Genomic DNA, 54,605 nt, shown 5'->3' on the forward strand with positions numbered 1-54,605 from the left:
CCGCGGCCTCGATGCGATCCGTCTTCGCCTGCGGAGCCGACTCCGGCACGTACACCGTCGCAGGCAGATGCAGCAGCGAAGCCGCCGTCGCCACGCCCAGCCCGTGGTTGCCGCCGGACGCCGTCAGCACCCGCTCCGGCAACGGGCCGCTCACCAGCGCGTTCACCGCGCCCCGCAGTTTGAACGACCCGCTCCGCTGGAGATGCTCCAGCTTGAGGACCAGCGGCCGCCCGTCGACCTCGGCGCGCAGCACCGGCGTGCGTCGCACGAACGGGTGGACGGCTTCGGCGGCTTTGAGGACATCTGCCCAGGTCGGAGTACTCATACCCCCCACTGTCCTCCATGCTTGGACGGGAGTGTCTACACTGGTACCCGGATCCCGCGCGGCGTCCATCTTGTGAACCTCCCCAGGGCCGGAAGGCAGCAAGGATAAGCAAGCTCTGACGGGTGCGCGGGATCCGCCTTCATTTTCGGGGTGCGACCCCGAACCCGCCCGGAGGGCTTCGCCCCCGGACCCCCACGGTTGGTCGCTTGGGTGGTCGCGTGCGGTTCTGAAGCGGTCTCGGGTGCGAGTGGTGTTGCGAAAGCCACTTTCGCAACGCTGAAGGTTGCGAAAGTGGCTTTCGCAACGCTCGCAGGTGGGCCGGGTGCCAGCCGCAGCGTCACCTTTGCACAGGTCAGGGTGGTCGTGAGTGGTAAGTGTCGTTCTAACGCGACTTACCACTCACGACCCGCTGCACCGACCGCTCACCGGACCTAGAAGATTCCGAAGACGTCCTTCGGTGGCACAGGCGACGGCAGGGCTTCGGCGTCGGTGATGGCCTTCGCCTTACCTTGCAGGTCACGCAGGTCTTGGCCCGCGACGCAGCGCGCGGGGTAGGCCGAGGAAGCGGCCCGGCGGGTCAGGTCCGTGACCGGCAGTTCGACGCGGGAAGCGGCGACCACGATGTTCCCGAACCGGCGGCCCCGGAGGACGCCCGGCTCCGCCAGCAGCGCCACATGCGGGAACGACGTCGCCACCGTCGCCAGAAACCGGCGAAGGAACGGCAGGTTCGGGCCGTCCGAGACATTGGCGACGTAGGTACCGGCCGGGCGGAGGACGCGCGCGATCTCGTTCGTGAACTCGACGGTCGCGAGCCCGCCGGCCAGGACACCCCGCTCGAAGGCGTCCACGATGACCAGGTCGGCCGAAGCGTCGTACCGGGCGGAGACGCCTTCGCGGCCGTCGCCGACACGCACCTTCAGCCCCTTCAGGCCCAGCTGCTCGCGGACGAGCGCGACGAGTTCGCCGTCGGCGTCGAACACCAGCTGCCGCGAGCGCGGCCGCGCGGCGGCGATGTAGCGGGGGAGCGTGCAGGCCGCCCCGCCGACGTGCAGCACGTCGAGCGGGCCTTCGCCGAGGCAGTCGACGACGTCGGCGATGCGGCGGATGTAGTCGAACTCGAGATCGGTGGGATCGTCCAGGTTGACGTGCGACTGGGCGACACCGTCGACCGAGATCGTCCAGGCGTTGAGGCGGTCCGCGTCGCGGAGCAGTTCGGCGGTGCCGAAGCGGACGGGATACGTGCCGGGGGTCGGTGCCGGTCTCACCTGTCGGGCCCTCCCGGTAGTCTCGCCGCGTGGCTCTAGCTCTATACCGAAAGTACCGTCCGGCTACCTTCGCCGAGGTCGTCGGGCAGGAGCATGTGACCGATCCGCTGCGCACGGCGCTGGCCGCCGGTCGCATCAACCACGCCTACCTCTTCTCCGGCCCGCGCGGCTGCGGCAAGACGTCGAGCGCGCGCATCATGGCGCGTTCGCTGAACTGCGCGAAGGGCCCGACGCCGGATCCGTGCGGCGAGTGCAACTCGTGCCGGAACCTCGCGCCCGAAGGCCCCGGCAGCGTCGACGTCACCGAGCTCGACGCCGCCAGCCACGGTGGTGTCGACGACGCCCGAGAACTGCGGGACAGGGCCTTCTACGCCCCGGCGGACTCGCGCTACCGCGTCTTCATCATCGACGAGGCGCACATGGTCACCACGCAGGGCTTCAACGCCCTGCTGAAGATCGTGGAGGAGCCGCCGGAGCACCTGATCTTCATCTTCGCGACCACCGAACCGGACAAGGTGCTGCCCACCATCCGGTCGCGGACGCACCACTACCCCTTCCGGCTGATCCCGCCGAGTTCCATGCGCGAGCTGCTCGAACGCAACGTCGCCGCCGAAGGCGCGAAGGTCGAGCCCGCCGTGTACCCGCTGGTCATCCGCGCGGGCGGTGGTTCGGCGCGGGACACGCAATCGGTGCTGGACCAGCTGCTGGCCGGAGCCGGGCCGGACGGCGTCGACTACTCGCGCGCGGTGTCCCTGCTGGGCGTCACCGACGTCGCGCTCATCGACGGCATGGTCGACGCCCTGGCCGCGGACGACGCGGCCGCGGTGTTCGGCACCGTCGAGAGCCTCGCCGAGGCCGGGCACGACCCGCGCCGCTTCGCCACCGACCTGCTCGACCGCCTGCGCGACCTGGTGATGCTGCGTTCGGTGCCGGACGCGGGTGAGCGCGGGCTGGTCGCCGCGCCGGACGATGAGCTCAAGAAGATGAAGGAGCAGGCGGGAAAGCTGGAGCCCGCCACGCTCTCGCGGTACGCCGACATCGTCCACAATGGACTTCTGGAGATGCGGGGCGCGACCTCGCCCCGGCTGGTACTGGAGCTGCTGACGGCGCGGATGCTGCTGCCGTCGGTCGCCGAGGGCACCGAAGCGCTGCTCGCCCGTCTCGAACGGCTCGAACGCCGGGCCGCTTCGGCTCCGGCGCCCGCTCCCAGTGCCGCTCCTCAGGCCGCCCCGGTCGCGCAGGCCGCGCCGTCGGCGCCTCCCGTCGCTCCCTCGGGCGAGCCCGTCCGCGAGTTCCAGCGGCCGTCGCAGCGAGCCGCGGCCCCCGCTCAGCCCGCGCCCGCTCCCCAGGCCGCTCCTCAACCTGCCGCCCAGCCGGTCGCGCGGCCCGAGCCGGTCGCCGAACGGCCCGCGCCCCAGCGTCCTTCCGCGCCCACCCCGCCTCCGGCCGCGCCCGCTCCGGCGCCCGCGGCGGCTTCGGCGGGCGGGACGGACGTGGAAGGTGTCCGTGGTCGCTGGCCGCACGTGCTGGCCGCGATCCGCAAGGTCCCCGGCGGCCGCAGCACCGAAGCGATGCTCACGCAGGCGAGCGTGGTGAGCGTCGAGGGCAGCGCCGTCACGCTCACACACAACGCGGAACCGCTGGCGCGCAGGCTTTCCGAGCCGCACAACGCGGAGCGCGTCGCGGCCGCCTTCAAGGAGGTCTTCGGCGGCGACTGGCAGGTGCGGTGCGTCCACGGTGCCGCGCAGGCCCGGCAGGCCGCCGCGCCCAAGGCCGCGCCACCACCGCCCGCGCCCGAGCGGTCCTTCACCCGGCGGTCCGCCGAAGCGCCCAGCGCGGCCCCTCCGGCGCCTCCCGCGCCGAAGCCGGAGCCTCAGCGGCCGAAGGTGGCGACCGGCGAACCGGACATCCCGCTCCCGCCCGAGCCGGTCGAGGACGACGAGGATCTCTACAACGAGGACGCGAGCCCCGCGCCGCCGCCTCCGCCGCTCCCGCCCGAGAAGGATCCGGAAGAGATCGCGCGGAAGCTGCTCGCCGACCACCTCAACGCCCGCCCCCTGGACGAACGCAAGTAGTCCTCTGGATGCGGTACTTGCACACGCAAGGACCGCATTCAGAGGACGAAACGCGGGAAGAAGTCAGCGGGCGAGGTAGTCCTCGATGGCCTTCGCGATGACGGCGGCGTACTGCTGGCGCCCTTCTTCGCTCGACATCGCCGCAGCCTCGTCGGCGTTGCGCATGTTGCCGCATTCGACGAGCGCGGAAGGGCGGGTCGAGAGGTTGAGCCCGCCGAGATCGGCGCGCGGCGCGAGCCCGTTCGAGCCGAGGTAGGTCGACGTCGGGAAGCCGCCCGCGCGGATGCCGTCCCGCAACACCGTCGCGAGTTTCACCGAGGGCTCGCCCTGCTGCGCGTTCAGCGGCGGCGCCGGGTAGGCGACGTGGAATCCGTGCGCACCGGCGGAATTCGAGCCGTCGGCGTGGATCGACACGACCGCGTCCGCCTGGGCGTCGTTCCCGATCGCGGCGCGTTCGTTGACGCACGGCCCGACGCCGGTGTCGTTCTGCCGGGTGAGGACGACCCGGATTCCCTTGGCGGTCAAGGCTTGCGCGATCCGCTGCGACACGTCCCAGGTGAACGCGTGCTCGGAATAGCCGGAATTCGTCGAGGTTCCGGTGGTGTTGCACGGTTTCGTCTTCCCGCGCCCCGCCGGGACCTGCTTGTTGATCTCGCCGGGCTTGCTCGCGTTGCCGCCGTTGTGGCCGGGATCCAGCACGACGACCTTGCCCGTCTTCGGCTGCTGGGTGGCCGGAGGCGGCACCGGCGCGCTCGACGACGGCGGCGCCGCGCTCGACGAGGGGCTCGGCTGCGGAAGAGTGGTGAAGACCGTGGTGGTCCCCGGTGCCGACGGGTTTCCCGCCGGTGGCGCGGCGGTGTCCACGCCGCACGCCGCGAACAGCGTCAATCCGATCGCCAGCACAAGGCCCATCCGTCGTCGCACGGCGCCAACGGTGCCATACGCGTGACGGCTAGTCTGGTAGGCGGCACAGGATTTTCCAGGAGAGGACCGATCGGATCATGGTGCAACCCGGTGGCGGCTTCGACCTGTCGCAGATCATGCAGCAGGCCCAGCAGATGCAGCAGAAGCTGGTCGAAGCCCAGGAGGAGCTGGCCAACACGGAGGTGACCGGCACTTCCGGCGGCGGTCTCGTCACCGCGACCGTGTCCGGCGACAGCCAGCTGAAGTCGCTGGCCATCGACCCCAAGGTGGTCGACCCCGACGACGTCGAGACCCTTTCCGACCTGGTCGTCGCGGCCGTGCGGGACGCCTCGGCCAACGCGCAGAAGCTCACCGAACAGAAGCTCGGCCCGCTCGCCGGCGGCCTCGGCGGCGGGATGCCGGACCTCGGCGGCTTCCCCGGGCTCGGCGGCTAGCTTGTACGAGGGTGTCGTCCAGGATCTGATCGACGAACTCGGGCGGCTGCCCGGCGTCGGTCCCAAGAGCGCGCAGCGGATCGCCTTCCACCTGCTGGCGGCCGATCCCGCGGACATCGCGCGGTTGCAGGAAGTGCTCGGCAAGGTCAAGGAAGGCGTGCAGTTCTGCGAGGTCTGCGGCAACGTCTCGGAGCAGGAGACCTGCCGGATCTGCCGCGACACCCGCCGCGACCTCACGGTCATCTGCGTGGTCGAGGAGCCCAAGGACGTGCTCGCCGTCGAGCGGACGCGCGAGTTCAAGGGCCGCTACCACGTGCTCGGCGGCGCGCTGGACCCGTTGTCCGGCATCGGGCCGGAGCAGCTGCGCATGCGTGAGCTGCTCGCGCGGATCGGCGGCGCGGAGATCAGCGAGATCATCATCGCGACCGACCCGAACACCGAAGGCGAGGCGACCGCGACGTACCTCGTGCGGATGCTTCGCGACTTCCCCGGCTTGACGGTGACGCGGCTGGCGTCCGGTCTGCCGATGGGCGGTGACCTGGAGTTCGCGGACGAGCTGACGCTGGGCCGCGCTCTGTCGGGCCGCCGGGCTCTCTAGCCTCGAAGTACATGAAGGCCCCCTTCCTTGCGCCAGGCGCAAGGAAGGGGGCCTTCATGTACTTCGGAAAGCCGCGGGATCAGACGTCGCCCACCCATCGGTGGGGTTTCAGGCTCCGTCAGCAGTAGCCGAGGCGCGCGAGGGTGTCGACGATGATCTCCGACGGGTGGAACTTGTCGACCCAGGACTCGCCGCGGCGGTTCTGGTAGGTGTCGAGGAAGTTCTGCAGCTTGTCCCCGCGCATCTCGGTCAGCACGACGGTCTCGCCGAGGTGCTGCGGCGTCTCGGTGCGCTCGCGGTGCACGGCGCACGGCAGGCCGAGGTAGTAGCACTCGGCCGAAAGGCCGCCCGAGTCGGTGACGACGTACTCGGCGCGCGCGACCAGCGGCAGGAACTTCAGGTACCGCATCTTCGGCTGGATGATGAAGTTCTTCTCGTCGAAGAGGTTCGCCAGGCCCAGCGCGCGGATCTTCTCGCGCTCCGGCGCGCCCGCCATGTAGAGGATCGGCATCTGCTTGCTCTGCTCGCGCAGGATCTCCAGCGCCTCGCGGTACTTGTCCGCGCGCGAGACCAGCTCGAAGCGGTGCAGGGTGGCGAGGCCGAACTTCTCCGGCAGGCCTTCGACGTCGAGCGGGCCGTTGATGGCCATCCGCATCGCGTCGATCGCGGTGTTCGCCTCGGTGTCGACGACGACGCCGCGCGCGTTGCGGAGGTTGTTCACCTCACGCGCGCTCGGCGCGAAGTGCATGTCGACGATCTTCGCGGCGATCTTCCGGTTCAGCTCCTCCGGCAGCGGCGACATGATGCTGCCCGACCGCGCGCCCGCCTCGACGTGCCCGACCCGCGACTTGAGGATCCGCTTTCCGATGAGCGAGCCGTACGGCGTGGTGAAGGTGTCGCCGTGCACCAGCACCAGCGGCGGACGGCCGTCCTCGACCAGCGCGGCCTTCAGCTCGGCGCGGCGGCTCCACGCGGTCCGCAGCACCTGCGCGGCCCAGCCCGGCACCTGCGCGGGCGACTCCAGGTTGTGCGCCTTCTCCTTCGGCACGAGCCAGACGTCGGGCTCCGGGAGGTTCAGGTCGGCGAGCACGTCCGAGACCTCGTCGACGTGCTGGGCGGTGAACCAGATCTTCGGCCGGACCCCGCGTTCGAGGATGCCGTGGTAGACCGGCGCGATTTTGATCAGTTCCGCCGTGGTGCCGAGAATGAAGGAAATCACCGGAAGAGCCATTCTGTCGGGGTCTGCGGTGCCCGAAGGATACTGGTGGGCCGCGCAAGGTAGCCTCGCCGGGGTGAGTGCGAATTCGCTCCTCCCGGCCCTGTCCGTCGTGATCCCGGTCTACAACGAGCAGAACTGGATCGACCGCAGTGTGGGCGCGCTGATCGCGTCGGCACAGGCGGCGAACTGGCCGGTCGAGGTGGTCGTGGTCGACGACGGCAGCACCGACGGCACCGGCGACAAGCTCACCAGGCTGCAGGAGTTGTACGGCATCACCGTCCTCTCCCAGCCGAACAGCGGCCGGTTCGAGGCTCGCCGGGCGGGGATCGCGAAGGCGTCCGGGCGGCAGATCCTGCTGCTCGACAGCCGCGTGATCGTGGACTCCGGCTCGCTCACCTTCCTGCGCGACCAGCTCGTGGACCACCCCGAGCGCACGGTGTGGAACGGTCACATCAACGTCGCGTCCGAACACAATCCGTACGCGGGATTCATGGCGGGTCTGGTGAAGATCCCATGGCGCCGTTATTGCGCGAACCCGCGGTTGATGTCGTTCGGTATCGAGGAGTTCGACGTCTTCCCCAAAGGCACCGGATTCTTTTCCGCGCCGAAGGACGTTCTCGAGGATTCGTCCAACGCGTTCGAGTCGCTCTTCGAAGACGTTCGTTTCGCCAGTGACGACACGGGTGTTCTCCGCTGGATCGCGGAACGGCACCGAATCTTCCTCGCCCCGGAGTTCTCCGCGACCTATCACGGGCGGGATTCCTTCAAGAAGTTCATCGGGCAGTCGTATTTCCGCGGCACCACGTTCGTCGATTCGTATCTCGCGTCGCCCGGTCCCGCGCGCAACGGCCTGTTCGCCGCGATGGCCGTCGGAGTGCTCGGGCTCGGTGTCGCCGCGAAGCGCCCGAAGACCGCTGTCGCGCTGGCCGCCGCCGGTTCGACGGCCGCCGGGTTCGCGGTGACGAAGTTCGGCGCGACCAAGGCCGAGGCCAAGGCCGTCGCCCAGCTCACGCCTGTGTTCGCCGCAGGGTTCGGGGCCGGGGCGGTCCGGGGTCTCCTCATGGCGCTGCGGGCGCGGCTGCGTAAATGAGCACCGTGGCTGACGAAACCGGCGAGAAACTGGCCAAGAGCACCGGGAAATCCGCCGGCCGCATCGGCGTCTACCTGCTGATCGCGATCGCGCTCGGCTATGTCCTCACCGTGGTCTGGGGCCGGACGCTGTCGACGGCTGACAACGCTGTCCTGCTCTCGTTCTGGGGCATGCTGATGGGGCTGGGCGCCGCCCTGTCCCCGCTCGAACAGGAGATCTCGCGCCAGTCCGCGCACGCCGCGCTCGAAGGCCGCAAGGCCGGGCGACCGGCCGTGATCGCCTTCGTCACCAGCCTGGTCGCGGTCGCCGTCGTGGCCCTGTTCACGCTGATCCCGCCGGTGACCGACAAGGTCTACGGCGGCCAGTTCGCGCTCGCGGTGATCGTGCTGGCGGGCGGGGTTTCGTTCGCCTTCCAGTTCGCCGCGCGCGGCCTGCTCATCGGCCAGGACCACGTCCGGTCCTACTCGTGGCTGATCCTGGTCGAGGCCGCGGTGCGGATCCTCGTGGTCGCCGCCCTCGTGGTCGCCGGGCTCACCCAGCTGTACTGGTTCGCCGTCGCCGCCGCGACCGGATCGTTCGCCTGGCTGCTCTTCGCTCGCGGTGCCGCTCGCCTGGTCGACCCCAAGCTGGACATCGACGAGCCCGCGAAGCCGGTCGTCACGAACATGCTGATGCTGCTGGCGGGCGCCGGACTCACCGCGAGCGTCATCACCGGCTATCCCGCGCTGGTCAGCCTGCTCGCGCCCGGCGGCGACAAGGACAAGCTCGGCGTGCTCTTCGTCGCCCTGTTCGTGGCCAGGACACCGCTCACGCTGATGGCGCCGGTCCAGGCCCTCGCGGTCCCGACCGTGGTGCGCCTGTCCAGCACCGAGGAGGGCAAGCACCGGCTGCGGAAGCTGCTCGCGCTCGGCTCGGCGGGCGCGCTGGCGCTCGCGGCGCTGGGCGCGCTGATCGGCTGGCTGATCGGCCCGTGGGTGGTCCGCCTGGTCTACGGCGGCAAGAACGACCCCGAGGCCTGGTGGATGGCCGGACTGGTCTGGTCTTCGGTGCTGCTGGCCGCGATGCAGCTGCTCGCCGCCGTCCTCGTCGCGCAGGCCAAGGCCAAGAAGGTGCTGATCACCTGGGCCGCGGTCGTCGTCGCGACCGCGCTGGTCCTGCTGTTCTTCCCCGGTGACACCGTCGTGCGCGCCGTCGTCGGGCTCGCCGCCGGTCCGACGGTCGGACTGCTGGTCGTCATGGCTTTCGTGGTGAGAGGCACGCCGGAGACGGGCAACGCGAAGCCGTCCGAAACGTCTCGATAGTGTGGCCGCGCCATCACGCGCCGCGAACGGGATGGCGTTATCAGCGCCGAATAGGGTTGGACAGCGAATTCGATGAACGTTCTTTTGGTCTTACTGGCGTTCTGGCTGCCGGGGCTCGTCTTCGGCGCCGCGATCAGGTTGCGCGGCTGGACCCTCGCCGCCGCGGCCCCGCTGCTGACCTTCGGTCTCGTCGCCATCGGCATCCCGATCCTCGGCCGGTTCGGCATCCGCTGGACCATGCTGAACGTCGGCCTGTGGGTGCTGCTGCTGTCCGTGCTCGGCTTCGCGCTCTCGTTCCTCGTCCTCCGCTTCACCGCGAAGCGCCATGCCGACTGGGCCGAGGACGAAGACGACGACGAGACGAAGCGCTCCCTGCGTGACCACCTGCTGATCGGCGCCGGTGTCGTGGTCGGCCTCGGCGTCGGCACGGTGACCTTCCTGCGCGGCTCGCGCAGCCTGGAGAACGTCCAGCAGGGCTGGGACGCCCCGTTCCACGGCAACCTGGTGCGCTGGATCGCCGAGCACGGCGACGCGCGCGCGTCGACGGTCGGCACCATCGCGAACCTGCCGGACCAGACCGACTACTTCTACCCGGACACCTATCACGCGCTGCTCGCCCTGGTCTTCGGCAAGGGCGGCCTGACGATGATGCCGACGCTGAACCTGGCGGCGCTCATGGTCGTGCTGGTCGTCCCGGTCGGCGTCGCGGCGATGTGCCGCGCCTGGCGCATGCCGGTCCTCGCGACCGCCGCCGCCGCGGCCGTGTCCACCTGGTTCACCGCGTTCCCGTACGACTCGCTGTGGCGCGGCCCGCTCTGGCCGTACGTCGCCGGGGTGGCGCTCGTGCCCGCGATGCTCGCGCTCGCCCGCCTGCTGCTCAAGCCGAACGGCGTCGCCGGGCCGGTCGCGATCGGTGTCGGCGTCGCCGGGCTGGCCGGCCTCCACACCAGCCTGATCTTCGTGATCATGGTCTACTTCCTGCTGATCCTGCTCGCGGTGCTGTTCCGCTTCGAGAAGATCGACTGGCGCCGGAGCGCCGCCTCGCTGGTGGCCACGGTCGTGCTGGCGGTCGTGCTCGGCGTGCCGCAGGTCCTGCCCGCGCTCTACAACGCGGGTGGCGTGACGAGCGCGTTCTGGGCGTCGGAGACCAGTGTGTCCGGCGCGCTCGGGCAGACCATCACGTTCTCGCCGATGGCGTCGTTCCCGCAGTGGTGGATCGGCATCCCGGCGATCATCGGCGTGTTCTTCCTGGTCAAGCACCGGCGGATGCTCTGGATGGTCGGCGCGTACGTCGTCCTCGGCGGCCTCTTCGCCGCGACGATCTCGCTGGAGACCCCGCTCATCCACACCCTGACCGGGGTGTTCTACAACGACCACTGGCGGATCGGCGCGCTCGTGCCGCTGGCGGGCGCCGTCGCGTTCGGCGAGTTCGTGCACACCGCGTCGGGCAAGTTCGCCGAGAAGCTCGGCGAGCGCAAGCCGAACCTGAACCCGGTCACCGCGGCCATCGCGGGCGCGCTGGTGATCGGCCTGGTGGTCACGGTGCTGAGCCGCGGCGGCTACATCGGCCGCAACTCCGCGCGGCTCGCGCTGAACTACGGCGCGGACGGCCCCTCGGTCAGCAAGGCCGAGGAGGAGGCCTACGACTGGCTCGGCAAGCACGTCGTGCCGGGTGAGCGCGTCATGAACGACAGGGCCGACGGCTCGGTGTGGATGTACGCCCTTTCGGGGGTCCAGCCGGTCGAGTGGACCAACTACGGCGCCGAGTTCACCACCAAGGCCGGCTGGCTCAGCGTGTTCCTGAACGACATCAACCGCGAGCCGCGCGTGCGCGAGGCGCTCACCGACCTCAAGGTGCGCTACGTGCTGGTCGGCAAGGGCAAGGTGGCCCCCAACGCGCAGTCCGCGGTGGGTCTCCAGCGCCTCGACATCACCCCGGGTTTCAAGCGCGTTTTCCACAACCTCGACGCGTCGGTCTACGAAATCGAAGGTCAGCAAGGTGTGGTCGCCGACGGCGCCACCACCGGGTCCGACACCGCTCACGGCCAGTAAGAAGATAGAGTGATCCAGTGTCCAGTACGTCCGTGACCACCCGTCGCGTGCTCATCGTGATGCCTGCTTTGAACGAGCAGGCCAGTGTCGGCACGGTCATTTCCCAGGTCAAGCAGTCCTTGCCGGGTATGGACGTGCTGGTGGTCGACGATGGCTCGTCCGACGACACGGCCAAGCTCGCCCGCGCGGCGGGCGCGGAGGTGGCCCGCCTGTCGGTGAACCTCGGCGTCGGCGGGGCGATGCGCACCGGCTTCCGGTACGCGGCCGCCCGCGGCTACGACGTCGTCGTCCAGGTCGACGCGGACGGCCAGCACGACCCGGACGAGGTCGCCGCCCTGCTGGACGCGCTCGACGACGCCGACATCGCGATCGGCTCGCGGTTCGCGGGCAAGGGCGCGTACAAGGCGAGCGGCCCGCGGAAATACGCGATGGTCGTGCTCTCGTTCGTTTTCTCCCGGCTCGGGAAGACCAAGCTCACCGACGTGACCTCCGGGTTCAAGGCGATGGGCCCGCGCGCGATCAAAATGTTCGCCGCGTACTACCCGGCCGAATACCTCGGCGACACGGTCGAATCGCTGGTGATGGCGATCCGCGCCGAACTGAAGATCAAGGAAATCCCGGTGATCATGCGGGAACGGGCCGGTGGCACACCGAGCCATTCACCGGTGAAATCGGCCGTCTACCTCGGCCGCGCCGGACTCGCCCTGCTGCTGGCGCTGGTGCGCCGCCGCCCCGCCGTCGACTCGTCGGATTCGGCGTAAAAGGAGCTGATTATGGCTGGCTGGCGCATTCTCAGCATCGTCGTCGCCTGTCTGGTGCTGTTCGTCGTCCTCGAGATGATGCGACGGCGGAAACTGCGGGAAAAGTACGCGGGTGTCTGGCTCGTCCTCGCCATCGGCGTGGTCGTGCTCGCCCTCGTTCCACAGGCCGCCGACTTCCTCGCGCGGATAACCGGTGTGCAAACGCCGTCGAACTTCGTATTCCTCTTGGCCGGTGTGGTTCTCGCGCTGGTCGCGTTGCACCTGTCGACCGAGGTCGGGCATCTCGAAGAAGAGGTCCGGACCTCCGTCGAGGAGATCGCGCTGCTCCGCTGCGAACTCGCCGACGCCCAGCGTGATCTGGAAGAACGCGTCGCCGCGCTCGAAGCACGGACGGCCACGCCCGACAACGTCAAAGGGCTCCCCGAAGTGAGCCCCGCACGCGCGCGCTGATAGACGCGCTTCTCGCGGCCCCGCCGAGGTTGGGGACCGTCCGCGTGCTCGCCGTCGACGGGCCTTCCGGGTCCGGGAAATCCACCCTGGCCGGGAAGATCGTGGCCGGACTCGCCGGTCGCGGCGTCCGCGTGGCGCTGGTCAGCACGGATGAGTTCGCGACCTGGGACGAGCCCGTTTCCTGGTGGCCGCGACTGGAAACCGGTGTCCTGGAACCGCTGCGCGCGGGCAGGCCCGGTCGTTACCGGCGCGTGGACTGGTCTTCCGGCGTCCCCTCGCCCGGTGAAGCGGTCGAGATCCCGGTCCCCGAAGTCCTCGTGCTGGAGGGCGTTTCCAGTGGCAGGGCGCGGATGCGGCCGTCGTTGAGCCTGCTGACCTGGTTGGACGGCGGGAACGAGGTCGAGCGCCTCGACCGTGCCACCGGCCGGGACGGCGAGGAATCGCGGGCGGATCTGCGCCGCTGGCAGCTGTTCGAACGGGGCTGGTTCACCGTGGACGGAACCCGGGCCGCAGCGGATTTCGTGGTCTCACTGTCCACTTCTGTCAGTGATCCGATGAGCCTAGTGGTGGACACCCATTTGAGTTAGTGGACCGGCACTCTGCGCGTTAGTTGCCCGGAATTGATTACACTAAGTGCGGAATTGTGGACACTTTGCGGTCGTATTGGCCTTCGTGTAGCGCGATCGTAACCTCGCGTGCTTAAGTGCGGGCTGAGTTCCCGCTAGTGTCGGCGAGCACACCGATCGTCCGCGGAGTTCGAGTTTCCGACCGACCGGACGGTGCCTAAAACACCGAAATTCTCCTCAAGGGGTGCCAGATGCAGCAACTGCGGGTGACCCGAGCACGCCGTGTGGCCCTGATCGGGCTTGCCGGCGCACTCGCGGTCTCCATTTCCGCCTGTGCCGATTCGAAGCGTGAAGAAGGCGCAGGGGGTGGCTCGGGAGGCACCATGGTCTTCGGCGCCGCCGGTAACCCGAAGACTTTCGACCCGCTCTTCAACGACGACGGTGAGACCTTCCGCATCATCCGCCAGATGATGGACACCCTGATCATGAACAAGCCGGGGACCGCGGACCTCGAGCCCGGCCTGGCGGAGAAGTGGGAAGGCAGCAACGAAGGCAAGACCTGGACCTTCACCCTCAAGAAGGGCGTGAAGTTCCACGACGGAACCGCGTTCAACGCCGAAGCGGTCTGCTTCAACTTCAACCGCATGTTCAACATGAAGGGCGCGGCGGCCCAGAGCCAGATGATCTACTACGGCGACGTCTTCGAGGGCTTCGCCAAGAACGAGGGCGACGCCTCCGGCGACCCGGTGTTCAAGGACTGCCAGGTCAAGGACGAGTCGACAGCCGTCCTGAACCTGAACAAGGCCAAGGGCGCGTTCCCGGCCGCCTTCACGCTGCCGTCGTTCTCGATCCAGAGCCCGGACGCGCTGAAGAAGTACAACGCGGACCAGGTCACCCAGAGCGGTGACTCGTTCTCCTACCCGGAGTACGCGCTGAAGCACCCGACCGGCACCGGCCCGTTCAAGTTCGAGAGCTGGGACCAGGCCAAGGGTGAGATCACGCTCTCCAAGGCGACCGACTCGCCGACCCAGACGGCCAAGCTCGACAAGCTGGTCTTCAAGGTCATCCCGGACGAGAACGCCCGCAAGCAGGCGTTGAAGGCCGGCGACATCCAGGGCTACGACTACCCGTCGCCCGCGGACTACGGTCTCCTGCGCAACGACGGCGAGCAGGTGCTCATCCGCCCGTCGTTCAACATCCTGTACCTGGGCATCAACCAGGCGAACAACCCGAAGCTGAAGGACCCCAACGTCCGCAAGGCGCTGGCCTACGGTCTCAACCGCGACCAGTTCGTGAAGTCGAAGCTCCCCGAGGGCGCCGAGACCGCGACGCAGTTCGTGCCGAAGGCGATCGACGGCTACAACGAGAACGTCACCAAGTACCCGTACGACCTCAACAAGGCCAAGCAGCTTCTCAAGGACGCCGGCGCCGAGGGCATGACGCTGAAGTTCTACTACCCGACCGAGGTCTCCCGGCCGTACATGCCGAACCCGGCGGACATCTTCACCTCGCTGTCCGAGGACATGAAGGCCATGGGCATCAAGGTCGAGCCGATCGCCAAGCCGTGGAACGGTGGCTACAAGGACGACGTGCAGAAGGCCGGCAAGCAGGACGTCCACCTGCTCGGCTGGACCGGTGACTACAACGACGCCGGCAACTTCGTCGGCACCTTCTTCGGCCGCGAGAAGGCGGAGTTCGGCTTCAACAACCCGGAGCTGTTCTCGGCCCTGGCCGCCGCGGACGCCGCGCCCGCCGGTGAGGCGCACACCAAGGCGTACCAGGAAGCGAACCAGAAGATCATGGAGTACCTGCCCGCCATCCCCATCTCCTACGGCCCCCCGGCGATCGTCGTCGGCCCGAAGGTGAAGGGCCTGGTGGCCAGCCCGCTGACCGACGAGCGCTTCTACACCGTCACGGTCAACTGATCCACCACCACTAGTGGCTCGGGGGGTGGGCGCTACCGCGCTCACCCCCTGAAGTCCATTCCCGGGCTGGCAACAAAGGAACGCACGTGCTCCGTTTTCTCGTGCGTCGGCTGCTACAAGCGATACCGACGCTCTTGATCCTGTCCATCTTGATCTTCGCCTGGCTCCGGTCCCTGCCCGGCGGCCCCGCCGGCGCCCTCCTGGGTGACAAGGCGACCCCGGAGAAGATCGCCGACCTGAACCGGATCCTCGGCCTCGACGATCCGATCTTCGTCCAGTACTTCAAGTTCCTCGGCCGGGCCATCACCGGCGACTTCGGCAACTCGCTGGTCTCCGCCCAGCCGGTCATGTCGGAGATCGGGAACTTCCTCCCCGCCACCATCGAGCTCGGCTTCTGCGCGATGCTCATCGCGGTGGGCCTCGGCATCCCGTTCGGCTACCTGTCCGCCCGCTTCCGCGGCGGGGCCGTCGACAACGTCATCATCGTGCTTTCGCTGGTCGGCGTCGCCGTGCCGGTGTTCTTCCTCGGCTACATGATGCAGGACCTGCTGGCCGCCCCACTGGGACTTCCCTCGCAGGGCCGTCAGATGGCCGGTCTCGACGCCACCACCGTCACCGGCTTCGCGGTCTTCGACGGCATCATCACCCAGGAATGGGACGCCGCCTGGGACGCGATCCTCCACTTGATCCTCCCGGCGTTCGCGCTGGCCACCATCCCGCTCGCGGTGATCGTGCGGATCACCCGCGCTTCGGTGCTGGACGTGCTGAACGAGGACTTCATCCGCACGGCCAACTCGAAGGGCCTGACCCAGCCGGTCGTCCGGCGCCGTCACGTGCTCCGCAACGGCCTGCTGCCGGTGGTCACCACCATCGGCCTGCAGACCGGCGCGCTGCTCGGTGGCGCCGTGCTGACCGAGCGGGTGTTCAACTTCCGCGGCCTCGGCTTCCTGCTCGCCGAAGGCATCGAACGGCGTGACTATCCGCGCCTGCAAGCGCTGCTGCTGTTCGGCGCGCTGGTGTACGTGCTGGTGAACATGCTGGTCGACGTCTCGTACGGGCTCATCGACCCGAGGGTGCGTGTCCGATGAACACATTGCTGAACAAGAAGAAGGAGCCGATCGACAAGCTCGCCGCGTCGTCGGCGAAGGGGCACAGCCTCGGCGGCGAGGCCGTGCGCCGGATGCTGCGGAGCCCGGTGGCCATCACCGGCGCCGTGATCACCGGCCTGTTCCTGCTGGTGGCGATCTTCGCGCCGCTTCTCGCGCCGAAGGACCCCTACGAGCGGTATCTGCAGAGCCAGGTCATCCTCGGCCAGGGCATCATCCCGGGCGCTCAGCCCGGATTCCCGCTCGGTGTCGACGACTTCGGCCGCGACTACCTTTCGCGGCTGCTGGTCGGCGCCCAGAACACGCTGCTGGTCGGTGTGCTCGCGACGATCATCGGGGTCGCGGTCGGCATGATCATCGGCGGGCTCGCCGGTGCCTTCGGCGGCTGGGTCGACACGGTGCTGATGCGCCTGGTCGACGTCATGCTGTCGGTGCCTTCGCTGCTGCTGGCGATCTCGGTCGCCGCGCTGTTCCAGAAGCCGAGCCAGTGGACCGTGATCGTGGCCGTGTCGATGGTCGGCGTGCCGATCTTCGCGCGGTTGCTGCGCGGTTCGATGCTCGCGCAGAGAAACAGCGACCATGTGCTCGCGGCGACGTCACTCGGCGTCAAACGCGGGACGATCGTGTTGCGGCACATGCTGCCCAACTCGCTCGGCCCGGTCATCGTGCAGGCGACGCTGACCCTGGCGACCGCGATCCTCGAGGCGGCGGCGCTGTCGTTCCTCGGTCTCGGCGACCCGGACCCGAACCGGGCGGAATGGGGCATCATGCTGAGCCGCAGTGCCCGGCAGTTCCTCGACATCCGCCCCGAGCTGGCGTACTACCCGGCCATCGCGATCATTATCGTCGCGCTCGGCTTCACGCTGCTCGGCGAGTCCTTGCGGGAAGCCCTCGATCCGAAGAACAGGCGGTGATCTTTCATGGCTCTCCTTGAAGTACGCGACCTCAAGGTCGTTTTCCAGCGACGCGGCGAGAAGCCGTTCACCGCGGTGGACGAGGTCAGTTTCGACGTCGAACCCGGCCAGACGGTCGGTCTCGTCGGTGAGTCCGGTTGCGGAAAGTCCGTCACCTCGCTGGCGATCATGCGGCTGCTCGCGAAGCGCGGCAACAAGGTCAGCGGTTCGGTGTCGTTCGAAGGCACGGATCTGCTTCGCCTGTCGGACAGGGAAATGCGGGACCGCCGGGGTCGCGACCTCGGCATGGTCTTCCAGGACCCGCTGTCCTCGCTGAACCCGGTCATCCCGATCGGGCTCCAGATCACCGAGGTGCTGGAGCGGCACCGCGGGATGTCGCGCAAGGTGGCGTCGAAGGAAGCCGTCGAACTGCTGGACAAGGTCGGCATCCCCGACCCGTCGCGACGGCTTTCCGAGTACCCGCACCAGCTTTCCGGCGGGATGCGGCAGCGCGCGCTGATCGCGATCGCGCTGGCTTGCCGTCCGCGGCTGCTCATCGCCGACGAGCCGACCACCGCGCTCGACGTGACGATCCAGGCGCAGATCCTCGCGCTGCTGCGCGAACTGGTGCAGGACACCGGGACCGCGCTGATCATGATCACGCACGACCTCGGTGTCGTCGCCGGTCTCTGCGACGAGGTCAACGTGCTCTACGGCGGCAAGATCGTCGAGCGCGCGGAGCGGCACTCGCTGTTCGCCGAACCGCGGCACCCGTACACCCACGGCCTGCTCGCCTCGATCCCGCGTCTCGACGCGGGCCGCGGCGAGAAACTGATCCCCATCAAGGGATCCGTCGCCGACAACATCCCGTGGGACGCCGGTTGCGCGTTCGCGCCCCGCTGCCCGAACGCTCTCGGCGTGTGCCGGGAGGTTTCACCGCAGCTGACCCCCGATCGCGGTGGGTTGCTGCGCTGCCACAACCCGGTGATCCCGGCCGTGGCCGCACAAGGAGGGGCCCGATGACGCATACGGCACCGGCACCGGAAGTGCTCCTGGAGGTCGAAGACCTCAAGGTCCACTTCCCGATCAAGCGCGGCATCGTGGTCGACAAGACGGTCGGGCACGTGTTCGCCGTCGACGGCGTCGATCTGGCCATCCGCAAGGGTGAGACCTACGGCCTGGTCGGGGAATCCGGCTGCGGCAAGTCCACTTTGGGCAGGGCGATCCTCCGGCTGACCGAGCTGACGGCGGGCAAGGTCGTCTTCGACGGCACCGACGTCGCCGGGCTCAAGGGCGAGGAACTGCGCAAGGCGCGCCGCCGGATGCAGATGGTCTTCCAGGACCCGATGTCCTCTTTGGACCCTCGGCAGTCGGTGGAATCCATTCTGACGGAAGGGATGAAGGCGCACGGCCTCGACAAGGACAAGGACGCGACCGCCAGGCGGCTGCGGGAACTCCTTGCCGCGGTCGGGCTTCCGGAGTCTTCGCTGCGGAAGTACCCGCACGAGTTCTCGGGCGGCCAGCGTCAGCGCATCGGCATCGCGCGGGCGCTCGCGGTGCAGCCGGACCTGATCGTCGCCGACGAACCGGTGTCCGCGCTGGACGTCTCGGTGCAGGCGCAGGTGGTCAACCTCCTGGAGGACCTGCAGGAGAAGCTCGGGCTCACGTACCTGGTGATCGCGCACGACCTCGCGGTGGTGCGGCACATCTCCGACCGCATCGGCGTGATGTACCTCGGCTCGCTGGTCGAGGAGGCCGACGCCGACACGCTGTACGAGAACCCGCTGCACCCGTACACGCGGGCGCTGCTCTCGGCGATCCCCGTGCCGGACCCGACGGTGGAGGACACCCGGGAGCAGATCCTGCTCGCCGGTGACCTGCCCTCGCCGGCGCGGCCGCCGTCTGGCTGCCGCTTCCACACGCGGTGCCCGTGGAAGCAGCAGAGCCTGTGCGACACCGACCGCCCGCAGCTGCGGGAGATCGGCGCCGGTCACCGGGTCGCCTGTCACTACGCGGAGGACATCCGCGACGGGCGGATCCAGCCGCACGCGGTCGAGGCGGAACTCGTCGGAGCCGGGGACCTGAACCCCGACGTCGGCGGGCTGCCGGACGTCGGCTCGGCGGCGGAGATCCTCTAGCCCCGCTTTGCGCGTGAAGGCCCCCTTCCCTCGGCTCAGCCGAGGGAAGGGGGCCTTCACGCGCTTCCCCGCATTTAGAGGACGAAATGCGGGCGTTCCCCAGGCCCGGTCGTGTTGCGAAAGCCACTTTCGCAACCTTGAGCGTTGCGAACGTGGCTTTCGCAACACGCGGTCCCGCCGGCGAGCGCTCGGTACTTCCCGCATTTAGAGGACGAAATGCGTGGGGTGGGCGCGTGACCGGCGTGGGCGGCCGTGATCAGGCAGACTCGTGTCATGCGGGTCACAGTGCTGGGTGCGTCGGGGCGGACGGGGATTCACGTGGTCCGGCTGCTGCGGGGGCGGGGACATCAGGTGCGGGCTGGGCTGCGCAGCCGTCGCCGCGCCGAGGAGGTCGCCGGGCTCGGCGCCGAAACCGTGGTCGCGGACGTCACCGCCGACGCGGACGACCTCGTCGAGGCGCTCGCCGGTTCCGAGGTCGTGATCAGCGCGATCGGCGCGCCCGATCCGGACCAGGCCTCGGTCGACCTCGTCGACCGCGACGGCGTGATCACCGCGATCCGCGCCGCGGAGAAGGCGGGGGTCTCGCGGTTCGTGCAGCTCTCCGCGCAGTTCGCGGATTCGCCGGATCAAGGCGACCGGCTGGTGCGGTCGATCCTGATGGCGAAGCAGATCTCCGACAGCGTCCTGAGCCGTTCCAGCCTGACCTGGACGATCGTCCGCCCCGGCACCCTCACCGACGACCAGCCGACCGGCCGCGTCAAGCTCGGCGGTCACCTCGAACCCGGGCACGTCTCCCGCGCCGACGTCGCCGCGGTCCTGGTCGCCGCCCTCGACGAGCCGCTCGCGGAGAACCAGGGTTTCGACGTCATCGGTGGCGAGATCCCGATCCCGTCGGCGCTCGCCTCGCTCAGCTGAGCGCTTTCTTCCGTTCCCGGGAAGCCCGCAGGTTCGCGACGTTCCCGCAGGTCCGCACGTCGTGCCAGACCCCGCTGTTGTTGCGCGAGACGTCGTAGAACGCCGAACGGCAGCCGTCGAGACGGCACAGTTTCAGCCGCGGCCAGATCCCGGCCTGCTGCGCGAGCAGCGTCTCCGTCCACAGCGCCGAAGCGAGCCACTGCCGTCCCGCGCCGGACGGGAACAGCCGGACGACGCCGTCCCGCACGGCCAGATCGGCCTTGACCGGTTTCTCGACGGCCGCTTCGCCGCCGTCCAAGAGCGAAACGAACGACTCCCGCAGGTCGCGAAGCGCTCGAAGGTCGCTCGTGCCCAGCGTGATCTCGGGAACTTCGGATTCCCGCACGCGAGACCATTCCGCCAGCGCCTCGGCGGCCCACGGTCGCGCCAGATCGGCGTCGCTCAGCAGGTCGAGGCCGTGCGTCTTGATCGCCTTCGTGTTGAGGAAGTCCTGAACGAGCGCCAGCCCCGAGGGGGCGGTGCGTAACCGGTAGCGGTCCGTCGCGGTCCATGACATAGGTCAAGCGTACTTGACTCTGTCAGCGCGCGCCGCCATCCTGATGACAGAGGCAAGCATCAAACACTTCTGTCAAAGGAGCAAATCATGACCTCCATCGAAGGCGCGGTCGTCCTGGTCACCGGCGGGCAGCGCGGGCTGGGCAGGGCGTTCGTCGCCGAACTGCTCGAACGCGGTGCCGCCAAGGTCTACGCGACGGCCAGGACGCCGCGCGCGGAGACCGATCCGCGGATCGTGCCGCTCCCGCTCGACGTCACCGACCCGGAGTCCGTCCGCGCGCTGGCCGCCGAAGCGAGCGACGCGACGATCGTCTTCAACAACGCCGGGGTCCTCGGGCTCGGCTCGCTGCTCGGCGAAGACGTCGACGCGCACCGGCCGGTCTTCGAGACGAACGTCTTCGGGGCGCTGCGCGTCGCGCAAGCGTTTGCGGCGGGGCTCAAGGACGGCGGAGCGCTGGTCAACGTCCACTCCGTCCTGTCGTGGGCGGCTGGCTCGGGGTCCTACGGCGCGTCGAAGGCGGCCTTCTGGTCGCTCACCAACTCGCTCCGCATCGAGTTCGCCGAGCAGGGCACCCAGGTGGTCGGCGTCCACCTCGGCTACACCGACACGGACATGACCCAGGGGCTCGACATCCCGAAGAACGACCCGCGCGACGTCGCCCGCCAGGTCGTCGACGGGCTGGAGAAGGGGGAGACCGAAGTGCTCACCGACGACCTCACCCGCCGGGTCAAGGCCGCGCTGTCCGGTCCGGTCGAGCACCTCGGCACCAGCCGGATCGCCGGCTAGAAAACCGTTGGCGGGAGCACTCCGGCACGGGGTAGCTTCGCCGCCATGTGTGCTTCCGCGTTCACCAGGACCCGCCGCGCCTAGCGGCGGATCCCACGCGTCCAGCAAGGAACCGCCGCCCGAGCGAGTCATCGCCGGGCAGGCCTCGTGCTGCCCGGCTCACCTCGAAGCCGCGGAGATCCCTTGCGCACACATCGTCCCGGCCGTCACGAACTCGGCCAGAACTTCCTCATCGACCACGACATCATCGAAACCGTCGTCGGGCTTGTCGCCGGAACCGACGGGCCCATCATCGAATTCGGCACCGGCGACGGCGCGCTCACCCTGCCACTGGAACGGCTCGGCAGGCCACTGACCGGTGTCGAGATCGACGACCGTCGAGCGCTGAGGCTGGCGGGCCGCGTCCGGACGTCCACGGAGATCGTCGCCGAGGACTACCTGCGGTTCCCCCTGCCGAAGACGCCCTACGTCCTGGTCGGGAATCTGCCGTTCCACCTGACCACCGCGACACTGCGCCACGTCCTCGCCGCTCCCGGCTGGACCGACGCCGTCCTGCTCATGCAGTGGGAGGTGGCGCGCCGCCGGGCCGGGGTCGGCGGCGCGACCCTGCTGACCGCGCAGTGGTGGCCGTGGTTCGACTTCCGGCTGGCCCGCCGGGTCCCCGCGGCGGCGTTCAGTCCCCGGCCCGGCGTCGACGGTGGGCTCCTGACCATGACCCGACGCGAGCGCCCGCTCGTCGACGACGCGGATCGTGAGCGCTACCAGGACTTCGTGCGGCAGGTGTTCACCCGGCCCGGCAAAGAAGTCGTGCCCAAACGCCTCACCGCACACCAGTGGGCTGAGGCGTTTCGGCTTCGGCGAGGAAATCCGGCTCGCGGGCGCGGCGCTTCGTCGAACCGAACAGGACCCCGCCGATGACGACGGCCGCGGCGATGATCTCCACCAGCGAGGGGCGCTCGTCGAGGACCAGGAACGCCATCGACAGCCCGACCACCGGCACCAGCAGGGAGAACGGCGCGACCACGCCCGCCGGGTTGCGGCGCATCAGCGACGTCCAGATCCCGGAGCCGACGATCGTGCCGAACAGCACGACGTAGGCGAGCCCGCCGAGGCCGATCAGGCCGGTCGTCGTGCCGAGGGTGCTCAGCGAGCGCCCGATCTCGGCGGGCCCCTCCATCGCCAGCGACAGCGCGAACATCGGCAGCGGCGGCACCACGGACATCCAGAGGACGAAGTTCAGCGGGTTGTCCGGGGCCGCCTGCCGCGTGCTCAGGTTTCCGAAGGCCCAGCTCAGCGCGCCGAGCAGGGTCAGGATCACCGGCAGCAGGGCGGCGTTGCCGGCCTGCTGCCAGGCGATCGTCGCCATCCCGGCGACGGCGAGCAGGATCCCGCCCAGCTGCCGTCCGGACACCCGTTCCCGCAGGAAGACGGCGCCGAGCAGGACGGTGAACGGGGCCGAAGCCTGCAGCACCAGCGACGCGAGACCGGTCGGCATGCCGGTGTCCATCGCGATGAAGAGGAAGACGAACTGCCCGGTGCCGAAGCCCAGCCCGTAGCCGAGCAGGTGGCGGATCTTCACCTTCGGCCACGGTACGAAGAGGATGGTCGGGATCGCGATGATCGCGAAGCGCAGCCCGCCGGCGAAGACGGGCGGGAACTGTCCGAGGGTGGCGTGGATGGCGAGGAAGTTGCAGCCCCAGAGGACGGCGACGAGCAGGGCGAGCAAACGGTCGCGGGCGGGCATGTCCTTCACTCTGACGTGGATGACCATTTAGGACCAGCGAGAATATTTGCAGCGACCGTTCAGTTTCGCTTCACATATGCTGGTGTCATGGACATCGGCCGGTTGCGGACCCTGCGGGAGTTCGCCGACCGCGGCAGCGTGACGGCGGCCGCGAAGGCGTTGCACTGCACGCCGTCCGCGGTTTCCCAGCAGCTGCGCGCCTTGCAGGGTGACGTCGGTCTCGCGCTGACGGAGCCCGCCGGGCGCGGGCTGCGGCTGACCGACGCGGGCCGCGCGCTGGTCGCCCGCGCGGACGACGTGCTCGCCGCGCTCGATCGCGCGGAGTCCGAATTGGACACTTATCGCAGCGCCCCGCGCGGCCGGGTCCGGGTGGCGATCTTCCAGTCGGCCGGGCTGATGCTGCTGCCCGGGCTGCTGCACCGGACGGCGGAGTTCGACGGGCTGGACGTCATCGTGCGCGACGTCGACATGACGCCGCCCGAGGTGCCGGGGCTCGTCGCGGACTACGACATCGTGGTGGCGCACCGGGACGAGCACGCGGAGTCGCTCGGATCGGAGCGGCTGGAGTCACGGCACCTGCTGCGCGAACCGCTCGACGTCGCGCTCCCCACCGGGCACCGGCTCGCGAAACGGCGTCGCCTCGAACTCGCGGAACTGGCCGACGAAAGCTGGATCAGCGTCAACGCCGGGTTCCCGGTGGACGACATTCTCCAGTCGCTGATCATCCGCACCGGCGTGCGGCCGCGGGTGGTGCAGCGCATCAACGACTTCCGGATCATTGAACGGCTGGTGGCCGCGGGACACGGGATCGCGCTGCTGCCCCGGTACACAGTGGACACCCGGCGTGGCAGCGGCCTGGTCTGCCGTCCGCTCGCCGGGATCAAGGCGGCGCGGCACGTCGAGGCGGTCTGCCGGCTCGGCGCGTCCTCGCGGCCCGCGGTGGCGAAGGTCCTCGACGCGCTCGCCGACGAGGTCGAGGCGCTCACGGGCGAGCGTGACTCTTCAGGTGGTCCAGCGCGATCTTGAGCGCGTCGGCGATCGGCGTGATGTCGTGCCGCAGGTGGGCCATCAACAGGCCGCCCTGGAGGCAGGTCATCGCGGCCTGCGCGAGCCGCGCCGGGTCGGCGCCCTCGACGAGCTTTCCCTGTTCCCGCAAGGACTTCAGGCCGCGTTCGAGATGGGACTCCCATTCGCGGTAGGCCTTGTCCAGCAGCGGGGCCATCTTCGGGTCGTCGCCGAGCTCGCCGGTGAGGTTGCCGAGCGGACAGGCGACCGGGCCTTTCGGAGTGCTCTGGATGGCGAGGATCTCCTGTGCCCACTGGTCGAAGTCCGCCCATTCGCGGAGTTCGAAGATCGTGGGCTGGTTGCCGAGGATCAGTTCGAGACAGCGGTCGATGACCGCGCCGACGAGTTCGTCCTTGTTCTTGAAGTAGTGGTACATCTGCGATTTCCCGGCTCCGCTGGCCGCGAGAACCTTGTCGACGCTCGTCGCGGCGACGCCGTTGACGTACATCAGCTCGGCCGCCGCGTCGACGATCGCGTCACGCGTCATCCGCCCTCGCGGGGTCTTCGCCGGTTGACCACTCATGTACCGAATAGTACAGTTGGCCGCACTGTACCGATCAGTACAACCAAAGGAGCTGACGATGGGGGATCTCAACACCGACCTCGCCGACCTGCGCGTCGCCGTCGCGGAGCACCTGCCGGAGGAGGTGGCGCCGGTGCTCAAGGCCGACCGGGAGAAGTTCGTCGGACTGGTCGTCGAGGCGGCGGTGAAGCCGGGGGCGGCGATGCCGGACCTCACGCTGCCGGACGCTTCCGGTGAGCGGATCCGGGTCGCGGACGGGCCTGCCGTCGTGGTGTTCTATCGCGGCGCGTGGTGTCCGTACTGCAACCTCGCCCTGCGCGCGTATCAGCAGGAACTACTGCCGGAGCTGGAGAATCTGGGAGTGAAGCTGGTCGCGGTCAGCCCGCAGCTGCCGGACGGCTCGCTGTCCACGAACGATCTGGAATTCGCCGTGCTGTCCGATGTGGACAACGAGCTCGGGCGCGCGCTCGGCATCACGTTCCGGCAGGACCCGGAGCTCAAGCCGACCTTCGACGCGCTCATCGGCGACGTCGAGAAGCTCAACGGTGCGGCGGAGTGGGAACTGCCGTACCCGACCGTCCTGGTGGTCGACGGTGAAGGTGTCATCCGCTACATCGACGTCCACCCGGACTACACCACCCGCACCGACCCGGCCGACATCCTGGCCGCGGTGAAGGCCCTGTAGAGGTACATGAAGGCCCCCTTCCGGTGCTGGCCTTCATGTACTCGGGCCCGGCGCTGAGCGGAGGGATGTTGCGAAAGCCACTTTCGCAACCTTCAACGTTGCGAAAGTGGCTTTCGCAACACGCGTCAAGGCCGCATCGCGCCTGATGCGCCGCCCTTGCCTCTCCGCACTAGGGGGAAGTCCGTGAAGGCCTCCTTGAGGGACCCAGAGTCCCTCAAGGAGGCCTTCACGGAACGGAACAGAAGCGGGAAGAGCTACCGGTTCGCCCGGTTCACCGCCGACACGACGGCCCGCAGCGAGGCGGTCACGATCGACGGGTCGATCCCGATGCCCCAGAACACCCGGTCGGAGATCGCACACTCGATGTACGACGCCGCCCGCGCGTCGTCGCCCGGCGAGAGCGTGTGCTCGCTGTAGTCCAGCAGCCGCAGGTCGAACCCGACGGTCGACAGCGCGTCGAAGAACGCCGCGATCGGGCCGTTCCCGCGCCCGGTCACCTCGTGCTCGTCGCCTTCGACCCGCACGGTGGCGGTGATGTCGTACTCGCCGTCCCCGTTGTCCCTCACGTGCTGGCGGACCAGCTCCAGCGGCGTCTTCAGCTCCAGGTACTCGGCCGAGAACGCGTTCCACATCGTGGTCGGGTCGACCTCGCCGCCTTCGGTGTCGGTGTGCCGCTGGACGACCTTCGAGAACTCGATCTGCAGGCGCCGCGGCAGGTCGAGCTGGTGCTCGGCCTTCATGATGTAGGCGACGCCGCCCTTGCCGGACTGCGAGTTCACCCGGATCACGGCCTCGTAGTTGCGGCCGATGTCCTTCGGGTCGATCGGCAGGTACGGGACCTCCCACGGGTGCTCGTCGACCGGCGTCCCCGCCTTGTCGGCAGCGGCCTTCAGCGCGTCGAGGCCCTTGTTGATCGCGTCCTGGTGGCTGCCGGAGAACGCGGTGAACACCAGGTCACCGGCCCACGGGCTGCGCTCGTGCACCGGCAGCTGGTTGCAGTATTCGACGGTCCGCTTGATCTCGTCCATGTCGGAGAAGTCGATCTGCGGGTCGACGCCCTGGCTGTACAGGTTCATGCCCAGCGCGACCAGGTCGACGTTGCCGGTGCGCTCGCCGTTGCCGAACAGGCAGCCTTCGATCCGGTCCGCGCCGGCCTGGAAGCCCAGTTCGGCGGCGGCGATGCCGGTGCCGCGGTCGTTGTGCGGGTGCAGCGACAGGATCACCGAGTCGCGGCGCTCCAGGTTGCGGTGCATCCACTCGATCGAGTCGGCGTAGACGTTCGGCGACGCCATCTCGACGGTGGCCGGCAGGTTCAGGATGACCGGCTTCTCCGGCGTCGGCTGCCAGATCTCGGTGATCGTGTTGCAGACTTCGAGCGCGTAGGACAGCTCGGTGCCGGTGTAGGACTCCGGGGAGTACTGGAAGCGGAAGTCGGTGTCCGGCTGCTTCGCCGCGTAGTCGACGACCAGCTCGGCCGCCTGCGAAGCGATCTTCGTGATGCCGATGCGCTCCTCACGGAACACCACACGACGCTGGAGGATCGACGTCGAGTTGTAGATGTGGACGATCGCGCGCGGCGCGCCTTCCAGTGCCTTGAAGGTGCGCTCGATCAGCTCCGGACGGCACTGGGTCAGCACCTGGATGCTGACGTCGTCCGGGATGGCGCCCTCGTCGATGATCTCGCGGACGAAGTCGAAGTCCGTCTGCGACGCGGCCGGGAAGCCGACCTCGATCTCCTTGTAGCCCATGCGGACCAGCAGGTCGAAGAACTTGCGCTTGCGCGCGGGCGACATCGGGTCGATCAGGGCCTGGTTGCCGTCACGCAGGTCGACCGCGCACCACAGCGGGGCGGTGTCGATGCGCTTGTCCGGCCAGGTGCGGTCGGGCAGGACGATGTCCTCGACCAGCTCGGACCAGGGGCGATAGCGGTGTACGGGCATCGAAGTGCCGCGCTGGGTGTTCCACGAAGCCTGCTCGGAAGGGGCCGGGCGCGTGGGCTTGCGAATGCTCATGAGGGGACGGTTCTCCTGAAGAATCGGGTGCGACGACCGGCACCACGAAGCCCCGCGACGGGGAGCCGGTCCGATCAGGCCCCGTCGCGGCAGCGAAGCAGGAGAGCTCGAGCCACGACGCCACCTTAACCGCGAGATCTCCCGAAAGGAAACCCGGGCCGCGATCGAACCGTGACTCAAGTGGCGCCCATTCGGGTTACTCGCGGGTAGCAATCGGACCAGGGAGCGTGCCACACTGCCCGGCATGGGCGAGCACGCTGAAGAGAAGGAAACCGCTGATCAGGCGACCAGGCGCAAGGTCGACTGGCGGGCGGGCGGTGGCCGCGCGGCCGGGATACTGGCGAGTGTCGTCCGCTGGGTCGGGCTGGTCTTCGCGGCCATTCTGGTGCTGCACGTCGTCTTCGTGATCGGCGAGGCCAATCCCGACAACGGCATCGTGTCGTTCGTCCGCGGCTGGGCCGACGGGCTGCTGCTGGGCTTCAAGGATCTCTTCATGCCCGAAGACGCGAAGCTCCGCGTGCTGATCAACTACGGCATCGCCGCGATCTTCTGGATGGTGGTGTCCGGAATCCTCGCCAAGATCATCCGCCGCGTGGGTGGCTCGGGGGGCTAGGCTCGGTCTATGCGTGGGCCGGACGCGGCGTACGAGATCGTCGCCATCGGATCGTCGGCGGGCGGAGTCAAGGCGCTCATCGAGATCCTCGGCGCCCTTCCCGCCGATTTTCCCGTGCCCGTGGTCGCCGTCCAGCATCTCGACCCGCGGCGGCACACCATCCTCGCCGAACTCCTCGGCCGCCGGTCGTACCTGCGGGTCAAACTGGCCGAGGCCGGGGACGCCGTCGAGCGCGGTGTCGTCCACTTGGCCCCGCCGGACCGGCACCTGACGCTGGCTTCTGACGGAAGGCTCCGCCTGTCGTCCGGTGAGCAGGTGAATTTCGTACGCCCGTCGGTCGATCTGCTCTTCGAATCCGTCGCCGCCGTGTACGGCCCGGGGACGCTCGCCTGTGTTCTCACCGGAACGGGTTCCGACGGCGCGGCGGGTGCGGTCGCGGTGAAGGAACGGGGCGGTACGGTGGTCATCGAAGATCCGGAAACCGCCGAGTTCAAGGGCATGCCGGCGGCGGTGGCGAAAGCCATGACGGTCGATTTGACGTTTTCGCTGGAGGAAATGGCCGGAGCCCTGATCGGCTTGGTGAAGGGAACGAGGTCGCCATGAGCGCGCCGGAAGGCGGGAACGACGAGGACAGGGACCTCGAGACCCTGCTGACGTTCATCCGGGACTCCCGCGGTTTCGACTTCACCGGCTACAAGCGGACCTCGCTCGCCCGCCGGATCCGGAAACGCATGCAGACGGTGAAAATCGACGACTACGCCGATTACCGCGACCACCTGGAGATCAATTCCGACGAGTTCCAGGAACTGTTCAACACCATTCTGATCAACGTCACCAGCTTCTTCCGTGATCCCGAAGCCTGGACCTACCTGCGGGCGACCGTCGTGCCCGATCTGGTCAAGAAGGTCGGCCCGACCGAGGAGATCCGGCTCTGGAGCGCGGGGTGTTCGAGTGGCGAGGAGGCGTACTCGCTGGCGATGATCTTCGCCGAGTATCTCGGCCTCGAGGCGGCCACTTCGCGGGTCAAGATCTACGGCACCGACGTCGACGAGGAAGCCCTGCGCGAGGCCAGAGCCGGTCTGTACTCCGCGAAAGCGCTGGAACGGCTTCCCGAGGACCTGAAGAACAAGTACTTCGAGCCGGCAGGCGACCTCTTCGCGTTCAGCCGTGACCTCCGCCGCCGGGTGATCTTCGGCAGGCACGACATCACCCGCGACGCCCCCATTTCCCGCGTCGACCTGCTCTCCTGCCGCAACACCCTGATGTACTTCAACATCGAGACCCAGACGAAGATCATCGAACGTTTCCACTTCGCCCTCAACGAGGGTGGCCACCTGTTCCTCGGCAAGGCCGAGATGTTGCTGTCCGACGGCGCCCGGTTCGAGATCGCCAACATGCGGAACCGGGTCTTCACCGTGCGCTCGGGCAGGGTGACGACGAAGGCCCCGCGGTTCGACGTGTGGGCGGACGCGGGGATGCGGGACACCAACCGGAGACGTCTCGTGAGCGAACTCGCCCTGGCCTCTTCCCCCGATTCGGTGCTGGGCATCGACCACGACGGCGCGATCGCCCTGATCAACGGTTCGGCACGGCTCCAGTTCGGGCTCAGCCTGAACGACGTGGGCAAACCGTTCCACGAACTCGAAATCTCCTACCGGCCGATCGAGCTCCGGTCCGTGATCGACCAGGCGCACGGCGAGCGCCGCAGCATCCGGATCAACTCGGTGCGGCGGCAGAAGAGCGAGAACGAGGCACAGTACTTCGACATCATCGTCCGGCCGCTGCTCACCATCGACGGCGAGGACATCGGCGCCGCGATCACCTTCATCGACACCACCGAGGCGACCCGCCTCCAACACGAGGTCAAGCGGGTCCAGGAGGATCTCGCGACGGCGTACGCGGAACTCCAGTCCACGAACGCGGAACTCGAAACGGTCAACGAGGAACTCCAGTCGAGCATCGAGGAACTCGAGACCACCAACGAGGAACTCCAGTCCACCAACGAAGAACTCGAGACCACCAACGAAGAACTCCAGTCCACCAACGAAGAACTCGAAACCATGAACGAGGAGATGCGCGTCCGCACCACGGAACTCGACGAGACGCGCGTCTTCTTCGAAGGCGTACTTTCGAGCATCGAGGCCGGGGTGGTCGTGCTGGACGGCGATCTCCTGGTACGCAGCTGGAATCGTGGCGCGGAGGATCTGTGGGGGCTTCGATCCGACGAGGTCTACCGGGAAGACTTCTTCGCGCTGGACTTCGGCCTGCCGACGGCCGGGCTCCGCGATGCCGTCGAGGCCTGCAACGAGACCGGGGAAAAGGGCGACCGGATCGAACTCGACGCCGTCGACCGCAAGGGCCGGAGCCTGGTCGCGTCGATCGGCTGCTCGCCGCTGCACGGGCCGGGCGGCGGGGTCGTGCTGCTGATGGAGCACTCGCGGAACTGACGGTCCCGGCTCAGCTCCGGCGAGAGGCCTTCGCCCTCTCCTCCAGCAGGCCGGACGCGGTCAACCGCCGGGCGACCAGCTTCTCGGAAACCTCGGAGATCCGCTGGTTGTGGCTCCGCGCGTAGCGGCGCATCAGGAGGAACGCCTCACTCGGGCTGACTTCGAGCCGGGCGGACACCAGGCCCTTGGCCTGCTCGATGGGCACCCGGCTGGTGAGCGCGCCTTGGAGTTGCGAGGAGGTTTCGGTCAGCTTCGCGATGGCGCGATGGTTCAGCATGCCGATCGTCGCGACGTCGGCGAGCGCGCTCGCGATCCGGATGTCGGCGCTCGGCAGCGGTGCCATCCCGGTGGTCAGGATCGTCACCGAGCCCAGGATGTCTTCCCTGCGGTTGAACGGGAACGCGTGCACGGAACGGTAGCCGAGCGAAAGGGCCGCCGGGGCCAGTCGCGGCCAGCGGGCGGTCGCTTCCTCGAGACGCGCGTTGACCACGGGCACGCCCGTGGAGTGGCAGTCGAAGCCTGGGCCCTCTCTGGCGAACAACCCGTCGAGTGGCGGTTCGCCCAGGCGTTCATCGGTGTGCACCACCATCTGCCCGCCGGGGTTTTCACCGGCGACGGCCAGCCGGACCGAGGCCGAGGCGACCAGCCGGGTGTACCGGTCCGCCACGACCGGCCAGAAACTCGCCGGATCCAAGGCGGGGACCAGCGTGTCGGCCAGCTCGACCAGGGTTTCGGCGATCCACTCTTCACGGTTCTGAGGCACGACAGGCCTTCCTGCTGCTTCCTGGCGGGGGCACGTGAGTACCGGGGAGTCAACGCTAGACCGTTTCGCCAACCCGGGGAACCGGTCAGGCTCAGCCGTTCGGGTCTCCTTGACCGGCCATGGTGCGGCGTACCCTCCGCTCATGAAGGACGGCAGGCGCGATTCTTCGACCCTCCGTGGCATGGCGGAGGACGAGGCAGGCCGTGCCGACAGGGCCGCGAACGTGGCCCATCGGCATGAGGGCCTTGCCGAAACGGCCACTGTGTCGATGCGCGCCTTTCACCGGAGAATGGCCGGGATCCACCGATCGACCGAGCGGGTGCACCGGACTTCCGCCGAATTGCATCTCGCCCACGCGGATTCCGTGGACCGATCGGCGATCGGCGGACGGCGGCCGCCCACCCGGTTCATCGCGACGGTCGCCGAAGTGGCCGACAGCCCGAGCACGGCCGTGACCTTGTTCGGCAGGAACGCGGACACGACGGTCGTCGCGACGTCCGATCCGATCGCCGAGGCGGCTTGTGACTTCGAATACGTCTTCGGCGAGGGGCCGTCCTGGACACCGCCCACCACCTCCACACCGTTGCGGGTCTGTGGCCAAGAGGAGCTGACACGCCGCTGGCCTCAGTTCGGTCCCGCCGCGCACGACCTCGGAGTCCGGGCGGTGGTCGTGGCCCCGCTCGGTCTTCCCGAGAGGCCACTGGGCACCTTGACCGCCTACCGGTTCGACACGGACCCCGCCCCCGAGGTGGCCAGGGCGGTCGGGACGGTCGCCGCCGCCCTGACGACGACCGCGTTGCTCTCGTCGCCGCGGAGGACAGAGGATGGACTGCCCGACCATCCTCTGTTCGAAGAAGTGGATTTCCGTGTCGTGGTGCACCAGGCCACCGGAATGGTGATGGCCGCCGGCGGCCGCGGGGCCTCCGACGCGCTGGCCTTGATCCGGGCGCAGGCCTTCCTCCGGAACGAAAGTGTCACCGAAGTCGCTCTCGCGATCGTGAACCGGACCCTGCGGATCAGCTGACGCCGAGTCTTTCGTAAGCCTCGACGGCGGCCTTCGGGTCGTCGGCCTGGAACTTCACGACGCGGACGGTCTCGGTCGCGCCGAGCGGGCGGGTCACGGTGACCGGCTCACGCAGTTCGGCGACCAGGTTCGTCTCGTAGAAGTTGTCGTGGCTCAGCCAGGTTTCGTCGCGGAACTTCTGCGCCTTGAGCGGGTCGTGGCTCTCTTTCAGATGCCGCAGCGAGGCGACGTTCTCCCTCGGGATCCGCACGTCGTAGAACGAGCTCCAGCGCACCCGCACCTCACGCGAGGAGACCACGTGCGGCCGGACGACGGTGCCGGCGTAGACCCCGAACACCAGCAGTACCGAGTACACGCCCAAGACGAGCAGCACGACGTCGACGACGATGCCGAAGTCGATCAGCCAGAAGAGACCCGCTTCGACGGCGCTCACCACCGCCAGGACGATGAAGATCGCCTTGCCGCTGGAGCCGTACGGCACCGCGACGGCGTCCCCGTCGATGCCGTCCTTGCGGCCTCTCACATACAGCCAGAGTCCTGCCATCGTGCGGGATTCGTTGCGGACGATATTGCGTAAAGCCCCCATGACCCCATGTTAGCGATCAAAATGGGTCAAGATCTCGAGCGCGTCGGCGGACCCCGGATCCTTCGGTGTGTAGATCTCCAGCCGGTGGCCGGGGCTGTCGGGCTGGAGCCACACCTGGTAGTCGACGTCGACCGCGCCGACCGTCGGATGCCGCAGGAGCATGGTGCCGACCGTGCAGTCGGCGACGTCGCCGGTCGCCCAGAGCGTCGCGAACTCGTCGCTGCGCATGGTCAGTTCGCCGATGAGCCCGGCGAGGCGGGCGTCGGTGGGATACCGGCCCGCGGTCAGCCGCAGGTAGGCGACGTGGATCCGGGCGAGTTCGGCCCAGTTGCCGAACAGGTTCCTGGTGAGCGGGTCGAGGAAGAACATCCGCGGCACGGACGGCCGATGTCCGGGATCCGCCGGTGAAGCGAAGTCGACGTGTTCCGCGGTGAGCGCGTGACCGGCGCGATTCCACGCGAGGACGTCGCCGCGCCTGCCGAGCACGACGGCGGGCACGGATTCGGCGAGGTTCTCCAGCAGCGCGAGGACGCGGGGATGCGGCTCTTCCGGGCCGGGGTCGGACAGTTCCGGGAGCGAGGACCGCCGGGCGAGGTTGTGCAGATGGCCGGTTTCGACGTCGTCGAGCCGGAGGACGCGGGCGAGCGCGTCGAGCACTTGCTGTGAAGCGGTTTCGGCCAGTCCCTGCTCCAGCCGCGTGTAGTACCCGGCGCTCACCCCGGCGAGCTGGGCGAGTTCCTCGCGGCGCAGGCCGGGCACGCGGCGCGAGGTGCCGTAGGTGCGCAGGCCGATCTCGGCGGGGGTCACCCGGTCACGACGGCTCTTGAGGTACACGCCGAGGCTTTCCATGACTTCGAGCCTAAGTTCCTTCGCGCTCGCGTGGGTGTACCCGCGGGGTGTACCCACGGCACGGGGCTGGTCGCTCTCGCGGGTTCGATCCAGCGTCGAGGGCATGACACGACAGCACAACCGGGCCTGGTTCGGCCTGCTGGTGATCCTCTGCCCGGTCTTCCTGGTCTCGATGGACGGCTCGATCCTGTTCCTCGCGATGCCCAGGATCAGCCAGGCGCTCACCCCGACGGCCGATCAGGCCCTGTGGATCCTGGACGTCTACGGCTTCGCGGTCGGCTCGCTGCTCATCGCGTTCGGCAACCTCGGCGACCGGTACGGCCGCCTGAAGCTGCTGATGATCGGCGCCGCCGTGTTCGGCGCGGCCTCCACCGGGGCGGCGTTCGCCCCGAGCCCGGAACTGCTGATCGCGTTCCGCGCGCTGATGGGGCTGGCGGGCGCGACGCTGCTGCCGTCCGCGCTGGCCGTGCTGAGCGAACTCTTCCCCGATCCGGGACGGCGGGCGCGGGCCATCGGGATCTTCGCGGCCGCGTTCGCCGCCGGTTTCGCGATCGGCCCGGTCGTCGGCGGTGTCCTGCTGGGGCGGTTCGCCTGGGGTTCGATCTTCCTGGTCAACCTGCCGGTGATCGTGGTGTTCCTGGCGCTCGCGCCGGTGCTGCTCCGGGAGGTGCGGGCCACCCGCCCCGGACGCGTGGACGCGCTGAGCGTCGTGCTCTCCGCCGCCGGTCTGCTGCTCGCGATCTACGGGATCAAGCACGCCGCCGCCGACGGGCTGTCCGTTCTCGCAGTCTCGGCGGGGGTCGCCGGGGCCGGGCTGCTGGTGTGGTTCGCCCGGCGCCAGCGTGGTCTCGACCACCCGCTGATCGAGTTCTCCCTGTTCCGCGACCGCGTCTTCACGATCGCGGTCGTCACCGGGCTGCTGCCCCTCGCCGCGTGGTCGGCGGCCGCGTACCTGTCGGGGATCCACCTCCAGTCCGTGCTCGGCCTGCCCGTCCTGCACGCGGCGCTGCTGGCGCTGCCCGGGGCGGCCGTGCTCACCACGATGTGCGTCGTCACGCCCGCGCTGGTCGACCGGATCGGCAAGCGCGCGGCGCTGGTCACCTGCCACTTCTCCATCGCCCTCGGGCTGGCGCTGCTGCTCATGACCGGCGTCACGGGCGGGGCGGGCTGGTACGTCGCCTCGACCGTGGTCGCCGGTGTCGGCTACGGGATCTCGTTCAGCGTGGTGGCCGACACGGCCGTCGCCGCGGTGCCCGCCGAACGGGCGGGAGCGGCGAGCGCGATCGCCGAGACCAGCAACGAGATCGGCAACGCGCTGGGGATCGCGCTCATGGGGTCGCTCGCCGCGCTGGTGTTCCGCCTGGCCGGTCCGGGCCTCGCGCCCACGCTCGGCGAAACTCTTCAGCATTCGGGTATCGCGCCCACGGCTGCCGTTGACGCGAAGGAGGCTTTCGTCGCGGGTCTGCACACCGCCGTCGCGGTGCTGAGCCTGCTGCATGTCGGGCTCGGCGTCCTCGCGTCACGCTGGCTCCCTCAGTCGGAGAAGGCGCTCGTGCCCCACGTGTCGGCGTAGGCGAATTCCCCCAGCGAGACGCGCTCGCGCGGTGCCTTCTCACGCTCGATCCGCCAGTCTTCTTCGAGTACCGAGGGATCCGCCGGGTGGCCGACGGCGATGGCGACCTTGGGGACGACGTCGTCGGGGAGCCCGAAGAAGTCCGTCGCCGCCTCGGCGGAGAAGCCGGCCATCTGGTGCGCGATCAGGCCGAGCTCGACGGCCTGGAGCACGAGGTTCTCGCTCGCCAGGCCCAGCCCGTACTCGGCGTACGGGACCTCGCCCTTCTCGTTCGTGGTCACCATCACGCCGATCAGCAGCAGCCCGGCGCGATGGGCCCACGCGCGGTTGCCGGAGTTGAGCGTCGAGAGGACGCGGTCGAACGACGGCGTGCCCCGGAGGCCGACCAGGTAACGGGCGGGCTGGGTGTTGCCGAACGACGGCGCCCAGCGGGCCGCTTCGAGCAGCGCGCGGACCTGGTCGTCGGTGACGGTGGCGGCCTCGTCGTAAGCGCGAGGGCTCCACCTGGCGGCCATGATCGACGCGATCGGGGTACTCGTTTGGGCGGGCTTGTGCATTGGCGGACCATAACAAGGCGTGCTCTCCGTCACTAAAGTGAAAGCCCTCCGACTATTTCGTTGGTGTTAAGGAAGATTTACTTCCAGAAGTCCCCGAAGTGGTGGTCAGGCCCACTTACGAGGGTGGCGGGCATGCGTGTCCCCGGTAGGCTTTCGCCCAAATAAGGGACGCGGGGGCTCCTCGGTGCCCACCAGGAGCACGCCCGGCCCGTCGAGGAGGTTCGGGCGTGGCCCTCGTGGTCCAGAAGTACGGCGGTTCGTCGCTGGAAAGTGCCGACCGGATCAAACGCGTCGCGGAACGCATCGTCGCCACCAAGAAGGCGGGCAACGATGTCGTCGTCGTCTGCTCCGCCATGGGAGACACGACGGACGAGCTGCTCGACCTGGCTCAGCAGGTCAACCCGGCGCCGCCGGAACGCGAGATGGACATGCTGCTCACCGCCGGTGAGCGCATTTCCAACTCGCTGGTGGCGATGGCGATTTCGGCGCAGGGCGCGGAGGCCTGGTCGTTCACCGGTTCGCAGGCCGGTGTGGTGACGACGTCCGTGCACGGCAACGCGCGGATCATCGACGTCAGCCCCAGCCGGGTGACCGAAGCCCTCGACCAGGGCTACATCGCCCTGGTGGCGGGGTTCCAGGGCGTGTCCCAGGACACCAAGGACATCACCACCCTCGGCCGCGGCGGCTCGGACACCACCGCCGTCGCGCTGGCCGCGGCGCTGAACGCCGACGTGTGCGAGATCTATTCCGATGTGGACGGTGTGTACACCGCCGATCCCCGGGTCGTCCCCGACGCCCGCAAGCTCGACACCATCGCCTACGAGGAGATGCTGGAGCTGGCCGCGAGCGGGTCGAAGATCCTGCACCTGCGCTCGGTGGAGTACGCGCGCCGGTACGGCGTCCCGATCCGAGTCCGTTCTTCCTACAGTGACAAGCCGGGCACCACGGTGACCGGTTCTATCGAGGAGATCCCCGTGGAACAAGCGTTGATCACCGGTGTGGCGCACGACCGCTCCGAAGCCAAGATCACGGTGACCGGAGTGCCCGACACCGCCGGTGCCGCGGCCAGGATCTTCCGCGTGATCGCCGACAACGAGATCGACATCGACATGGTGCTGCAGAACGTGTCCAGCACCGTCTCCGGCCGCACCGACATCACCTTCACGCTGTCGAAGGCCAACGGGGCCAAGGCCGTGCAGTCGCTGGAGAAGATCAAGGACGAGATCGGTTTCGAGTCGGTCCTGTACGACGACCATGTCGGCAAGGTGTCGCTCGTCGGCGCGGGGATGCGTTCGCACCCCGGTGTCACGGCGACGTTCTGCGAGGCGCTCGCGCAGTCGGGCGTCAACATCGAAATCATCAACACCTCGGAAATCCGGATCTCGGTCCTGATCCGGGACGCGCAGCTCGACGACGCGGTGCGCGCGATCCACGAAGCATTCGAACTCGGCGGCGACGAAGAAGCCGTCGTCTACGCGGGGAGTGGTCGCTGATGGCTGAAGGTCTGCGAGTAGGAGTTGTCGGGGCGACCGGTCAGGTCGGCGCTGTCATGCGCCGTCTGCTGGCCGAACGGGGTTTCCCGGTCGCCGAAATGCGGTACTTCGCTTCGGCGCGGTCCGCGGGCTCGAAACTTCCTTGGGGTGACGGGGAAATCGTCATCGAGGACGCGACGACGGCGGATCCGTCCGGTTTGGACATCGCGCTGTTCTCCGCCGGTGGCTCGACCTCCAAGGCGCAGGCGGAGCGGTTCGCCGCCGCCGGCGCCACGGTGATCGACAACTCGTCGGCCTGGCGCATGGACCCCGAGGTCCCGCTGGTCGTCAGCGAGGTCAACCCGGAGGCGGTCAAGGAAGCGCGCAAGGGGATCATCGCGAACCCCAACTGCACCACCATGGCCGCGATGCCGGTGCTCAAGCCGCTGCACGCCGAAGCGGGCCTGGTGCGGCTGGTCGCCAGCACCTACCAGGCGGTGTCCGGCAGCGGGCTCGCCGGTGTCGAGGAGCTGGAAGGCCAGCTGGCCGCGGCGGCGCCGAACGCGGGCGCGCTGACCCACGACGGCGCGGCGGTGGCCTTCCCCGAGCCGAAGAAGTACGCGCGGACCATCGCGCACAACGTCCTCCCGATGGCTGGGTCCATTGTGGACGACGGCGAGTTCGAGACGGACGAAGAGAAGAAGTTCCGCAACGAGAGCCGCAAGATCCTGAGCATCCCGGAACTGCGCGTCTCCTGCACCTGTGTGCGGGTGCCGGTGTTCTCGGGGCACTCGATCTCGATCAACGCGGAGTTCTCGCAGGCGCTTTCGGTCGCCCGCGCGACCGAACTGCTGTCCGGCGCGCCCGGCGTGGAGCTGTCCGACATCCCGACGCCGTTGCAGGCCGCCGGCCAGGACCCGTCCTACGTCGGGCGCCTGCGGACGGACCCGGGTGTCGACGGCGGTCGCGGTCTCGTGCTGTTCCTGTCGAACGACAACTTGCGCAAGGGCGCGGCGCTCAACGCCGTGCAGATCGCGGAACTGGTCGCCGCGAACTCCTGATGTGGGCTGAAGGGGCCTTTCGCCGCATGTGATGCGGTGAAAGGCCCCTTTGTCGCTTCAGATGCGGTGAAGGACGCTTTCAGCCCGGGCGGCCGCCCCGTTTGCGACTATCGCCCGCGCGCTAGCCCGTATATCGGCCGGTTTCGGTGTCGCGAAAGCCACTTTCGGGACGTCTGATGTCGCGAAAGTGGCTTTCGCGCCGCGGGAGCGCGGTGGGCCGGTGGGGTCGTGAGCGGACAGGTGAGACCCGGCGGAAGCTGGTGTCGTGAAAGCCACTTTCACAACACTCAACGTTGCGAAAGTGGCTTTCACAACACCTCCGGCGGGACCGGCCACCGCCGCCTTCAGAGGACGAAACGCACACACCCCCGCGCGATTAGTCACCTACTTGCGAACGCAAGTAGGTGACTAATCGCGTCACGGGCGGGTCGCGCCGAAGCAGGCCGCGTACCGCGTCGCCAGGAACTCGCTCCGCGGATCCCCGTAGTAGGACCACATCCCGCCGTCGGCCCGCGTCCCCAGGTGCCGGAACTGCTCGACGGCTTCGTCGAAGCGCCCGTTCTCCACGAGCGCCTTCGCCGCGTACGAACGGTCCGAGCGGGTCGACGAGTGATCCCGCCCTTCGCCGTCGAGCCAGGCCAGGATCCCGTCGAGCGCGCCGGTGACCCGCGGGTCACGCCACGCGGGAGCACCCTGGAGGTCGGCTTCGTGCGCGGCGACCAGCAGCAGCGGAGCCAGCTTCGGCGACTTCGACGCGGCGGTTTCGGCGAACTCCCACATCTTCTCGTTGGAGCCGAACCACTTGGCGCACCAGTACTGCAAGGCGCGTCCGTGCGCCCCACGGTGCTGCGGGTCGCGTTCGGTGAGCTCCTCCCAGACCTTCAGGTACCGGTCGTTCTCGTACTGCCGCCCCATCGCGATCGCGAGCGCGGACACCCACGGCGTCGGATCCTCGGGAGCGAGCTCCGATGCCTCGCGCACGGCGTCCTCGGCCTGCTCCAGCACCCGGAAGAACGCGGCGAACTGCTCCTCCGAGACGTGCTCCGCCCGCAGCCCGCTGCGCACCTCCCACGCCACGTGCACCAGCGATTCCGCGTTGACCAGCGCCACGCCCGCGTCACCGGGCCGGGCCTTGCGCCACGCGCGCAGCCACTCGTCGTCCTTCGCCGCGGCCTCGCCGAGCACGCCGGTCACCAGGTCGCGACGATCCCAGTCACCCCAGGTCGACGCCAGCAGCGCGGCGGCGCCCTCCCATTCGCCGCGCGCGGTCGACTCCTGGACGGCGAGGACCTCCTCGTCGGTCCAGTACTCCTTGGCCGACACCTCGCCGTCGGCCGGGAGGTCCCAGCGCGTGACGTCCGGGATCTTGCCCTTGAACTTGGGCTTTTCCGGCGGCAGCAGCGCGGCGAACTCCTCCGGTGTCATCACGTTCTCGAGTTCGTCGATCTCGACGCCGCGTCGCTTGGCCTCCTTCATCATGGCGAAGACGGCCTTGCGTTCACGGGATTTGAGCAGCCAAAGCACTTGAAACTCCTTACGAACGAACAAGAGTGAGCGACGGCCGGTAACCGGCGGGCACCCCGGCGGCCGTCAGCAACGCGCGCAGCGGCGCGGTGTCGGATTCGGCCGCGGCGGCCTCGTCGAGCGCGGGCGCGAGCTGCTCCTCCAGCGGCTCGTCCAGGACGAACGGGGCCGGACCGGACCACGACAGCGACCAGCGACCGGCACCGACGTCGGTGAGCGCCGCGTGCACCACGACCGCGAGCCGCCCGCGGACGGAGGCCGCGGCGAACTCCCGCCGGGCTCGGGAGCCTGCCCCGGCGGGCGGTTTCGAGGCGGGGTCGGCGAGTTCTTCGTGCCTGCCCGCGTCGAGCAGGTCCAGCGCCATGTCCAGGGTGCGTTCGCCGAGGACCTCGGCGGCCGCTTCGGCGGCGGCGTACCGACGGCCGATCGCGACCAGCGACTGCCAGTCCGTCCGCCGCTTCGTGTGCGCCTCGTCGGAGAAGACGGCGAACAGCGCCTCGTCGAGCATCTTCTCGGCACCGGTCAGCAGTTCGGTCGCCTGCCGTTCGCCGCCGGAGCGGACCGGGAACCGGGTGCCCGCTTCGAGCGTCGCGACGCGGTCGCGGGTGGCCGGATGCGTGTCCCACCGCGAGGTCTTCTCCTCCGACGGATTCTGACGCATCTCCTCCATCTGCTCGGCCCTGGTCGGGTCGGTGAGCAGCGCGCGGTAGCCCTCGCCGAACCGGTCCGGGAGGTAACCCGCGTCCCAGCCGACAGCGGCGTAGTTGTTCATGAAGAACCGCCAGGTGACGGCCAGCGCTTCGATCTCGCGCAGGGCCGAGGCCGCCGCGTCGGTACCGGCGAGCCGCGCGGAGACGGCGTCGGCCGCGAGTTCCTGGTTCCGGCAGACGCTCATCGAGACCATGAAGTACAGCTTCGCGTACTGCTTAAACAGCCAGCCGACGAAGCGTTCGAAGTAGCCTTCGCGGCCCAGGCCGTTGACCACCCGCGCGATCGACTTGCGCCCGCGATAGGTCAGCGCGGAGAACCGGGTGTCCTTGTTGCTGTAGTGGCCCAGCTCGTGCGCGAGCACCGCGCGGAACTGGTCCTGGCGCAGGCCCATGATCAGTGGGACCCCGATGATCATCCGGCGGCGCAGCACCCGCAGCCCGAGCCACGAGGTGCGCTCGGTGACCGCGGCGTTGACGTCGGCGTCGAGGTGGATCTCGTCCGGCGGCCGGGTGCCCGCCTCGTCCGCCAGTTCCCGGACCAGCGCCCACAGGGCGGGCTGGGACTCCGGTGTCACCTCGACGCCGGGTATGTCGTCGTCGGTGGCCCGCTCGACCGTGAGCAGGGTCTTGAGCAGGATCCAGCCGACCGGGACGGTGATGATGCCGAGCTTCACCGCCGTGAAAACGTTGTGCCGCAGCGCCAGCACTTCGAGCGTCACGATCCCGCCCACGAACGCCAGCACGAGCAGCGGGAACGCCGCCAGCAGGACGGCAGCGAGCAGCCCACGTAAAGATTTCACCGTGAAACGGACCTTCCCCAGTTGGTGTACCCCCGACACCGAGCGCTCATTGTGCCCGAAACACCGCCACCGGCCGATCACTTTTCGAATACGATCGAAGACTTCGGGATGAACATCACCTCACGCGTGGTAGTCGCTTGTGGACTGTCCATTGTGGATATCGGTAAATGCGTTGTCCGGTTCGTCCGGCCCATGCATGCTCATACGTGACAAAACGTTTTCCACGAAGGGAAAGTCATGTACACGGCGGTCGAAGGCTCGCGGGTTCCGATCCGGATGTGGGCCGATCCCACGTCGGTCGAAGACCAGGCCATGCGGCAGCTGCACAACGTCGCCAACCTGCCGTGGGTGCACGGCGTCGCGGTCATGCCCGACGTCCATTACGGCAAGGGCGCGACCGTCGGCAGCGTGATCGCGATGCGCGACGCCGTGTCCCCGGCCGCCGTCGGCGTGGACATCGGCTGCGGGATGAGCGCGGTACGGACGTCGCTCACCGCCGCCGACCTGCCCGACGACCTGCTGAAGCTCCGCCGCCGGATCGAATCGGCCGTCCCGGTCGGTTTCGGTCTGCACAAGACGCCGGTGAACCCGGCGAAGGTGCACGGTGTCGGTGGCTGGGACGCGTTCTGGAAGTCCTTCGGCGACCTGCATCCCGGCGTCCAGGACCTGCACGACCGCGCGTCGCGGCAGATCGGGAGCCTCGGTGGCGGCAACCACTTCATCGAGGTCTGCCTCGAACAGGGCGGCGACGACGAAGGCCGCGTATGGCTGATGCTGCACTCGGGTTCGCGCAACATCGGCAAGGAGCTCGCGGAACGGCACATGGCCGTCGCGCGGAAGCTGCCGCACAACGCGGACCTGCCGGATCCGGACCTCGCGGTGTTCGTCGCGGGCACCCCGGAGATGCAGGCGTACCGGCGCGACCTGTTCTGGGCGCAGGACTACGCGGCGCGCAACCGTGCCACCATGGTCGCGCTCGTGAAGCAGGCGCTGAAGGACGTCGTCCCGCGGACGACGTTCGACGACGCGATCTCGTGCCACCACAACTAGGTAGCAACACCGCGCCGACCAGCGGATTTACGTTTACGAGCGTCTGCGAGTCTGTGTCAGATTACGCGACTGTATCCCCTGGTCAACCGGCAGAACGGCGGACCCGCCCGCGATCTTGCGCGAGTGTCTGCGAGTCGACCTTTGCCCCAGACTTTGCCCCAGATCCAGCCTGAGTATCCGACGTCTGCCCCAAGCCGCCTTCAATCACGGTGAGCTGCGGATACTTCGACAACGCCGCAACGAGCTTCATCCGCGCGGCCGGCGTCTGCTGCACGTACTCCTGCGCCTGGTCGAGGGTGGCGTGTCCGAGGATCTCGGCGATCTGAAACGCGTCTAGCCCGCCCTCGGCTGCACGGGTGGCCCATCCCCGCCGGATCGAGTACGGGCTGCGGCGCGGGACCTTCGCATCCTCGGCCGCATTCCTCATGTGGTAGCCCATCGTGTCGGGGTGCATGATCCGCCCGCGCACGGTCATGAACGTCAGGACACCGCTGCACGGCAGGCCGTCGCTGTGGACGAACCCGCACCCCTTGCTTTCGTCTCTCGCGCCGAGGCGCCGGGCGGCGATCTCGCACGCCAAGTCGGTCAGCGGCACCCACCGCACGTCACCGTCCTTGGGGTACGGGCGGATGATCCCGCGCCGCTTGACGAACGTCTCGGCAACCAGCATCCAACCGCGGTCGAGGTCGATCCGGTCGGAGTGCAACCCGCACAGCTCGCCGGGGCGAACGCCGGTCTCGAGCCCGAACGCCAGGGCATCCCGGTAGTCCTCGCGCAGGTGCGCGCTCATGGCCGCGTTCGACTTCGTCGACAGGTACGGCTTGGGTTTCTTGTGTCGCTTGGGGAGCTTGACCCCGGCGAGCGGCGAGGCTGTGAGTACCTCCTGATCCAACGCTTCCTTAATCGTCACGTTGAATATGCTGAAAATGCGGTGCACGTATCCGGGCGACATGCCAGGGCGAACTTTGAGATCTCCCTCTTGCACCCAATGTTTGGCCGCTTTGTACGTGATATCGCGCAGCGCGATGTCGCCCCATTTTGGGCGGAGGTACTTCTTGACGATGTTTGCCTCAGTTGATGCGGTGTCCGTGTCGTCGAATGTGCGTTTTGTGGCGAGGTGATCCCACCATGCGCCCCACTTTGTGGTGGCCTCCATCGGGACTTCGGAGGGCGCCGCTGCCTTGCGTCGCGCGTCGACTTCCTTCTCGTTGGCGGCTGCCTTTGCCTTCTTTTTCGTATCGTATCGGACGGTTTTCCCGTCGAGGTCCTTTACATACCTCTTGTTGCCCGCGCTGTCGCGGTAGCCGCCACGGAAACCACCTCCGGGGTATGGATCAGCCCAAGCCATTTTTCGACCTCCTGTGTTCTGCGTTGCAAATCCGGGGGAGAACGGCTCGACCGTGGCGCCGCTCTCCCCCAGCGCTAAGCACCGCGGAAACGTCGTTCCAATCGAGCTATCTCAAGGTCGATCGCGTCGCCGCCCTCAGTCTCGGCTCGGTCGATCAGGTCCTGTCGCAGAGCGACGATCACGCTTTGTGTGCACAGGGTCAGAATCGCCGCGAACCAAACGACGGCGACCACCGTGCAATTCAAGATCAGCAGTGGCGCGCTCCACCCGAAGTGGTGGGCGGCAACTGCATGTGCGGTCAGTTCGGCGGTAAGTAACCCGGAGAGCCAGAACAGCATCCGATGTAGCGGGATGGTGGTGGGTTCTGGTAGCGGGCGGTTGTGCATAGTTGTGACCTCCTTCTGCCTGCGGGGGTAACCCGTTTGGCAGAAGGAATTTCGCTAACTGGTGGCGACGCGTTAGAGGTAGGACGAATGTTCGACCTGATTGGCGTAAACCTCACGCAGTAGCGTTCACTCTAACGGCCTATGAATTGACAAAGTTGCTTGCGGAAATCCTCGAAACACCTAGGATGACCAGCCGTTTTAGGTGTTACGGCCGTCCTCGCTGATCGCTGCGGCAGCCTCGGCGGCCTCGGCCTTGATTTGAAACACGGCCTTCAAGTAGTTCAATTGGGCTAGTCGCCCATCCTCTATTCGGATGTGGCGCGCCTCGGCAAGGTGTTCTTCGTCGGACATCTCGAGGGCTCGAGCGCGGAAACTTGCTGACCACTCGTGTGTGCGCCGAGGTTCGCCGGCGGATGGCGTCTCGGGGTCGGGGGTCGGTGGGATCGGACCGCCCTCAAGGATCACCCGCGGGGTGTCTTCATTCCAGTTCGGCAGCGCTCGCCCGACGGCGAACAGAACGGCCTCGGCAACCCCAGGTTTGCCGTTCTCGAGCAACTCGAGGCTTCGTGTGTTGATGCCCTCGTGTTTCTGCGCGAACGTCGTTCGGTACTTGGCGCCAGCAGCCCGCCGGGCGACCGCGACAGCATCGCCAAGTCGGCGCCGTGCTGCCTCTGAGTAGTTCGCCGTGCGCGTCCTGCCGCTGCCCATGCGTGCATCATGCCGCATGCCCCCGCATGACGCACGTCTCTGTGGTCGATGCTTCCACGTCCCATGCCCCTCGAACTCCCTGAGTAAGGTTCGCATGGTTAGGCATCATGCGGCATGGTGGCGCATGATGCAACCCTTTCCATGGATGTCCATGCAGGATCATGCTTGACCAAGCGCGCATGATCGCGCATGATGTGCCGCATGCCCCTCCTAAATGGACAGAGGGTCCGCCACCGGGCGGCGTTGCTCGGTTGGGACCTTCACACCCTCGCGGCCGCGGCCGCACTCCCCGTTCGCGCAGTGCAGAACAGCACGCGGGCGGAACGCCCGCAGACGATGAAGATCACCCGTATCTACGCGCTCGGCCGCGCTCTCGCGCAGCACGGAGAAGACCCGGTCAAGGTCTCGGCTGACATCGTCGCCGACCCCGCCGTCGCCGCCGAGATCCTCGCGAACAACGACGGCGTGCCCGACACGCCGCCCAAGCAGCCGACCCGGACGAACACCGGGCCCACCCGGCGCGAGACCACCGAACAGACCAAGGGCCCCCGCCGGAACCGTGCCGAGGCCGCAGCGTGACCGGCTCCCCGTGGATGACGTTGCAGGAAACCGCGGCCTACCTGCGCATGCACGTCCGGACCATTCAGAAAAAGGCCCTCGAGTACGACCGCTCGAACGGCAAGAGCGGCCTCAAGAACATGCAGCCGTCCGGACCGGACGGAAAGCGGTTGGTGCACATCGACGACGCGAACCGCTGGATGGACAAACAGCCCCCGTCGCGCGGTATCCGCCGGTTCTCCGTCGCTTCCTGACCCCCGCAAGAAAAAGCGCCCGCCTCGCGCATGCAGGCGCGAGACGGGCAGGCCCCGAGGGGCCACGACCAGAGGAGATGCCCTCGTGATCGCAGCGAAGAATACCGCCGCCGGCGGCCGCCATCGTTCGTGTCGTCCCGCGTCGTTCCGGACGTGGTTCCGTCGCGTGACCGGCCGCGCGTTCGTCGTCCCGGCCGAGGCGACCCGGATCCTTCCTGCTGTTGGCGACCTGATCGACCACCCGGACGTGCGGGTGATGCAGCTGCGTGCGCTCGGCGACGTCGAGGTCAGCCTCGACCCGGAGTTCGTCCCGCGTGAGTGCGAGTGGTGCCTCGGGTCGCGCCGCATCACCACCGTGCGGGTGCACGGCGCCCCGGACCCGCACGATCCGCACCGTCCCCTGCTGATGGCCGAGGCGTGCCACCCCTGCGCGCTGCGCCCGTACGGCCCGATCAGGCAGGCCCTGGTCGAACGGATCGACTTCACGCGCCCGGTGCAGCTCGAGGTGTGCCCGTGATCGCGGATCGGTTGAGCGAGGCGCAGCTGCGCGAGGCGCTCGACGTCTTCACGTCCACGCTGCGGCAGGAACGCGATCAGGCCGCGGTACTCGCGAAGGGCGGCGCGTGGCGCGAGGGCGCCCGCGTGGGCGGGCTGTCGTCCGCGCTGTCGCTGCTGTGGCAGCTCACGTGCGGTGAATTCGGAGAGGACCCCGAAGAGCGCACGCGGCAGGTGTTCGGCGAACTCGACCGCACGGTCGCGGCGATCCGCGCCGACCGCGCCGCCGAGGTCGACGGCGAGCGGGGCGGGCAGCGATGACGGTCCGCCTTGACATCCCGCCGCCCCTGCCCCTGTCCCCGTCGCGGCCGGTCCCGGTTCCGCCGCGGCTCGAGGTGCGCGAGTCGTTCGACGGCGTGGTCGCGATCCGTAGCGCGCGCACCGGCTGCCTACGGCGCCCGTGGTCGGTGGTCTACGTCCCGCCCGCTTTCCGCCTCGCCCACGTGATGCAGGCCCTCAGCGACGACCAGGTCGCCGGGTGGGTCCCGCTTGTCCAGGAAGGACTGTCCCGATGATCGACGCCGACGGGGTCACCTACCCCACCCGCGCGCGGCTGGTCGTGCGCAAGCTCGGCCCGACCGGGCGCGCCGAGGCCCGCCCGGTCGGGATCGAGTGGCGCTACGACCGCGCTGACCCGTGGGCGATCACCATGCAGGTGATCGGCACCGAGTACGTGTACCGGTTCGCCCGCGATCTGCTCGACCGCGGCCGGAACGAACCTGTCGGCGCCGACGGTTTCGTGTTCGTGCAGCCGCTGTTGTCGCAGTGGATCGAGGTCACGGTGCGCTGCAACTGCGGCACGGGCACGTGCACGTCGGTTGCGCTGTTCTCGTTCAATCACGCCGAGATCGACAACGTGCTCGACGTGACCGAGCAGCTTGTGCCGCTCGGCGCCGAGGCCGACCAAGTCGACCCGGCCGCGGTCGACGTCGAACTCGCCCGGATCGTGCTGGGCGGCCAGTGAGCACACGTTCGCACCTGTCGGTGGCGGGCGGCGACGGCGAGCGCCGTCCCGCCCGCCGCCGCAAGACCGACACCGCGGTCACGTCCGGCTACGACTACCCGCGCAACCCGCTGTTGCAGTACACGCCGGGCCCGGACAACACGAACTGCCCCGCGTGCGCGTGGCTCAAGCTCGAGGCGTGCCCGCATCACCTCGCGTGGCAGGCCGCGGCCGACTACTACGGCCATCCCGCCGAGACGGCACCGGATCCGACGGACTACCCGACCAGCCCGCCCGCGTTCGAGGTCGACCAGCCGCTGCTACTGCGCGGCACCTTGCACTGCGTCGTCGCCCGTCGCGAGTGGACGGCCGTCGGCTGGGTGTACCTGGTCGCGCTCCACCCGCGCGGCACTCCCGCCTCGGCCCGCGAAGTCGAGTTCACCGCGCTCCCGCCCGGTGAGGACCACGACACCATGAAGGGAACGCGCACATGAGTGTGAGCTTGTCCGGCAAGTTGCCTAAGGACGACAAGAACGGCCTCGGCAGGATCTCCGCGACGCTGGTCGAGGACTCGGCGAGCACGCACCTGATCGTCGCCGTTGTCAACTGCGCGACGGTCACGACCAACATGGACACCGGCGAGGTGATCCCGACCGCGCGCATTGTCGCGGTCGAGGCGTTCCCCGGCTCGAGCGCGGACGCGAAGCAGTTGCGCCGGGTGTGGCGCGAGGCGTACGAGCAGCGGACCGGGCAGCAGCAGGCGTTGCCGTTCGAGAAGACCGTGACCGCCCCGGCCGACGCCGCCGGCGACTTGCTGCGTGACGGCGCCGGGGTCGTTGTCACGTTCCCCGGCCCGAACTCGAGCAGGACACCCGACGAGGTCGACCTGATCTGTCAGGCCGCCGATCTGGTGATCACGGCGAACCTCGCCTCGGTGTCCATGCTCGCCCGGAAGCTGCGCATCGGGCGCGAGGCCGCCGAACGGCTCATGCAGGAGCTACGGCGCCGGGGCGTGGTCGGCGACGCCGAGGGCAGCAAGGAACCGCCGGTGATCGTCGAGGCGGCCGACCTGCCCGCGATCGTCGAGGCGATCCGCGGCCCGCGCGCCGACGAGGACCAGGCCGACGACGCCACCGATCCGGACCAGACGTGACCGGCGCGCCCCGCACGGCCGAGGACCTCCCGGCCGTGATCCGGCAGGCCACCGCGCAGTGGGCCCGCCGCCACAACGCCGAGGTGCCGCTGCCCGACTTCGCGGTCTACCTCGCCGACGCCGTGCAGCACCGGGTGATCGACCCGACGTTCGCCGACTGCCGCACCTACCTCGCCGAACTCGAGGTCGACAACGCGCTGTTGGCCGACGAAACCGCCCGCCTCGGCGAGGCCCTCAAAGCGCAGACCCTCGCCGCCGAGACCGCCGTCGCCGAACTCGAGCAGTACCGCCAGACCACCCCCGAACTCGACGAGAGGACACGAGCATGACCACCGCCCCGAAACTGTCCAGTTTGGACGGATCGCGCGGGCTGCGCGAGACGTTCGCCCGCGCCATGTACGAGCGCAACGTGCCCGGCGCCCGCTGGGACGACATCGTCAACGACGGCCCGCAACGCGTGGTGAAGCTGTACAGGGGCGCCGCCGCGGCCGCGGTCGACGTCTGGGGCGACAGCATGGCGCAGACCGTCACCGCCCTGGTAAAGCTCACCAACGAGACCAAGGCCGCGCAAGCGCAGTTGCTCGCCGCCGACGGGCTGCTCGAGACCGTGTTCGACTACCTCGCCACCGGCGAGCGCGGCCACCCCGGCGAGGCCGCCCGCCGTACCGGCTGGATCGCGCAGCGCCGGATCGACGAACTCGGCGAGCGGCTGCGCGCGTGGCGCGCATCGTGGGCGCCGACCGAATCGGTGGTGTCCTAATGGGACTGAACGTCACCGAGGCGAACGCCGCCAACGCCGTGCTTCGGTACGCGATCGCCTTGCAGGCGGATGAACGCGGCGGCCGGTTCGGGCGCGGCGGCCGCGGTCATGCCACGGCAGGGGGCGAGTGATGGCCGACCAGGACGACCGCGCCCACGTGGTCGACACCGCCGCCGTGTTCCTGCGCGCGGCCGCGGCCGACTCGCTGGAGGCCGCCGACGTCGTGGTGCGCGAGTACCTCGGCGAGGGCGACCCGATCGACCGCTACGGGAAGTTGTGGGCGCTGATCTCCATCGGCCTGGTGGTGGTCGGCGAGACGTTGCGCGCGCTGATGAACCCGCCCGGCCCGGTCACGCTCGAGGCCGAGGTCGCGCCGGATCCGGTCGAGATCACCGCCATGCAGGCGATCACCGCGCAGGTGAACCTCGACCCCGAGGCCGCGCAGGACGTCGTCACCGGCCACGTGGCCGCCGAGGGGCTCGACGGGCTGGTCGCGCTGCTGCCCGTGCTGCTCGACGTCTACCGCCTCAACGCGATTTGGGGAACGGAGACCGCGTCATGACGGTCGAGGAGCTGCTGCGCGCGTGGCGCGAGGACATCGACAGTGCCCCGTTTCCCGACTTCGCCGAACTCGGCGCCCGCCCTGATCCCTCGAGCGGACGCTGACCGGGCGGGGCCGGAGTCGCTACGGCGACCCGGCCCCGCTTTCCAACTGGGACAAGGAGAAACCCCCGTGATCCACCGGCACGACCCCGCCGACCCGGCGCCCGCACGGCGCCGGGTTTCCGCGCGTATTCCGGGCGGTGCCTCATGCCGTGGCTGAGGCTTAACGACGTCGGTTACGACGACCCGCAAGTGCACGCCGTCGGCAATAGCGCTTACGGCGCCTTGACGCGCCTCAAGCAGTACGCGAGTGCGCAGCGCACCGACGGGTGGGTGCCGACCCTCAAGACGCGTCAGATCGCCACCCGGCGCGAACTGCGGGCCCTGCTCGACGTTCGCCTCGGCGACGGCCCGCCGATGATCCACCGGCCCGGCGACGAATGCCGATGCCTCGAGGGAAAGAAGTGGAACGAGGGTCTCGGCGGGTACTGGATTCACGCGTTCCTCGACGAGAACCCCTCACGGGCTGAGAACGACGTGCACCGCGCCAAGACGCGCGAACTCAAGGACAAGGAACTCAGGGCTGCGGTCAAGGCCCGTGACGGCATGTTCTGTCGGTACTGCGGCATCACCGTGAAGTGGGCCGACCGCAAGACCCCCAACGGTGGCGTGCTCGACCACGTCGATCCGAAGATCGCCGCCGGTGCCGAGAACCTGGTCGTGGCGTGCCGCGGCTGCAACGGCCGCAAGAAGGACTGCACCCCGGAGGCCGCCGGGCTGATCCTGCTGCCCCCGCCGAACCTCGTCGCGATCAACGCCGAATCAACGCCGGATCAAGCGCCGATCACCGGCCGATCACCGGATCGACCAGAAACCGACCCGGATCCCGCGCAGAACACCATCTCGACCGGAAACCAGGCCCCACCAGGGGAATCCGGCAACAACACCAGGCTCGACCCTGCCCAAAACCAGCCGCAGAACCCCATGATCACCGACGGAATCACCGGCCCGATGACTACCGGGACGGGTAGGGGACGGGACGGGGTAGCTCCCCTGACTGACCCCTTCCCTTACCGGGACCGCGTAGGCGACGCAGGACCCACCGGCCACCGCCCCACCGTGGGCCCCGCCGACACACCCCGCGACCAACTCAGCCCCAACCCCTACACCCGCACCGCCACCCCGCCACCGAGACCGCCGGGACATCCCCGGTGACCCGCTACCGGGGACAGTTCTCCGACCGGGAACTCGAGGCCCTCGCCGCGCGCGAACTCCTCGAGCGTGAGCGCGAACTCGCCCTCGCCGTCGACTGCCCCGAATGCGACCAGCCCGCCGGCCACCCGTGCCTCACCCCCGACGGCCGACCCCTGCTCGCCCCCGCCCACTGGAAACGGATTCGGGCGGCCGACCACCACCGACAGGAGCGTGACCCCCGATGACCGCCAAACCCGAACGCCCCGGCCCGGCCGACGTCGTCGACTTCATCGAGACCGTGGTCGGTGTCGACCTCGAGCCGTGGCAGCGCCGTTTCGCCGAGGCGCAGTTCGCCCACGCGAGAGCGGTCGACGAGATCGCGCGGACGACGCTCGCCGCCATCGTGCCCGGAGTCGCGGCCGCCGCCGTCCACATCGGCCGGTCGTTCGCCGCGCTCGCCGAGGCAGTGCAGGGCGCAGCGCCCGCGTTCGCCGAGGCAGTGCAGGGCGCAGCGCCCGCGTTCGCCGTCCTCGACGAGATCGCCGCCCGCGACGACCGGTTCGCGGCCGCGCTCGACCACATCCGTACCCGCAACACCGGACCCGCCCGGCAGCCTCGGCCGCCGCGCACGATCAACGCGAGGGGAACCCGCCCGTGAACGACCTGACCAACCCGAAGAACTTGCGGCAGTGGCAGGACGAACTGGCCTCGCTCGCCGCCAAGCTCACCGACCCGATCACCCTCAAGGTGATCCGCGACGACCTGACGACCACGACGCACACCAAACCGGGATTGCTCGAGCAGCTGCGCCAAGCGCACGCGCACGGGGGCGAGACCGGCAAGGCATCGGGCAGCTCGCCCGGCGCCCCGATCCGGGTCGCCGCGGCCGACTTGCAGCGCAACCTCGACCGCGAGGCCGCGACGCTCCACTTCAACACCTTGGTGCAGGACGCTGACGTCGTGTCCCGGATCCGCGCGGCCGCCGGCATCGCCGGGCGCTGGGCCGACGTCCACCGGGTCGCAAACGCCGTGCTCGAGCTGCGGTACATGGTGGAGCGGATCGAGGAGCTGCTCGACCCGCCGCGACGGCTGCACATCGCCGCGGCCTGCCCCGCGTGCGGGCAGGGCATGGTGTGGCGCCTCGACCCGAGTACCGGCGAACTGGTCCAGGCCCCGGCGCTCGCCCTCGACGCCCGCACCGGCTGCACCTGCCTCGGATGCGGGCAGGTGTGGGGCCCGGAAAACCTCGAGTTCCTACAGGGCGTGCTCACTGTGGAGCAGACACAGCGGCCGCGGCTGCGCAGCAGCGCCGAGGGCAACGGGCACCGCTCCGAGGTCCCGCTCACCCACACCGGCGACCCGGACCGTAACGACGACCAGGCGGCCGCGCGATCTGCTGGAGTGAACTCCGACCAGCGAGGGGGAGCACGTCCATGACGAATGAGTACGAGTACTACGCACGTTCGACCGGCGACTGCGGGCACCCGCAGAACGGCAATGGCAACTGCTTCGAGCCCGGTTGCCCACACTCGAACAGCCGGCGGCACCACCCGCACGCCGGGCAGCCCGTCGACGAGGTGGCCGAGTTCGTGCGGGCTCGCCTCATCGCCAGTAAAGAGGCCGCGCAGGACCAGCCCGGCCACGTTGCGGCGCGCGAGGTGCGCCGGGTCGACGGGCTGCTGCAACTGCTCGAGGTGTGGGAGTCCAACCGGGATCTCGGCGACCGGCCGCACCCACTCGAGCTGCGGTTACCCTCGCTGCTCGCCGTCGAATTCGTCGAGGATCCCGACCGCGAGGTCGACCCGGTGCTCGACCTGCCTTACGACGAGCAGCAGGCCGTCACCAACGCTCTGGAAGAGATCGGCCGGACCGTGGCGCGGCTGCTCGCCGACGTCCCCGCCGACAACCGGCGGGTACAGGCGCTCATCAATCGCGCCATGGCGTCCTCGTCGGACACGTTCACCGCGCTCGAGGCGATCGCCGCCGCGTGCCCCGACCTGCCGCGCGCAGGCAACACGCGTTAAACCGAACCCCTGTTCGACTAACCGGTGATCGTTCTGCATACTGGGGGCACTTAGGCGAAGTGTGCCCGGACACGGCACCGAGTGAAGCCCCGACCCGAACAGGTCGGGGCTTCTCTCGTCTCGCCGCCCTCATGAGCTCTACGTCATGGCTGATGTGGACGCGCCGTCGCCGCCGGGCTGCTGTTCGGACTCCACATGTCCGAGGCCCGGCCCAACACTTCGGGGCGGGGGAATGGCCTCGGCGAACGGGCGCCCGTGGCGCCGGGTCACTGCGCAGCTGCGCGAACTTGCGGCCGCATCCGGTGCCGCGTGCGGGTTGTGTGGGCACCGGATCGACCTCGGCCTGCCCGCCGGGCACAAGTGGTCGTTCACCGCGGACCACATCGTGCCGCGGAGCAAGGGCGGCCCGGACACCCTCGACAACGCGCGGCCCGCGCATCGCAGCTGCAATTCGAGCCGCGGCAACCGGGCACGCGAAGCGCCGATGCCGACATCGCGAAGGTGGTGACCATGCGCCGGGTAGTGGTGATCGCGGGCCCGATCTGCGCGGGCAAGACCACGCTCGCCCACAAGCTCGCCGAGGAGCAGGGCGGGCGGGTGCTTGACCGTGACGAGATCGCCCGCGTGATGGGCAGCCCGCGCAAGTGGCTGCACAGCAAGACCTACAGCCAACGGGCCGAACAGGTGATGCGCCTCGAGCTGGACCGGATCGCCAAGTCGCGCGACGACATCGTATTCGTGGTGCGGTCCCTGCCCGTGGCAGCACAGCGCGCCGCGCTGGTCGAGAGACTGCGAGCCGAGTTGATCCTGCTGGATCCCGGCCGCGACGAATGCGTGCGCCGCGCACGAGGTGACCGCCGGCCACCGGGCAGCGTGCCCGCTATCCACCGGTGGTACGCCCGGTACCTGCCCGGAGTCGAACCGCCGATCGAGGAGCAGTTCGCAACCTCGCGTGACTGGTGACCACCGTCCGCATGCGACACAGCCTCGCTCATCGATGCGCACCGCGCTGACCTGGGGTTTTTAGACGCGGACGCACGGGAGACCCCGCGCCCACCATCCCTGAATTTCTCCCCGGCAGGACAACACAGGGCGGAGGGTGATCACATTGACGGCCGAACGGATCACGACGATCAGCGATGTGATCGCCGACGAGATCAAGGCGACGCGCAAGCGCGCCGGGCTCACGCGCGGCGAGTTCGCCGCGGCCGCATGGGAGCGCGGCGCGCCGGAGTCGTTCAGTGCCGCCGTGGTCGGCTACATCGAGACCGGCCGCCCGGACAAGGAAGGCCGCCGGCGGCGAGAGGTCACGGTCGACGAACTGCGCTTCATCGCCGCCGCCGCCGGAACGACCGGGCTCGGTCTCCTCGGCGAGCACGCCGCACTGCTCGGCGGCGACGAGCCACCGGAGTGCCCGCGCTGCGCCGCGGAAACGGGCACGCTCGAGCGGCAGGTGCGCGAGGACATCGCCGCACTCGGCGACCTCGCCGACACCGAACCGGCGCTCGCCGAACTCGCCTACGCCCTCGCGGCCGCGGTCGACCGCGGCGCCGACGAATCCCCGATACCGCCGCTCGCGAAAGAGTTGCGCGCGACGCTCAAGGCGCTGACCGACGCCGTAGCCGTCCGCACGGCGCCGGATGACGACGACGAGTTCGGCGACCTCGACGACCCGGAGTAGC

The 54,605-nt window shown here is 68.9% G+C and carries 63 protein-coding genes, 1 other RNA gene and 1 pseudogene (1 of these 65 running past the window's edge); 48 read left to right on the plus strand and 17 right to left on the minus strand.

The features are described from left to right. Positions 1–325, minus strand: the 5' portion of a protein-coding gene (locus B0293_RS23425; protein ID WP_039919760.1) for a serine/threonine dehydratase. It extends 566 nt beyond the left edge of the window; the window shows 325 of its 891 coding nt (coding positions 1–325); its start codon is at positions 323–325; the stop codon falls past the left edge of the window. Between the two features lie 45 nt (positions 326–370). On the opposite strand from B0293_RS23425, the gene ffs reads away from it, so the two are divergent. Then, positions 371–467: signal recognition particle sRNA small type (gene ffs, locus B0293_RS23430), an RNA gene on the plus strand. Positions 468–756: 289 nt separating this feature from the next. Here the strand turns inward: ffs and B0293_RS23435 are convergent. Beyond that, on the minus strand, positions 757–1,590 hold the full coding sequence (locus tag B0293_RS23435; protein ID WP_005167098.1) for a spermidine synthase: 834 nt from the start codon (positions 1,588–1,590) through the stop codon (positions 757–759). A 29-nt stretch (positions 1,591–1,619) separates the two neighbouring features. Here B0293_RS23435 and B0293_RS23440 point away from each other — a divergent pair, with 29 nt between their 5' ends. Continuing rightward, the gene (locus tag B0293_RS23440; protein WP_077241363.1) at positions 1,620–3,665 is read left to right on the plus strand and encodes a DNA polymerase III subunit gamma and tau; all 2,046 of its coding nucleotides are present in this window, start codon (positions 1,620–1,622) and stop codon (positions 3,663–3,665) included. 63 nt (positions 3,666–3,728) lie between these two features. Here the strand turns inward: B0293_RS23440 and B0293_RS23445 are convergent, their stop codons facing one another. Next, the gene (locus B0293_RS23445; protein WP_077241364.1) at positions 3,729–4,577 is read right to left on the minus strand and encodes an N-acetylmuramoyl-L-alanine amidase; all 849 of its coding nucleotides are present in this window, start codon (positions 4,575–4,577) and stop codon (positions 3,729–3,731) included. 89 nt (positions 4,578–4,666) lie between these two features. Between B0293_RS23445 and B0293_RS23450 the strand changes: the two genes are divergently transcribed. Continuing rightward, positions 4,667–5,023 (plus strand): YbaB/EbfC family nucleoid-associated protein, encoded by a 357-nt coding sequence (locus tag B0293_RS23450; RefSeq protein WP_005166259.1) that lies wholly within the window; start codon positions 4,667–4,669, stop codon positions 5,021–5,023. Position 5,024: 1 nt separating this feature from the next. Beyond that, a complete protein-coding gene (recR, locus tag B0293_RS23455) occupies positions 5,025–5,621 on the plus strand; it encodes a recombination mediator RecR (protein WP_005166260.1) in 597 nt (198 codons plus the stop codon). 118 nt (positions 5,622–5,739) lie between these two features. Here the strand turns inward: recR and B0293_RS23460 are convergent, their stop codons facing one another. After that, positions 5,740–6,852, minus strand: a complete 1,113-nt coding sequence (locus tag B0293_RS23460) for a UDP-N-acetylglucosamine 2-epimerase (protein ID WP_005166261.1) — start codon at positions 6,850–6,852, stop codon at positions 5,740–5,742. Positions 6,853–6,913: 61 nt separating this feature from the next. On the opposite strand from B0293_RS23460, the gene B0293_RS23465 reads away from it, so the two are divergent. The 12 genes from B0293_RS23465 (at position 6,914) to B0293_RS23520 (ending at position 20,037) form a co-directional block, all read left to right on the plus strand. Beyond that, the gene (locus B0293_RS23465) at positions 6,914–7,930 is read left to right on the plus strand and encodes a glycosyltransferase family 2 protein (RefSeq protein ID WP_005166262.1); all 1,017 of its coding nucleotides are present in this window, start codon (positions 6,914–6,916) and stop codon (positions 7,928–7,930) included. Next, the gene (locus B0293_RS23470; RefSeq protein WP_039919568.1) at positions 7,927–9,231 is read left to right on the plus strand and encodes a polysaccharide biosynthesis protein; all 1,305 of its coding nucleotides are present in this window, start codon (positions 7,927–7,929) and stop codon (positions 9,229–9,231) included. The genes B0293_RS23465 and B0293_RS23470 overlap by 4 nt, the downstream gene beginning before the upstream one ends. A gap of 72 nt (positions 9,232–9,303) precedes the next feature. Continuing rightward, entirely contained in the window at positions 9,304–11,283 is a 1,980-nt protein-coding gene (locus tag B0293_RS23475) for a DUF6541 family protein (RefSeq protein ID WP_005166265.1), read from the plus strand. Positions 11,284–11,342: 59 nt separating this feature from the next. After that, entirely contained in the window at positions 11,343–12,044 is a 702-nt protein-coding gene (locus B0293_RS23480; protein ID WP_085939755.1) for a glycosyltransferase family 2 protein, read from the plus strand. Positions 12,045–12,056: 12 nt separating this feature from the next. After that, a complete protein-coding gene (locus B0293_RS23485; RefSeq protein ID WP_005166268.1) occupies positions 12,057–12,494 on the plus strand; it encodes a DUF2304 domain-containing protein in 438 nt (145 codons plus the stop codon). Between the two features lie 29 nt (positions 12,495–12,523). Further along, positions 12,524–13,081: a uridine kinase family protein gene (locus B0293_RS23490; protein ID WP_425331835.1), complete on the plus strand. Its 558-nt coding sequence runs from the start codon at positions 12,524–12,526 to the stop codon at positions 13,079–13,081. A 230-nt stretch (positions 13,082–13,311) separates the two neighbouring features. After that, entirely contained in the window at positions 13,312–14,985 is a 1,674-nt protein-coding gene (locus B0293_RS23495) for an ABC transporter substrate-binding protein (RefSeq protein WP_005166270.1), read from the plus strand. 86 nt (positions 14,986–15,071) lie between these two features. Continuing rightward, on the plus strand, positions 15,072–16,073 hold the full coding sequence (locus B0293_RS23500; RefSeq protein WP_005166271.1) for an ABC transporter permease: 1,002 nt from the start codon (positions 15,072–15,074) through the stop codon (positions 16,071–16,073). Then, entirely contained in the window at positions 16,070–17,005 is a 936-nt protein-coding gene (locus B0293_RS23505) for an ABC transporter permease (protein ID WP_005166272.1), read from the plus strand. The genes B0293_RS23500 and B0293_RS23505 overlap by 4 nt, the downstream gene beginning before the upstream one ends. A 6-nt stretch (positions 17,006–17,011) precedes the next feature. After that, positions 17,012–18,007 carry an ABC transporter ATP-binding protein gene (locus B0293_RS23510; protein ID WP_005166273.1) on the plus strand — a complete coding sequence of 332 codons (996 nt, stop codon included), beginning with the start codon at positions 17,012–17,014 and terminating at the stop codon, positions 18,005–18,007. After that, a complete protein-coding gene (locus B0293_RS23515) occupies positions 18,004–19,122 on the plus strand; it encodes an ABC transporter ATP-binding protein (RefSeq protein WP_005166274.1) in 1,119 nt (372 codons plus the stop codon). Before B0293_RS23510 ends, B0293_RS23515 begins: the two co-directional genes overlap by 4 nt. A gap of 273 nt (positions 19,123–19,395) precedes the next feature. Continuing rightward, entirely contained in the window at positions 19,396–20,037 is a 642-nt protein-coding gene (locus tag B0293_RS23520) for an SDR family oxidoreductase (protein ID WP_039919571.1), read from the plus strand. On the opposite strand, the gene B0293_RS23525 is transcribed toward B0293_RS23520, so the two are convergent. Beyond that, positions 20,030–20,593, minus strand: a complete 564-nt coding sequence (locus tag B0293_RS23525; RefSeq protein WP_005166276.1) for a CGNR zinc finger domain-containing protein — start codon at positions 20,591–20,593, stop codon at positions 20,030–20,032. The genes B0293_RS23520 and B0293_RS23525 overlap by 8 nt on opposite strands. Positions 20,594–20,680: 87 nt before the next feature. Between B0293_RS23525 and B0293_RS23530 the strand changes: the two genes are divergently transcribed. Next, positions 20,681–21,379 (plus strand): SDR family oxidoreductase, encoded by a 699-nt coding sequence (locus tag B0293_RS23530; protein WP_005166277.1) that lies wholly within the window; start codon positions 20,681–20,683, stop codon positions 21,377–21,379. Between the two features lie 183 nt (positions 21,380–21,562). Then, complete coding sequence (gene erm / locus B0293_RS23535) at positions 21,563–22,297, plus strand: 23S ribosomal RNA methyltransferase Erm (RefSeq protein WP_039919572.1); 735 nt, start codon at positions 21,563–21,565, stop codon at positions 22,295–22,297. On the opposite strand, the gene B0293_RS23540 is transcribed toward erm, so the two are convergent. Continuing rightward, the gene (locus B0293_RS23540; protein WP_039919600.1) at positions 22,200–23,123 is read right to left on the minus strand and encodes an EamA family transporter; all 924 of its coding nucleotides are present in this window, start codon (positions 23,121–23,123) and stop codon (positions 22,200–22,202) included. The genes erm and B0293_RS23540 overlap by 98 nt on opposite strands. An 87-nt stretch (positions 23,124–23,210) precedes the next feature. On the opposite strand from B0293_RS23540, the gene B0293_RS23545 reads away from it, so the two are divergent. Beyond that, a complete protein-coding gene (locus tag B0293_RS23545; RefSeq protein ID WP_005166283.1) occupies positions 23,211–24,149 on the plus strand; it encodes a LysR family transcriptional regulator in 939 nt (312 codons plus the stop codon). On the opposite strand, the gene B0293_RS23550 is transcribed toward B0293_RS23545, so the two are convergent. Further along, a complete protein-coding gene (locus B0293_RS23550; RefSeq protein WP_039919573.1) occupies positions 24,106–24,711 on the minus strand; it encodes a TetR/AcrR family transcriptional regulator in 606 nt (201 codons plus the stop codon). The two genes, B0293_RS23545 and B0293_RS23550, sit on opposite strands and share 44 nt — an antisense overlap. A gap of 58 nt (positions 24,712–24,769) precedes the next feature. Between B0293_RS23550 and B0293_RS23555 the strand changes: the two genes are divergently transcribed. Continuing rightward, positions 24,770–25,396 (plus strand): peroxiredoxin-like family protein, encoded by a 627-nt coding sequence (locus B0293_RS23555; protein ID WP_005166285.1) that lies wholly within the window; start codon positions 24,770–24,772, stop codon positions 25,394–25,396. Positions 25,397–25,650: 254 nt separating this feature from the next. Here B0293_RS23555 and leuA read toward each other — a convergent pair whose 3' ends face one another. Further along, entirely contained in the window at positions 25,651–27,408 is a 1,758-nt protein-coding gene (gene leuA / locus B0293_RS23560) for a 2-isopropylmalate synthase (protein WP_039919575.1), read from the minus strand. Between the two features lie 244 nt (positions 27,409–27,652). Here leuA and B0293_RS23565 point away from each other — a divergent pair, with 244 nt between their 5' ends. From B0293_RS23565 to B0293_RS23575, 3 genes are read left to right on the plus strand one after another with little or no spacing between them, the layout of a single operon-like run. Continuing rightward, entirely contained in the window at positions 27,653–28,021 is a 369-nt protein-coding gene (locus tag B0293_RS23565) for a hypothetical protein (RefSeq protein WP_005166291.1), read from the plus strand. A gap of 9 nt (positions 28,022–28,030) precedes the next feature. Further along, positions 28,031–28,624, plus strand: a complete 594-nt coding sequence (locus tag B0293_RS23570) for a chemotaxis protein CheB (RefSeq protein WP_005166292.1) — start codon at positions 28,031–28,033, stop codon at positions 28,622–28,624. Beyond that, positions 28,621–30,468 (plus strand): CheR family methyltransferase, encoded by a 1,848-nt coding sequence (locus B0293_RS23575; RefSeq protein ID WP_005166296.1) that lies wholly within the window; start codon positions 28,621–28,623, stop codon positions 30,466–30,468. The genes B0293_RS23570 and B0293_RS23575 overlap by 4 nt, the downstream gene beginning before the upstream one ends. Before the next feature lie 10 nt (positions 30,469–30,478). Here B0293_RS23575 and B0293_RS23580 read toward each other — a convergent pair whose 3' ends face one another. Beyond that, positions 30,479–31,231 (minus strand): ANTAR domain-containing protein, encoded by a 753-nt coding sequence (locus tag B0293_RS23580; protein ID WP_005166302.1) that lies wholly within the window; start codon positions 31,229–31,231, stop codon positions 30,479–30,481. 142 nt (positions 31,232–31,373) lie between these two features. On the opposite strand from B0293_RS23580, the gene B0293_RS23585 reads away from it, so the two are divergent. After that, entirely contained in the window at positions 31,374–32,255 is an 882-nt protein-coding gene (locus tag B0293_RS23585; protein WP_039919576.1) for an ANTAR domain-containing protein, read from the plus strand. On the opposite strand, the gene B0293_RS23590 is transcribed toward B0293_RS23585, so the two are convergent. Both B0293_RS23590 and B0293_RS23595 read right to left on the minus strand, forming a co-directional pair. Further along, positions 32,248–32,841 (minus strand): hypothetical protein, encoded by a 594-nt coding sequence (locus tag B0293_RS23590; RefSeq protein WP_245192124.1) that lies wholly within the window; start codon positions 32,839–32,841, stop codon positions 32,248–32,250. The genes B0293_RS23585 and B0293_RS23590 overlap by 8 nt on opposite strands. Before the next feature lie 9 nt (positions 32,842–32,850). After that, a complete protein-coding gene (locus B0293_RS23595) occupies positions 32,851–33,690 on the minus strand; it encodes a helix-turn-helix transcriptional regulator (RefSeq protein WP_039919578.1) in 840 nt (279 codons plus the stop codon). Positions 33,691–33,793: 103 nt separating this feature from the next. Here B0293_RS23595 and B0293_RS23600 point away from each other — a divergent pair, with 103 nt between their 5' ends. After that, positions 33,794–35,263, plus strand: a complete 1,470-nt coding sequence (locus B0293_RS23600) for an MFS transporter (protein ID WP_005166307.1) — start codon at positions 33,794–33,796, stop codon at positions 35,261–35,263. On the opposite strand, the gene B0293_RS23605 is transcribed toward B0293_RS23600, so the two are convergent. Next, a complete protein-coding gene (locus B0293_RS23605; RefSeq protein ID WP_005166308.1) occupies positions 35,224–35,820 on the minus strand; it encodes a nitroreductase family protein in 597 nt (198 codons plus the stop codon). The genes B0293_RS23600 and B0293_RS23605 overlap by 40 nt on opposite strands. A 227-nt stretch (positions 35,821–36,047) precedes the next feature. Between B0293_RS23605 and B0293_RS23610 the strand changes: the two genes are divergently transcribed. Continuing rightward, entirely contained in the window at positions 36,048–37,313 is a 1,266-nt protein-coding gene (locus B0293_RS23610; RefSeq protein WP_005166309.1) for an aspartate kinase, read from the plus strand. Then, positions 37,313–38,353 carry an aspartate-semialdehyde dehydrogenase gene (locus B0293_RS23615; protein WP_005166311.1) on the plus strand — a complete coding sequence of 347 codons (1,041 nt, stop codon included), beginning with the start codon at positions 37,313–37,315 and terminating at the stop codon, positions 38,351–38,353. Before B0293_RS23610 ends, B0293_RS23615 begins: the two co-directional genes overlap by 1 nt. Positions 38,354–38,770: 417 nt before the next feature. On the opposite strand, the gene B0293_RS23620 is transcribed toward B0293_RS23615, so the two are convergent. Beyond that, positions 38,771–39,877 (minus strand): DUF4034 domain-containing protein, encoded by a 1,107-nt coding sequence (locus tag B0293_RS23620; protein WP_005166312.1) that lies wholly within the window; start codon positions 39,875–39,877, stop codon positions 38,771–38,773. A 10-nt stretch (positions 39,878–39,887) separates the two neighbouring features. Further along, entirely contained in the window at positions 39,888–41,387 is a 1,500-nt protein-coding gene (locus B0293_RS23625; protein WP_005166314.1) for a M48 family metallopeptidase, read from the minus strand. A gap of 237 nt (positions 41,388–41,624) precedes the next feature. Between B0293_RS23625 and B0293_RS23630 the strand changes: the two are divergent. Beyond that, positions 41,625–42,434, plus strand: a pseudogene (locus B0293_RS23630) (RtcB family protein); the annotation flags it as partial. 85 nt (positions 42,435–42,519) lie between these two features. On the opposite strand, the gene B0293_RS23635 reads toward B0293_RS23630, so the two are convergent. From B0293_RS23635 to B0293_RS43170, 3 genes are all read right to left on the minus strand, one after another. After that, positions 42,520–43,785, minus strand: a complete 1,266-nt coding sequence (locus B0293_RS23635) for a tyrosine-type recombinase/integrase (protein ID WP_005166322.1) — start codon at positions 43,783–43,785, stop codon at positions 42,520–42,522. A 74-nt stretch (positions 43,786–43,859) separates the two neighbouring features. After that, complete coding sequence (locus B0293_RS23640; protein ID WP_039919580.1) at positions 43,860–44,171, minus strand: hypothetical protein; 312 nt, start codon at positions 44,169–44,171, stop codon at positions 43,860–43,862. A gap of 198 nt (positions 44,172–44,369) precedes the next feature. Next, the gene (locus B0293_RS43170) at positions 44,370–44,879 is read right to left on the minus strand and encodes a hypothetical protein (protein ID WP_143254625.1); all 510 of its coding nucleotides are present in this window, start codon (positions 44,877–44,879) and stop codon (positions 44,370–44,372) included. 201 nt (positions 44,880–45,080) lie between these two features. On the opposite strand from B0293_RS43170, the gene B0293_RS23645 reads away from it, so the two are divergent. The 20 genes from B0293_RS23645 to B0293_RS43970 all read left to right on the plus strand — a co-directional run bounded on the left by B0293_RS23645 (position 45,081) and on the right by B0293_RS43970 (position 54,604). Next, positions 45,081–45,458: a hypothetical protein gene (locus tag B0293_RS23645; protein WP_143254626.1), complete on the plus strand. Its 378-nt coding sequence runs from the start codon at positions 45,081–45,083 to the stop codon at positions 45,456–45,458. After that, a complete protein-coding gene (locus B0293_RS23650; RefSeq protein ID WP_005166328.1) occupies positions 45,455–45,691 on the plus strand; it encodes a MerR family transcriptional regulator in 237 nt (78 codons plus the stop codon). Before B0293_RS23645 ends, B0293_RS23650 begins: the two co-directional genes overlap by 4 nt. Before the next feature lie 85 nt (positions 45,692–45,776). Next, positions 45,777–46,208 carry a hypothetical protein gene (locus B0293_RS23655; protein ID WP_039919582.1) on the plus strand — a complete coding sequence of 144 codons (432 nt, stop codon included), beginning with the start codon at positions 45,777–45,779 and terminating at the stop codon, positions 46,206–46,208. Next, complete coding sequence (locus B0293_RS23660; RefSeq protein WP_005166331.1) at positions 46,205–46,507, plus strand: hypothetical protein; 303 nt, start codon at positions 46,205–46,207, stop codon at positions 46,505–46,507. Before B0293_RS23655 ends, B0293_RS23660 begins: the two co-directional genes overlap by 4 nt. Then, complete coding sequence (locus B0293_RS23665; protein ID WP_039919584.1) at positions 46,504–46,761, plus strand: hypothetical protein; 258 nt, start codon at positions 46,504–46,506, stop codon at positions 46,759–46,761. Before B0293_RS23660 ends, B0293_RS23665 begins: the two co-directional genes overlap by 4 nt. Beyond that, a complete protein-coding gene (locus B0293_RS23670; RefSeq protein ID WP_005166334.1) occupies positions 46,758–47,210 on the plus strand; it encodes an SsgA family sporulation/cell division regulator in 453 nt (150 codons plus the stop codon). Before B0293_RS23665 ends, B0293_RS23670 begins: the two co-directional genes overlap by 4 nt. Further along, entirely contained in the window at positions 47,207–47,683 is a 477-nt protein-coding gene (locus B0293_RS23675; protein ID WP_039919585.1) for a hypothetical protein, read from the plus strand. Before B0293_RS23670 ends, B0293_RS23675 begins: the two co-directional genes overlap by 4 nt. After that, a complete protein-coding gene (locus B0293_RS23680) occupies positions 47,680–48,342 on the plus strand; it encodes a DNA translocase FtsK (RefSeq protein ID WP_005166336.1) in 663 nt (220 codons plus the stop codon). The genes B0293_RS23675 and B0293_RS23680 overlap by 4 nt, the downstream gene beginning before the upstream one ends. After that, a complete protein-coding gene (locus B0293_RS23685) occupies positions 48,339–48,671 on the plus strand; it encodes a hypothetical protein (RefSeq protein ID WP_005166337.1) in 333 nt (110 codons plus the stop codon). Before B0293_RS23680 ends, B0293_RS23685 begins: the two co-directional genes overlap by 4 nt. Continuing rightward, positions 48,668–49,102: a hypothetical protein gene (locus tag B0293_RS23690; RefSeq protein WP_005166339.1), complete on the plus strand. Its 435-nt coding sequence runs from the start codon at positions 48,668–48,670 to the stop codon at positions 49,100–49,102. Before B0293_RS23685 ends, B0293_RS23690 begins: the two co-directional genes overlap by 4 nt. Then, on the plus strand, positions 49,102–49,233 hold the full coding sequence (locus B0293_RS44695; protein WP_005166340.1) for a hypothetical protein: 132 nt from the start codon (positions 49,102–49,104) through the stop codon (positions 49,231–49,233). Before B0293_RS23690 ends, B0293_RS44695 begins: the two co-directional genes overlap by 1 nt. Then, a complete protein-coding gene (locus tag B0293_RS23695; protein ID WP_005166342.1) occupies positions 49,233–49,664 on the plus strand; it encodes a hypothetical protein in 432 nt (143 codons plus the stop codon). The genes B0293_RS44695 and B0293_RS23695 overlap by 1 nt, the downstream gene beginning before the upstream one ends. A 248-nt stretch (positions 49,665–49,912) precedes the next feature. Further along, positions 49,913–50,920: an HNH endonuclease gene (locus B0293_RS23700; protein ID WP_005166347.1), complete on the plus strand. Its 1,008-nt coding sequence runs from the start codon at positions 49,913–49,915 to the stop codon at positions 50,918–50,920. Further along, on the plus strand, positions 50,917–51,144 hold the full coding sequence (locus B0293_RS23705) for a zinc finger domain-containing protein (protein WP_005166350.1): 228 nt from the start codon (positions 50,917–50,919) through the stop codon (positions 51,142–51,144). Before B0293_RS23700 ends, B0293_RS23705 begins: the two co-directional genes overlap by 4 nt. After that, positions 51,141–51,557 (plus strand): hypothetical protein, encoded by a 417-nt coding sequence (locus tag B0293_RS23710; RefSeq protein WP_005166352.1) that lies wholly within the window; start codon positions 51,141–51,143, stop codon positions 51,555–51,557. Before B0293_RS23705 ends, B0293_RS23710 begins: the two co-directional genes overlap by 4 nt. Beyond that, positions 51,554–52,336: a DUF7340 domain-containing protein gene (locus B0293_RS23715; RefSeq protein WP_005166354.1), complete on the plus strand. Its 783-nt coding sequence runs from the start codon at positions 51,554–51,556 to the stop codon at positions 52,334–52,336. Before B0293_RS23710 ends, B0293_RS23715 begins: the two co-directional genes overlap by 4 nt. After that, entirely contained in the window at positions 52,333–52,923 is a 591-nt protein-coding gene (locus tag B0293_RS23720) for a hypothetical protein (protein ID WP_005166356.1), read from the plus strand. Before B0293_RS23715 ends, B0293_RS23720 begins: the two co-directional genes overlap by 4 nt. Positions 52,924–53,155: 232 nt before the next feature. After that, positions 53,156–53,431: an HNH endonuclease signature motif containing protein gene (locus B0293_RS23725; protein WP_039919586.1), complete on the plus strand. Its 276-nt coding sequence runs from the start codon at positions 53,156–53,158 to the stop codon at positions 53,429–53,431. A gap of 2 nt (positions 53,432–53,433) precedes the next feature. Beyond that, positions 53,434–53,886, plus strand: coding sequence for an AAA family ATPase (locus B0293_RS23730; protein WP_005166359.1), 453 nt, complete (start codon positions 53,434–53,436; stop codon positions 53,884–53,886). A 136-nt stretch (positions 53,887–54,022) separates the two neighbouring features. Beyond that, positions 54,023–54,604 (plus strand): hypothetical protein, encoded by a 582-nt coding sequence (locus tag B0293_RS43970; RefSeq protein ID WP_209437356.1) that lies wholly within the window; start codon positions 54,023–54,025, stop codon positions 54,602–54,604. Position 54,605: the final 1 nt, after the last annotated feature.

Source organism: Amycolatopsis azurea DSM 43854 (assembly GCF_001995215.1).
Classification (GTDB): Bacteria; Actinomycetota; Actinomycetes; order Mycobacteriales; family Pseudonocardiaceae; genus Amycolatopsis; species Amycolatopsis azurea.

What these genes read in the sequence shown, in the direction of transcription:
- B0293_RS23615 (WP_005166311.1), top strand. Translation starts at nt 37,313, where the DNA reads ATGGCTGAAGGTCTGCGAGTAGGAGTTGTCGGGGCGACCGGTCAGGTC.
- B0293_RS23710 (WP_005166352.1), top strand. Translation starts at nt 51,141, where the DNA reads ATGACCGCCAAACCCGAACGCCCCGGCCCGGCCGACGTCGTCGACTTC.
- B0293_RS23445 (WP_077241364.1), bottom strand. Translation starts at nt 4,577, where the DNA reads ATGGGCCTTGTGCTGGCGATCGGATTGACGCTGTTCGCGGCGTGCGGC.
- B0293_RS23450 (WP_005166259.1), top strand. Translation starts at nt 4,667, where the DNA reads ATGGTGCAACCCGGTGGCGGCTTCGACCTGTCGCAGATCATGCAGCAG.
- B0293_RS23680 (WP_005166336.1), top strand. Translation starts at nt 47,680, where the DNA reads ATGAGTGTGAGCTTGTCCGGCAAGTTGCCTAAGGACGACAAGAACGGC.
- B0293_RS23470 (WP_039919568.1), top strand. Translation starts at nt 7,927, where the DNA reads ATGAGCACCGTGGCTGACGAAACCGGCGAGAAACTGGCCAAGAGCACC.
- B0293_RS23540 (WP_039919600.1), bottom strand. Translation starts at nt 23,123, where the DNA reads ATGCCCGCCCGCGACCGTTTGCTCGCCCTGCTCGTCGCCGTCCTCTGG.
- B0293_RS23665 (WP_039919584.1), top strand. Translation starts at nt 46,504, where the DNA reads ATGACGGTCCGCCTTGACATCCCGCCGCCCCTGCCCCTGTCCCCGTCG.
- B0293_RS23595 (WP_039919578.1), bottom strand. Translation starts at nt 33,690, where the DNA reads ATGGAAAGCCTCGGCGTGTACCTCAAGAGCCGTCGTGACCGGGTGACC.
- B0293_RS23585 (WP_039919576.1), top strand. Translation starts at nt 31,374, where the DNA reads ATGAAGGACGGCAGGCGCGATTCTTCGACCCTCCGTGGCATGGCGGAG.
- B0293_RS23460 (WP_005166261.1), bottom strand. Translation starts at nt 6,852, where the DNA reads ATGGCTCTTCCGGTGATTTCCTTCATTCTCGGCACCACGGCGGAACTG.
- B0293_RS23700 (WP_005166347.1), top strand. Translation starts at nt 49,913, where the DNA reads ATGCCGTGGCTGAGGCTTAACGACGTCGGTTACGACGACCCGCAAGTG.
- B0293_RS23695 (WP_005166342.1), top strand. Translation starts at nt 49,233, where the DNA reads ATGGCCGACCAGGACGACCGCGCCCACGTGGTCGACACCGCCGCCGTG.
- leuA (WP_039919575.1), bottom strand. Translation starts at nt 27,408, where the DNA reads ATGAGCATTCGCAAGCCCACGCGCCCGGCCCCTTCCGAGCAGGCTTCG.
- B0293_RS23505 (WP_005166272.1), top strand. Translation starts at nt 16,070, where the DNA reads ATGAACACATTGCTGAACAAGAAGAAGGAGCCGATCGACAAGCTCGCC.
- B0293_RS23525 (WP_005166276.1), bottom strand. Translation starts at nt 20,593, where the DNA reads ATGTCATGGACCGCGACGGACCGCTACCGGTTACGCACCGCCCCCTCG.
- B0293_RS23645 (WP_143254626.1), top strand. Translation starts at nt 45,081, where the DNA reads ATGCCCCTCCTAAATGGACAGAGGGTCCGCCACCGGGCGGCGTTGCTC.
- B0293_RS23520 (WP_039919571.1), top strand. Translation starts at nt 19,396, where the DNA reads ATGCGGGTCACAGTGCTGGGTGCGTCGGGGCGGACGGGGATTCACGTG.
- B0293_RS43170 (WP_143254625.1), bottom strand. Translation starts at nt 44,879, where the DNA reads ATGGGCAGCGGCAGGACGCGCACGGCGAACTACTCAGAGGCAGCACGG.
- B0293_RS23570 (WP_005166292.1), top strand. Translation starts at nt 28,031, where the DNA reads ATGCGTGGGCCGGACGCGGCGTACGAGATCGTCGCCATCGGATCGTCG.
- B0293_RS23605 (WP_005166308.1), bottom strand. Translation starts at nt 35,820, where the DNA reads ATGCACAAGCCCGCCCAAACGAGTACCCCGATCGCGTCGATCATGGCC.
- B0293_RS23635 (WP_005166322.1), bottom strand. Translation starts at nt 43,785, where the DNA reads ATGGCTTGGGCTGATCCATACCCCGGAGGTGGTTTCCGTGGCGGCTAC.
- B0293_RS23555 (WP_005166285.1), top strand. Translation starts at nt 24,770, where the DNA reads ATGGGGGATCTCAACACCGACCTCGCCGACCTGCGCGTCGCCGTCGCG.
- B0293_RS23545 (WP_005166283.1), top strand. Translation starts at nt 23,211, where the DNA reads ATGGACATCGGCCGGTTGCGGACCCTGCGGGAGTTCGCCGACCGCGGC.
- B0293_RS23510 (WP_005166273.1), top strand. Translation starts at nt 17,012, where the DNA reads ATGGCTCTCCTTGAAGTACGCGACCTCAAGGTCGTTTTCCAGCGACGC.
- B0293_RS23530 (WP_005166277.1), top strand. Translation starts at nt 20,681, where the DNA reads ATGACCTCCATCGAAGGCGCGGTCGTCCTGGTCACCGGCGGGCAGCGC.
- B0293_RS23480 (WP_085939755.1), top strand. Translation starts at nt 11,343, where the DNA reads ATGCCTGCTTTGAACGAGCAGGCCAGTGTCGGCACGGTCATTTCCCAG.
- B0293_RS23730 (WP_005166359.1), top strand. Translation starts at nt 53,434, where the DNA reads ATGCGCCGGGTAGTGGTGATCGCGGGCCCGATCTGCGCGGGCAAGACC.
- B0293_RS23485 (WP_005166268.1), top strand. Translation starts at nt 12,057, where the DNA reads ATGGCTGGCTGGCGCATTCTCAGCATCGTCGTCGCCTGTCTGGTGCTG.
- B0293_RS23600 (WP_005166307.1), top strand. Translation starts at nt 33,794, where the DNA reads ATGACACGACAGCACAACCGGGCCTGGTTCGGCCTGCTGGTGATCCTC.
- B0293_RS23670 (WP_005166334.1), top strand. Translation starts at nt 46,758, where the DNA reads ATGATCGACGCCGACGGGGTCACCTACCCCACCCGCGCGCGGCTGGTC.
- B0293_RS23640 (WP_039919580.1), bottom strand. Translation starts at nt 44,171, where the DNA reads ATGCACAACCGCCCGCTACCAGAACCCACCACCATCCCGCTACATCGG.
- B0293_RS23495 (WP_005166270.1), top strand. Translation starts at nt 13,312, where the DNA reads ATGCAGCAACTGCGGGTGACCCGAGCACGCCGTGTGGCCCTGATCGGG.
- B0293_RS23725 (WP_039919586.1), top strand. Translation starts at nt 53,156, where the DNA reads ATGGCCTCGGCGAACGGGCGCCCGTGGCGCCGGGTCACTGCGCAGCTG.
- B0293_RS44695 (WP_005166340.1), top strand. Translation starts at nt 49,102, where the DNA reads ATGGGACTGAACGTCACCGAGGCGAACGCCGCCAACGCCGTGCTTCGG.
- B0293_RS23590 (WP_245192124.1), bottom strand. Translation starts at nt 32,841, where the DNA reads ATGGGGGCTTTACGCAATATCGTCCGCAACGAATCCCGCACGATGGCA.
- B0293_RS23690 (WP_005166339.1), top strand. Translation starts at nt 48,668, where the DNA reads ATGACCACCGCCCCGAAACTGTCCAGTTTGGACGGATCGCGCGGGCTG.
- B0293_RS23550 (WP_039919573.1), bottom strand. Translation starts at nt 24,711, where the DNA reads ATGAGTGGTCAACCGGCGAAGACCCCGCGAGGGCGGATGACGCGTGAC.
- B0293_RS23475 (WP_005166265.1), top strand. Translation starts at nt 9,304, where the DNA reads ATGAACGTTCTTTTGGTCTTACTGGCGTTCTGGCTGCCGGGGCTCGTC.
- B0293_RS23515 (WP_005166274.1), top strand. Translation starts at nt 18,004, where the DNA reads ATGACGCATACGGCACCGGCACCGGAAGTGCTCCTGGAGGTCGAAGAC.
- B0293_RS23565 (WP_005166291.1), top strand. Translation starts at nt 27,653, where the DNA reads ATGGGCGAGCACGCTGAAGAGAAGGAAACCGCTGATCAGGCGACCAGG.
- B0293_RS23575 (WP_005166296.1), top strand. Translation starts at nt 28,621, where the DNA reads ATGAGCGCGCCGGAAGGCGGGAACGACGAGGACAGGGACCTCGAGACC.
- B0293_RS23720 (WP_005166356.1), top strand. Translation starts at nt 52,333, where the DNA reads ATGACGAATGAGTACGAGTACTACGCACGTTCGACCGGCGACTGCGGG.